The 57,671-nt window shown below is 44.7% G+C and carries 51 protein-coding genes and 1 pseudogene (1 of these 52 running past the window's edge); 32 read left to right on the top strand and 20 right to left on the bottom strand.

What is annotated here, in order from left to right:
* Both QUA58_RS18565 and QUA58_RS18560 read left to right on the top strand, forming a co-directional pair.
* On the top strand, positions 1-1,156 hold the 3' portion of the coding sequence (locus QUA58_RS18565; protein ID WP_333247137.1) for a GTP-binding protein. 488 nt of this gene lie to the left of the window's left edge; the window shows 1,156 of its 1,644 coding nt (coding positions 489-1,644); its start codon lies beyond the left edge, outside the window; it ends in the stop codon at positions 1,154-1,156.
* A gap of 235 nt (positions 1,157-1,391) precedes the next feature.
* Entirely contained in the window at positions 1,392-2,321 is a 930-nt protein-coding gene (locus QUA58_RS18560; protein WP_333247139.1) for a phosphoribulokinase, read from the top strand.
* Between the two features lie 182 nt (positions 2,322-2,503).
* Here QUA58_RS18560 and QUA58_RS18555 read toward each other — a convergent pair whose 3' ends face one another.
* Positions 2,504-2,710 carry a hypothetical protein gene (locus QUA58_RS18555; protein ID WP_333247141.1) on the bottom strand — a complete coding sequence of 69 codons (207 nt, stop codon included), beginning with the start codon at positions 2,708-2,710 and terminating at the stop codon, positions 2,504-2,506.
* A 110-nt stretch (positions 2,711-2,820) separates the two neighbouring features.
* Here QUA58_RS18555 and QUA58_RS18550 point away from each other — a divergent pair, with 110 nt between their 5' ends.
* Positions 2,821-3,807, top strand: a complete 987-nt coding sequence (locus QUA58_RS18550; protein ID WP_445301886.1) for an ABC transporter ATP-binding protein — start codon at positions 2,821-2,823, stop codon at positions 3,805-3,807.
* Positions 3,808-3,895: 88 nt separating this feature from the next.
* On the opposite strand, the gene QUA58_RS18545 is transcribed toward QUA58_RS18550, so the two are convergent.
* Complete coding sequence (locus QUA58_RS18545) at positions 3,896-5,536, bottom strand: NB-ARC domain-containing protein (protein ID WP_333395202.1); 1,641 nt, start codon at positions 5,534-5,536, stop codon at positions 3,896-3,898.
* A 362-nt stretch (positions 5,537-5,898) separates the two neighbouring features.
* Between QUA58_RS18545 and QUA58_RS18540 the strand changes: the two genes are divergently transcribed.
* From QUA58_RS18540 to QUA58_RS18515, 6 genes are all read left to right on the top strand, one after another.
* The gene (locus tag QUA58_RS18540; protein ID WP_333395201.1) at positions 5,899-7,359 is read left to right on the top strand and encodes a tetratricopeptide repeat protein; all 1,461 of its coding nucleotides are present in this window, start codon (positions 5,899-5,901) and stop codon (positions 7,357-7,359) included.
* A 97-nt stretch (positions 7,360-7,456) separates the two neighbouring features.
* Positions 7,457-10,393 carry a helicase HerA domain-containing protein gene (locus QUA58_RS18535; protein WP_333395200.1) on the top strand — a complete coding sequence of 979 codons (2,937 nt, stop codon included), beginning with the start codon at positions 7,457-7,459 and terminating at the stop codon, positions 10,391-10,393.
* 40 nt (positions 10,394-10,433) lie between these two features.
* Positions 10,434-10,952, top strand: a complete 519-nt coding sequence (locus QUA58_RS18530; protein ID WP_333395199.1) for a hypothetical protein — start codon at positions 10,434-10,436, stop codon at positions 10,950-10,952.
* A 133-nt stretch (positions 10,953-11,085) separates the two neighbouring features.
* Positions 11,086-11,883, top strand: coding sequence for a hypothetical protein (locus tag QUA58_RS18525; protein ID WP_333395198.1), 798 nt, complete (start codon positions 11,086-11,088; stop codon positions 11,881-11,883).
* 62 nt (positions 11,884-11,945) lie between these two features.
* The gene (locus QUA58_RS18520) at positions 11,946-13,871 is read left to right on the top strand and encodes a hypothetical protein (protein ID WP_333395197.1); all 1,926 of its coding nucleotides are present in this window, start codon (positions 11,946-11,948) and stop codon (positions 13,869-13,871) included.
* Positions 13,872-13,907: 36 nt separating this feature from the next.
* Positions 13,908-15,419 carry an Hsp70 family protein gene (locus QUA58_RS18515; RefSeq protein WP_333395196.1) on the top strand — a complete coding sequence of 504 codons (1,512 nt, stop codon included), beginning with the start codon at positions 13,908-13,910 and terminating at the stop codon, positions 15,417-15,419.
* On the opposite strand, the gene QUA58_RS18510 is transcribed toward QUA58_RS18515, so the two are convergent.
* Positions 15,386-15,643: a hypothetical protein gene (locus tag QUA58_RS18510; protein ID WP_333395195.1), complete on the bottom strand. Its 258-nt coding sequence runs from the start codon at positions 15,641-15,643 to the stop codon at positions 15,386-15,388. The genes QUA58_RS18515 and QUA58_RS18510 overlap by 34 nt on opposite strands.
* Before the next feature lie 6 nt (positions 15,644-15,649).
* On the opposite strand from QUA58_RS18510, the gene QUA58_RS18505 reads away from it, so the two are divergent.
* The gene (locus tag QUA58_RS18505) at positions 15,650-16,183 is read left to right on the top strand and encodes a hypothetical protein (RefSeq protein ID WP_333395194.1); all 534 of its coding nucleotides are present in this window, start codon (positions 15,650-15,652) and stop codon (positions 16,181-16,183) included.
* Between the two features lie 184 nt (positions 16,184-16,367).
* Here QUA58_RS18505 and QUA58_RS18500 read toward each other — a convergent pair whose 3' ends face one another.
* On the bottom strand, positions 16,368-16,913 hold the full coding sequence (locus QUA58_RS18500) for a transposase (protein WP_333395193.1): 546 nt from the start codon (positions 16,911-16,913) through the stop codon (positions 16,368-16,370).
* A 368-nt stretch (positions 16,914-17,281) separates the two neighbouring features.
* Here QUA58_RS18500 and QUA58_RS18495 point away from each other — a divergent pair, with 368 nt between their 5' ends.
* Positions 17,282-17,719, top strand: a complete 438-nt coding sequence (locus QUA58_RS18495) for a papain-like cysteine protease family protein (protein ID WP_333395192.1) — start codon at positions 17,282-17,284, stop codon at positions 17,717-17,719.
* 8 nt (positions 17,720-17,727) lie between these two features.
* Positions 17,728-18,054 carry a hypothetical protein gene (locus QUA58_RS18490; RefSeq protein WP_333395191.1) on the top strand — a complete coding sequence of 109 codons (327 nt, stop codon included), beginning with the start codon at positions 17,728-17,730 and terminating at the stop codon, positions 18,052-18,054.
* A gap of 66 nt (positions 18,055-18,120) precedes the next feature.
* On the opposite strand, the gene QUA58_RS18485 is transcribed toward QUA58_RS18490, so the two are convergent.
* Together QUA58_RS18485 and QUA58_RS18480 are read right to left on the bottom strand one after the other, a co-directional pair.
* Positions 18,121-18,456: a DUF5615 family PIN-like protein gene (locus QUA58_RS18485; RefSeq protein WP_333395190.1), complete on the bottom strand. Its 336-nt coding sequence runs from the start codon at positions 18,454-18,456 to the stop codon at positions 18,121-18,123.
* Complete coding sequence (locus QUA58_RS18480) at positions 18,440-18,763, bottom strand: DUF433 domain-containing protein (protein ID WP_333395189.1); 324 nt, start codon at positions 18,761-18,763, stop codon at positions 18,440-18,442. The genes QUA58_RS18485 and QUA58_RS18480 overlap by 17 nt, the downstream gene beginning before the upstream one ends.
* 245 nt (positions 18,764-19,008) lie before the next feature.
* On the opposite strand from QUA58_RS18480, the gene QUA58_RS18475 reads away from it, so the two are divergent.
* A complete protein-coding gene (locus QUA58_RS18475; RefSeq protein ID WP_333395188.1) occupies positions 19,009-19,482 on the top strand; it encodes a type II toxin-antitoxin system VapC family toxin in 474 nt (157 codons plus the stop codon).
* Positions 19,483-19,486: 4 nt separating this feature from the next.
* The gene (locus tag QUA58_RS18470; protein WP_333395187.1) at positions 19,487-19,666 is read left to right on the top strand and encodes a hypothetical protein; all 180 of its coding nucleotides are present in this window, start codon (positions 19,487-19,489) and stop codon (positions 19,664-19,666) included.
* A gap of 50 nt (positions 19,667-19,716) precedes the next feature.
* On the opposite strand, the gene QUA58_RS18465 is transcribed toward QUA58_RS18470, so the two are convergent.
* Positions 19,717-20,733: an adenosine kinase gene (locus QUA58_RS18465; RefSeq protein ID WP_333395186.1), complete on the bottom strand. Its 1,017-nt coding sequence runs from the start codon at positions 20,731-20,733 to the stop codon at positions 19,717-19,719.
* 159 nt (positions 20,734-20,892) lie between these two features.
* Between QUA58_RS18465 and QUA58_RS18460 the strand changes: the two genes are divergently transcribed.
* The 4 genes from QUA58_RS18460 (at position 20,893) to QUA58_RS18445 (ending at position 24,356) form a co-directional block, all read left to right on the top strand.
* On the top strand, positions 20,893-22,452 hold the full coding sequence (locus tag QUA58_RS18460) for an AAA family ATPase (protein WP_333395185.1): 1,560 nt from the start codon (positions 20,893-20,895) through the stop codon (positions 22,450-22,452).
* 87 nt (positions 22,453-22,539) lie between these two features.
* Complete coding sequence (locus QUA58_RS18455) at positions 22,540-22,866, top strand: hypothetical protein (RefSeq protein WP_333247151.1); 327 nt, start codon at positions 22,540-22,542, stop codon at positions 22,864-22,866.
* Between the two features lie 181 nt (positions 22,867-23,047).
* On the top strand, positions 23,048-23,842 hold the full coding sequence (locus QUA58_RS18450) for a YdcF family protein (RefSeq protein WP_333247153.1): 795 nt from the start codon (positions 23,048-23,050) through the stop codon (positions 23,840-23,842).
* Positions 23,843-24,122: 280 nt separating this feature from the next.
* Positions 24,123-24,356: a hypothetical protein gene (locus QUA58_RS18445; protein ID WP_333214159.1), complete on the top strand. Its 234-nt coding sequence runs from the start codon at positions 24,123-24,125 to the stop codon at positions 24,354-24,356.
* Between the two features lie 92 nt (positions 24,357-24,448).
* On the opposite strand, the gene QUA58_RS18440 is transcribed toward QUA58_RS18445, so the two are convergent.
* On the bottom strand, positions 24,449-24,682 hold the full coding sequence (locus QUA58_RS18440) for a ferredoxin-thioredoxin reductase variable chain (RefSeq protein WP_333085253.1): 234 nt from the start codon (positions 24,680-24,682) through the stop codon (positions 24,449-24,451).
* A 281-nt stretch (positions 24,683-24,963) separates the two neighbouring features.
* Complete coding sequence (locus QUA58_RS18435) at positions 24,964-27,732, bottom strand: DUF3536 domain-containing protein (protein WP_333395184.1); 2,769 nt, start codon at positions 27,730-27,732, stop codon at positions 24,964-24,966.
* Between the two features lie 550 nt (positions 27,733-28,282).
* Here QUA58_RS18435 and QUA58_RS18430 point away from each other — a divergent pair.
* The 5 genes from QUA58_RS18430 (at position 28,283) to QUA58_RS18410 (ending at position 30,760) form a co-directional block, all read left to right on the top strand.
* The gene (locus QUA58_RS18430; protein ID WP_333395183.1) at positions 28,283-28,498 is read left to right on the top strand and encodes a hypothetical protein; all 216 of its coding nucleotides are present in this window, start codon (positions 28,283-28,285) and stop codon (positions 28,496-28,498) included.
* 55 nt (positions 28,499-28,553) lie between these two features.
* Positions 28,554-28,694 (top strand): DUF1016 N-terminal domain-containing protein, encoded by a 141-nt coding sequence (locus QUA58_RS18425; protein WP_333395209.1) that lies wholly within the window; start codon positions 28,554-28,556, stop codon positions 28,692-28,694.
* Between the two features lie 233 nt (positions 28,695-28,927).
* Complete coding sequence (locus QUA58_RS18420) at positions 28,928-29,668, top strand: DUF4145 domain-containing protein (RefSeq protein WP_333395182.1); 741 nt, start codon at positions 28,928-28,930, stop codon at positions 29,666-29,668.
* Positions 29,669-29,723: 55 nt separating this feature from the next.
* Positions 29,724-30,221 carry a DUF4365 domain-containing protein gene (locus tag QUA58_RS18415; RefSeq protein WP_333395181.1) on the top strand — a complete coding sequence of 166 codons (498 nt, stop codon included), beginning with the start codon at positions 29,724-29,726 and terminating at the stop codon, positions 30,219-30,221.
* On the top strand, positions 30,218-30,760 hold the full coding sequence (locus QUA58_RS18410) for a hypothetical protein (RefSeq protein ID WP_333395180.1): 543 nt from the start codon (positions 30,218-30,220) through the stop codon (positions 30,758-30,760). Before QUA58_RS18415 ends, QUA58_RS18410 begins: the two co-directional genes overlap by 4 nt.
* 27 nt (positions 30,761-30,787) lie before the next feature.
* Here the strand turns inward: QUA58_RS18410 and QUA58_RS18405 are convergent, their stop codons facing one another.
* From QUA58_RS18405 to nuoB, 5 genes and pseudogenes are all read right to left on the bottom strand, one after another.
* The gene (locus tag QUA58_RS18405; RefSeq protein ID WP_333395179.1) at positions 30,788-31,600 is read right to left on the bottom strand and encodes an alpha/beta fold hydrolase; all 813 of its coding nucleotides are present in this window, start codon (positions 31,598-31,600) and stop codon (positions 30,788-30,790) included.
* A 254-nt stretch (positions 31,601-31,854) separates the two neighbouring features.
* Entirely contained in the window at positions 31,855-33,054 is a 1,200-nt protein-coding gene (locus tag QUA58_RS18400; protein ID WP_333247165.1) for an FAD-dependent monooxygenase, read from the bottom strand.
* A gap of 78 nt (positions 33,055-33,132) precedes the next feature.
* Complete coding sequence (locus QUA58_RS18395) at positions 33,133-33,729, bottom strand: Uma2 family endonuclease (protein ID WP_333247166.1); 597 nt, start codon at positions 33,727-33,729, stop codon at positions 33,133-33,135.
* 67 nt (positions 33,730-33,796) lie between these two features.
* Positions 33,797-34,222 carry a VOC family protein gene (locus tag QUA58_RS18390; RefSeq protein WP_333247168.1) on the bottom strand — a complete coding sequence of 142 codons (426 nt, stop codon included), beginning with the start codon at positions 34,220-34,222 and terminating at the stop codon, positions 33,797-33,799.
* Positions 34,223-34,440: 218 nt separating this feature from the next.
* Positions 34,441-35,106, bottom strand: a pseudogene (gene nuoB / locus QUA58_RS18385) (NADH-quinone oxidoreductase subunit NuoB); the annotation flags it as partial.
* 359 nt (positions 35,107-35,465) lie between these two features.
* Between nuoB and cax the strand changes: the two are divergent.
* From cax to QUA58_RS18370, 3 genes are all read left to right on the top strand, one after another.
* Positions 35,466-36,587, top strand: a complete 1,122-nt coding sequence (cax, locus tag QUA58_RS18380) for a calcium/proton exchanger (RefSeq protein WP_333247170.1) — start codon at positions 35,466-35,468, stop codon at positions 36,585-36,587.
* Positions 36,588-36,620: 33 nt separating this feature from the next.
* Positions 36,621-36,863: a hypothetical protein gene (locus tag QUA58_RS18375; protein WP_333247172.1), complete on the top strand. Its 243-nt coding sequence runs from the start codon at positions 36,621-36,623 to the stop codon at positions 36,861-36,863.
* Positions 36,864-37,757: 894 nt separating this feature from the next.
* Complete coding sequence (locus tag QUA58_RS18370; RefSeq protein WP_333395178.1) at positions 37,758-39,830, top strand: serine/threonine-protein kinase; 2,073 nt, start codon at positions 37,758-37,760, stop codon at positions 39,828-39,830.
* Between the two features lie 266 nt (positions 39,831-40,096).
* On the opposite strand, the gene QUA58_RS18365 is transcribed toward QUA58_RS18370, so the two are convergent.
* A complete protein-coding gene (locus tag QUA58_RS18365; protein WP_333247176.1) occupies positions 40,097-40,735 on the bottom strand; it encodes a transaldolase family protein in 639 nt (212 codons plus the stop codon).
* A gap of 279 nt (positions 40,736-41,014) precedes the next feature.
* On the opposite strand from QUA58_RS18365, the gene QUA58_RS18360 reads away from it, so the two are divergent.
* Entirely contained in the window at positions 41,015-41,239 is a 225-nt protein-coding gene (locus QUA58_RS18360) for a hypothetical protein (protein WP_333247177.1), read from the top strand.
* A gap of 275 nt (positions 41,240-41,514) precedes the next feature.
* Here QUA58_RS18360 and QUA58_RS18355 read toward each other — a convergent pair whose 3' ends face one another.
* Positions 41,515-42,678: a quinone-dependent dihydroorotate dehydrogenase gene (locus QUA58_RS18355; RefSeq protein ID WP_333395177.1), complete on the bottom strand. Its 1,164-nt coding sequence runs from the start codon at positions 42,676-42,678 to the stop codon at positions 41,515-41,517.
* Between the two features lie 231 nt (positions 42,679-42,909).
* Here QUA58_RS18355 and QUA58_RS18350 point away from each other — a divergent pair, with 231 nt between their 5' ends.
* Positions 42,910-45,828, top strand: a complete 2,919-nt coding sequence (locus QUA58_RS18350) for a GAF domain-containing protein (protein ID WP_333395176.1) — start codon at positions 42,910-42,912, stop codon at positions 45,826-45,828.
* A 327-nt stretch (positions 45,829-46,155) separates the two neighbouring features.
* Here QUA58_RS18350 and QUA58_RS18345 read toward each other — a convergent pair whose 3' ends face one another.
* Positions 46,156-46,614 (bottom strand): ABA4-like family protein, encoded by a 459-nt coding sequence (locus tag QUA58_RS18345; protein ID WP_333247183.1) that lies wholly within the window; start codon positions 46,612-46,614, stop codon positions 46,156-46,158.
* Between the two features lie 178 nt (positions 46,615-46,792).
* On the opposite strand from QUA58_RS18345, the gene QUA58_RS18340 reads away from it, so the two are divergent.
* A complete protein-coding gene (locus tag QUA58_RS18340) occupies positions 46,793-47,803 on the top strand; it encodes a leucine-rich repeat domain-containing protein (protein ID WP_333247185.1) in 1,011 nt (336 codons plus the stop codon).
* Positions 47,804-48,087: 284 nt separating this feature from the next.
* Here QUA58_RS18340 and QUA58_RS18335 read toward each other — a convergent pair whose 3' ends face one another.
* The gene (locus QUA58_RS18335; protein WP_333395175.1) at positions 48,088-49,587 is read right to left on the bottom strand and encodes an NAD(P)/FAD-dependent oxidoreductase; all 1,500 of its coding nucleotides are present in this window, start codon (positions 49,585-49,587) and stop codon (positions 48,088-48,090) included.
* 70 nt (positions 49,588-49,657) lie between these two features.
* Between QUA58_RS18335 and QUA58_RS18330 the strand changes: the two genes are divergently transcribed.
* From QUA58_RS18330 to QUA58_RS18320, 3 genes are all read left to right on the top strand, one after another.
* On the top strand, positions 49,658-51,349 hold the full coding sequence (locus QUA58_RS18330; protein WP_333395174.1) for a hypothetical protein: 1,692 nt from the start codon (positions 49,658-49,660) through the stop codon (positions 51,347-51,349).
* Positions 51,350-51,536: 187 nt separating this feature from the next.
* Complete coding sequence (locus tag QUA58_RS18325; RefSeq protein WP_333395173.1) at positions 51,537-52,532, top strand: pentapeptide repeat-containing protein; 996 nt, start codon at positions 51,537-51,539, stop codon at positions 52,530-52,532.
* Between the two features lie 91 nt (positions 52,533-52,623).
* Complete coding sequence (locus tag QUA58_RS18320) at positions 52,624-53,958, top strand: serine/threonine-protein kinase (protein ID WP_333395172.1); 1,335 nt, start codon at positions 52,624-52,626, stop codon at positions 53,956-53,958.
* A gap of 373 nt (positions 53,959-54,331) precedes the next feature.
* Here QUA58_RS18320 and QUA58_RS18315 read toward each other — a convergent pair whose 3' ends face one another.
* Positions 54,332-56,743, bottom strand: coding sequence for an ATP-binding protein (locus tag QUA58_RS18315; RefSeq protein ID WP_333247522.1), 2,412 nt, complete (start codon positions 56,741-56,743; stop codon positions 54,332-54,334).
* 252 nt (positions 56,744-56,995) lie between these two features.
* Positions 56,996-57,205 (bottom strand): hypothetical protein, encoded by a 210-nt coding sequence (locus tag QUA58_RS18310; RefSeq protein WP_333247193.1) that lies wholly within the window; start codon positions 57,203-57,205, stop codon positions 56,996-56,998.
* Positions 57,206-57,671 lie beyond the last annotated feature (466 nt).

Genomic DNA, 57,671 nt, shown 5'->3' with positions numbered 1-57,671 from the left:
AACTACCGAAGTTGGGGAAACTTACACTCTGAAATTGAAAGGAATCGATCGCGAATTAGCAATTACTGATACCCCAGGTATCTTGGAAGCGGGAGTTGCGGGGACTTACAGAGAGGAATTGGCTCGGCAGTTGGCGGCGAGGGCAGATTTGATCTTATTTGTTTTGGACGGCGATTTACGAAAATCCGAGTACGAACCGCTACGGACTTTGGCGGAAATTGGCAAAAGGTCGATCGTGGTTTTTAATAAAGTTGACCTTTATCCCGACACCGACAGAGATGAAATTCTCACTAGGCTGCAGCAGCGAGTCAAAGGTTTTGTATCAGCAATGGATGTAGTTGCAATTAGCGCCAACCCGCAAAAATTTGTACTAGAAAGTGGCACAATATTTCAACCAGACCCGGATATGATGCCATTAATTCGGCGCATCGCTGCAATTTTGCGAGCCGAAGGCGAAGACTTAATTGCAGACAATATTTTGCTGCAATCTCAGCACTTGGGAGACCAAGCGCGCAAGTTAATTGATGCTCAAAGAAGGCGGCAAGCTGATAAGGCAGTAGAGCGATTTCAGTGGATCGGAGCCGGAGTAATTGCGGTAACGCCTTTGCCAGTTTTGGATTTGTTAGCGACAGCAGCAGTTAACGCTCAAATGGTAGTAGAAATTGCCAAGATTTACGGCTGCGAATTAAATATCGATCGCGCCAAAGAATTAGCCTTGTCTCTAGCAAAAACCCTAGCAAGTTTGGGAATAGTTGAAGGCGTAATTCAAGTAGTTTCAAGGGCGCTGCAATTAAGCGTAGCTGGGTTTGTGCTCGGCAAAGCAATTCAAGCAGTCAGCGCCGCTTATTTAACCAGAATTGCCGGCAAAAGTTTTATTGAATATTTCCGACACGACCAAGATTGGGGCGACGGCGGCATCGCCGAAGTTGTGCAAAGGCAGTTTCAGTTAAACCGGAAAGACGAGTTTGTCAAAGCATTTGTCAAAGATGCGATCGCCCGCGTTGTCGAACCTCTGAACATTTATCAGCAGGAATCGGAACCAGAATTAGAAATGTCAGCGGAATTGGAACCACAAATAGAACCAGAATCCTTGTATCAGCCGCCGCAATACGACGATTGGGAAACTTACAGCAACAAACGCAACGATGAGTGGTAATGGGCCAAACAGGGAATTGGGCAAACAGGGAATTGAGAATTGGGTAATTACGATCATTCAATGAGATGTTCCCTGAGTATGCTTTGTTGAATTTTATTAAGAAATTTTACAATAATTTTACACATGGGGGAGACTCCGGGGGGATCAAGTCAAACCGAGCGATCGGATCGAACACAATTTTGATAAAATTTAAGATTGACAACAAAATTTGCTATTGTGCGTCCGGGTAAAAACAATGAGCGATCGACCAATTATTCTCGGTATTGTCGGAGACAGCGCAGCGGGCAAAACCACCCTGACGCGGGGAATTGCCCAAGTATTGGGGCCAGAAAATGTCACTGTGATTTGCACTGACGACTATCATCGCTACGACAGAAAGCAGCGGGCCGAAATCGGAATCACAGCATTGCATCCCGACTGCAATTACCTCGACATCATGCAGCAGCACCTCAGCCTGCTACGTACCGGACAAGCAATTCTCAAACCCATCTACAACCACACGACAGGTACATTCGACCCGCCGGAATACATCAAGCCCAGCAAATTTGTAATAGTTGAAGGTTTGCTGGGTTACGCAACCCGAACAATCCGCGATTCTTACGACGTAAAAGTGTATCTGGCTCCTCCCGAAGAGTTGCGAACTCAGTGGAAAGTTAAGCGCGATATCATGAAGCGCGGTTATACTGAAGAACAGGTGCTTGCAGAAATAAAAAAACGGGAATCCGACTCTGAAGACTTCATTCGTCCTCAGCGCAAATCGGCCGACGTTGTAGTTAGTTTTTACCCGCCAGAAGCGGACAATGAATCGAATTTGAGCGTCCGTTTAGTGCTCAGACCGACAATTCCTCACCCTGATTTTACTGAGATTTTAGGTCGAGGCAGCGAGAGTTTTAAACCTGCAATTCGCTTGGGACTCGATCGGGATATGGGCAAACCGGTTGACGTTTTGGAAGTAGACTCCCACGCTACCAGCGAGCAAGTAAACGAACTGGAAAAGATTTTGTGCAACGAAATGCCGCACCTGCGGGGATTTTGTTCTACCGAAGGCAATCCCGAAATTGGCAAACTGATCGGCACAACTGGCGAAGTTTTGCAAAGTTACCCGCTAGCTTTGACGCAGTTGCTAGTTGCATATCACATGATTAAAGCAATTCATTTGTATTAAGCTGTACTGCATTTAAATTGCATATTCGGGCGGGCTAGAAGCCCACCCCACAAGAGTTGGATTATTTCTGTAGTTATTGTAGGGTGTGTCAGGGGGGGATTATTAGTTTATAGTCAAAACATTCTGCCCTGACGCACCCTACAAACTGGCGAAATTGCGGAATTTTAACTGTATTATTTGTGTCACAATTGAGGATAAATCGTCAGTGCTGGCAAAGTCAGATTAATAGTAGCCAATTGCTGAAGTGGCATGGAGACTGGCAACTGACTTTGAGGTGCGGGCAGCATTTCGCCTCGGAAGTCCAGGATGGTGACGAGTAGCAGGTAGGCAAGTGCTAGCATTATAGAAATCACGCCGGTGATAATAGCAATAATTTTTGAACGATCCATATTCAGATAATTTTAAGTGCAGCTAAGATTAGTTTAACATTAAAAAGAGCAATTATGACGAAACTTATGCAATAGAATATAATCAGGTGCTACTTATTTAGATGACGAAAATGGAACCTTTTATAGATGCGCCAACTTCCACCGAGATGCCCGGAGCTACCCCAGTGGTGGAAATATTTAATCTGGGGAAGTTCTACCGTACCGGCTTCTGGATGAACGAAAAAATAGAATCGCTCAAAAGTTGCACTCTGACTGTTTCTGAGGGGGAAACTTTCGGGTTGTTAGGGCAGAATGGAGCGGGAAAAACTACGCTGCTGAAGACTTTGCTGGGGATAGCGCGGCCGACTTCTGGCAGGGGGCTGCTGTTGGGGAGGCCTTTGGGCGATCGCAACGTGAAGCGGCGAGTCGGCTATTTGCCAGAAAATCCCTACTTTTACGATTATCTCACGGGCTGGGAATTCTTGCAATTTGCGGCGGGCTTGTTTGAAATTCCCCGCTCGATTCAGCGGCAGCGAATTCCGCATTTGTTAGACTTAGTTGGGCTATCTCAATCGGCGGCAATCAAAAAACAGTTGCGCCAGTATTCTAAGGGAATGCTGCAACGGATCGGCATGGCTCAAGCTTTGATTAACAATCCAGATGTGGTATTTTTGGATGAGCCGATGTCTGGTTTAGATCCGATGGGGCGCTATCAGATGCGGGAGATAATTTTATCGCTAAAAAATCAAGGAAAAACGATTTTTTTTAATTCGCACGTACTGTCGGATGTGGAGAAGATTTGCGATCGGGTGGCAATTTTGGCTCGCGGTGAGTTAATCTGTATTGGTGCGATCGACGAACTTCTCGGAAATACTGAAACTTACCGGGTTGAAGGTAGGGGCGGCCACTTGAATATCCTGCAAAAATGGATACCGGATATGGAAGTTGATAATGATTTGTGGTACGGTCATTTGCAGGGCGAACCGAAGGAGTTTATTTCTAGTCTGAGCGCGACGGGAGGGCAGCTAATTGGGATGAATTTGGCTAAGCCTTCTTTGGAAGAGTTTTTTATGCAGCAACTTCAAGAAAGAGGCATTTATTCCAGCAGTAGAAGTTGATAAAATCGGCGGTTGAAACCGCGACTACACATACAAAGTCCGCCTTCGCGGACTAAGAAAACGGGCAAGATGCCCGTTCCACAAGAGTTTAATTTTCTTGTGGGGTGGGCATCTTGCCCGCCTCTGAAAGGCTAATATTTTTTACTTCCTTTAACAATGGCAACTGTAGATTTGCACATACTAACTCTGCACAATTCCACTGCCGCAAATACTCACAAACTTCAGAAATAATCGCATTTGCTGCATCTAAATCTTGTGCTTGAGAGGCATGATAGTGCGCTCTAATTAAGGGCTTAATATCCTCGATATCTTGCCATTCCGATTCCGGTTTGAGCGGAATACTGATATAATAACTATAAGCTTGGCTGTGGGCGGTACGGAAACTTTCGGGATTTTGATTTAGCAGGTACTCGCCCTTTTCTCGGACTAGCGGATGCAAGTGATAGGATTTGAGATGGCGATCGTAATATAGCAATTGTCGGCGCTTGAGTGCTTGAATAATATTTTCTTTAAGTTCATACTTGCTAAATTCTGGCATTTGAGCGCTAATTCCTGCAAAAGATAGCGGATATTCTGAAGTTTGATAGACAGAAATTCGGCTGAGACAAGTTTGCTCGCCTTCGCCCAGACGTGCTATCATTTCATCGATCGCTCTTTCAATATCTCGAATCAGCAACCAGTCTCTCTGGTGCAGAAAAATCCCGACATTTCCCTGAAACTCGGTATCATCTCGAATCAAGGCTGCGACGAGTTGTAAGGCTTTGGGATGTCCAGAATAGCGATCGCACATTTCGGCTAATTCTTCTGGATTTGCAGTCAGATTAAAAGATTGCAATAGGGCAACTGCGGCATCTCGATCCAATCCGTTTAGCTGGATTTCGCGGGTGACTGTTGACGGCAATTCGGCTAAGCTTTCGCGACTGGTGAAAATAATTTTGCTTTGATGTTCTGTTTCTAATAGTTGTTTGAATAACCAAGCATATTCTGCACAATCGTCGGCGAAATAACCCGCCGCTTTTGCCTCTCCTGCTTTCAAAAGTGTGTCGGCGCGATCGAAAACGAGCAAGCAAGGTTTTTCTCTGAGGATTTTGAGCAGATTTTCGGTTTTTTTGCCACAGTCATTTTGAGCGTTGACGGCTGCGGTAATGTCGCCGTTGGAGAGGGTGAATAGCAGGGAGTCAATTGTGCGATCGAAGGGGGGTGCTTTGCCTGTTGCGGATTGCAAGGATTGCCAAGCGGCGCAGGTGAAGGGGGTATTTTCTGTGTGGAGTTGGCGAATTAGTTGGCTGACGAGGCTGGTTTTTCCGATTCCCGGTAATCCGACAATTGAGATGGCGGTGATATCTGAGTTAATGATAGTAGTTTTTAAGATATCGAGTTCTTTGGTGCGCTGTACCCAATTTCTGACGGGGGGTAAGTTTTCTGGGAGGGGGAAAGTGCGATCGGTTTGGTTGTCTAGGGGGATATCTGTGATCGCGGCTGATAGTAATTCTGGTTCCTGAATTTCTCGCGCAACAATGTCTTGCCAGTTTTTCACACCTACAGCTTTGCAAATGTGTATAAAAGTCTCTCGTCTAATTGGTTGCTGTGTCCAAAATCGCTTTAAAGTTGCTTTTGAAGTGAGAGCAGCCTGACACCAGAGCTCATCTGCTTTATTCCATCCGAGATTGCGTCTTACCATGTCAATGATTTTTAGCCCTTCTTCGGATGCTCTGAGCAAACCTGCCATTGCGATTCCTCTACGGAAATTATGCCTTAGTAAAGAATATTACATGATTTTGTGAGCCAAATGAGCCAAATGAGCCAAGTGAGCCTTTGATGTTGAGCCAAATGGTGAGCCGTTAAGCCTATACAGATTCAGGATTGTGGAGTATTGTGAAATGATGTGTTTGGCTGTCAGCTACGTTTGACGGTGCATCTGGCGGGCGATCGGGGATACAGCTTATCTGCTGTTGGAGCAATGTAAAGTTTTATTACAAAAACTGGGCGAACTGCATAAAAAGCAGAGGAAGGCCCTGAGAGATATATAGGAAGGCTTGCAAGGCGGGCTTTGCTGGTTTTGACGTAACTATATTTTTGAGGAGATTATCAATGGCTGTATCTGTTGACTACTACCAACTTTTAAGTCTCGACCCTAAGTGGGACACTGACAGACTCCGAAAAGCACTAAATGATGCTTTTCGTGGCAACCTAGGTCGTATTAATACTGCTACTCACGAAAAACGTGAGGAGATTGAACAGCGCCAAGCTTTAATTCCTAAAGCTCGAAAAATACTTCTCGATCCTGATGCTAAGGCTGAGTACGATCTAGAATTAGCCAATTGGAAACGTACTAACCCTCCCCAACCATACGGACCAGCTATACCAACCTTGCAAGAACTATGGAAATTAATTGATGAGGGGCGTTATCTGGATGCAGTAGAAGGCGGTCAAAAATTAGTTAAACATACTCCCAATGACTATCTAGCTTGGGAAGTATATGCCCGTGCTAATTACTATAGTAAAGAGTACAGAACTGCTGTCAATGCAGCCGAACAAGCAATTCGGTGTAATCCGCAAAAAGCTGAATTGTATGCTGATGCTGGTGAATACTTAGCCGCTGATGAGCAATGGGATAAAGCAGTTCTTCAGCTTAATCGAGCTATTCAACTAGAACCGAATAATTATGGTTACAAATTAAATTTAGCTAGTATCTACATAGGTCATGAAATTTGGGCAGATGCAGAAGCACTGATCAAGGGAGTATTGAGCCAAGAGCCTTCTAATTCAACGGCGAAATATTTTATGGCAGTTGTAATTCATGACCGAGCGGCAGAAAGGATATCGGAAGTGGTTGAACTCGCAAATTCGGGCAAACAAGGACAAGCTCGCAAAATTTTGAAAGAAATTCAACTAAATTTTGATGATGCACAAAAATTAGTAAGCGGTAATATTGAGTTTTCGGAATTTATCGGTGATAACTCAATACAAGTAAGGCGGTGGTTGGGAGTGAATTTTTATTATCGGTTATTTGGCTTTGCACTTGATGGAGTTTTGGCCTCTCCTGGATTTGCATTAATGGCTATTGACGGAGGTACTAATCAGTTAGCTACTATTGGGGGTGCCATAGTTGTCTTGGCAATTTGGGGCTATTCTTGGGTATGGCTAGCATATAAAAATGGCGGGCAAGACCTCATTAAACGTCTATTAGGGATGCAAATTGTCAGTGACGAGCAGAGACTTCCCAGCTTAGGTCAGTTAATTACTAGAGCCATGATTAAACCGTTTAATTTCTTTTTAGCTTACTTGGTATTTGGTCTAATCATTGTGTTTTCCATGTTCGGACATCTGGGACAAATGGGAAGTGGTGTTAGTGCAGCCATTGGTATGACGATTGGAATGATGTTTATCGGTCTCAGAATTTTCTGGGATTTATTCTTCGTTACCAGTAAAGAACTGATGCCAACCTTTTTTGGTTCGGCGTTATTTATGCATGAGAAAATAGCACAAACTACAGTTGTAGCTTCTAACAAGAATGATGTGATGAATTTTGGTGAATATCATTGGTTCTAACAGTAAATTTAATTAGGGGGATCACAAAAAATTGTAGAGATGTTACATAAACATCTCTACAAATCAAGCAAAGTCAAGTACCAAAAATTAATTTATTATGTCAACCTTAGTTTATCGAGTCACACATCTGCCGGATTTGGAAAAAACAGAATATCACGCTCGGTATGGCGACGATCCGGCATCGCGTCTATCAGAGATGCAAGGTAATTTCCTCTACACGCTGCATAATATTGCCAATCAATATCCCCTGACTTGTAGTTTGGTTTATAGTTATAATCCTGATGAACCACATCAAGACCTTAAATTAGCAATTTTTGTGAGAGTTAATTTTGAGGATACTCTAGGACAACAGGATTTAGAACAAATTTTAAAAATTTTTGAAAGTTCTTTTTGGAAAGATTTTTATGAAGTCAAAAAAATCGTCGGCTCCATACATTTAGATTTAAATTGGGTAAAATTTATTTGTTTTGGAATTAAGCAAGAAGAAAAAATAGAGCCCACGGTTGCTCCTCGAAAGAACAAAGAAGATAAAATTATCAGTCCTTCCTATTACTATTGCATCCAGCCTTTTGAACCTAATGATGACAATAATTTAGTAGGCTTTGTGTCTCAAATTGAATCTTACCAGAAAAGAGTAGTGGTTGAGATTGCCATTAAACCCACTATGCTGATAGAGACAGAACAGAAGTCCATAGAAACTCTACTTCGAGGTTTGGACTCGATCACATCCTATGAATCAGAAACTTCACAGGTTTCTGGAGAAAGGAAAGATAAGCCTATCGATCCGATCGCCAAAAGAACACTCGATCTATTTGAGGATTTACGAGAGGCGGTGCTAAATCGTCGTTTGTATGAATTTTCCCTGAGAGTTTTAGCCGAAGAACAATTCACCGCCAGTCTATTATTGAATGAGTTTTGGGTAGAATCTAGCGAACAACCATTGTATCGAGAAATTGGAATAGGCAAAAACGATCCGCGATTTGCCAAAGCCATACAATCAGTCGAACTAGGAACCATATTCCCTGAAGCAATTTGGACTGATTACTGGAACTCGGTTGCTGACAACAGTACCTGGTTCAAGTTTAGGCGGCTGCATCGGTTATTTACAGTTGAGGAAGCGCAGGCTTGTTTTAAGGTGGTTATTCCCGATTCAGTAGTAGTATTTAGCGGCATTCCCAAGGAAACCGATTTAAAATCAGCGCAGTCTCAAGATGCTATTTTATTAGGATGGCAAGCAGGAAAATCTCAAAATCAGGCTTTAGTCCCGCTGAACAATTTTAACAAGCACGTTTTTATTTGTGGGGTTCCGGGTTCTGGGAAAACAACAGCAGTCTTGAATTTACTATTTCAACTTTGGACTGAACATGGGATTCCCTTTTTAGTAATTGAGCCTGCCAAAACGGAGTATCGCGCTATGCTAAAGTGTGCTTATAAAGAAGAGGAATTAAAGCGCGAGTCCAATCCAATTACAAGTCAATATATAAAAGCCAGAAATGTAGAAAAATTCATTTACAAAATGCAATCTGATTTGTTAATATATAGCTTGGGAAATGAAAGAGTTTGTCCTTTTAGATTTAATCCTTTTGCTTTTTATGGCAAAACCACTTTAGATGAACATATCTCAACTTTAGAGGCTTGTTTTAAAGGGGCGTTACCGTTGTTTGGCCCGATGCCTGCTTTACTTGCAGAGGCGATCGAGCAAGTTTACGCAAAACTTGGATGGCAACCCCAAGATACCGCCGACTATGGGATGCACCAACAACGAGAATTTCCCACTATGCAAGAACTCTATCTAGAAATCACAGAAATTTTGGATGCTAAACAATATTCATCTGATATCAAAAGCGACCTCAAAACCGCTTTGGAAGTCAGAATTGGTGGGTTACTGCGGCGTAGCGTTGGCAGTATGCTAAATACTCGCACCTCAGTTCCCGATATTGCAACTTTAATGGAACGTCCGGTGATTTTGGAGATGGATTCTTTGAATGAGGAGCAAGCTAATTTAATGACAATGTTTATTTTAGCAACCCTGCGACAATACGCGCGGGTCACACGTAAATCTGGAAGTCCATTGAAACATATTACGGTAATTGAAGAGGCGCACAACATTGTTGGTACTGATGCTCGATCAAGCGGAGATGAGGGTGCATCTAATCCCAAGGCTGAAGCTACCAAATACATTGTCAAAATGTTGGCAGAAATGAGAGCTTTGGGAGAAGGGATGATAATTGCCGATCAGTTACCTAGCGCGGTTTCACCAGAAGTAATTAAAAATACCAACGTCAAATTAGCTCATAGAACTGTATCAGGTGACGATCGCGAAATTCTCCAACAGTCCATGCTTTTGACTGGTACTCAATCGGAGGATTTGGCAAGATCCAGTCCGGGGGATGCTTATCTGTTTATGGAAGGGACTTACAAACCAGTCCGCATTCAAGAACCTAATACTAAGTTAATTTATGGGATTGAGGAACCACCTACGGATGAGGAGTTAGTAGAGTGTGTGAAGAATAAGGAGTTTTATCAGGTTGCGATCGCGGCTAAAAACTCTTTACATCAAGAAAAAGTCAGTCAATGTCTAAAGGATGTTTGCAGTCGCTTAGATATTCTTTATCAAAGTTGCTTACCAGAATTAACTAATGGCGAACAACTACTAGAAATATCTCACTCTCTTAAACCAGAAGTCAACCAACTAAATTTATTGAACGAAAGGCTAAAAGAGTTTATTGTGCTGTTGAATGAACGAATAGAAGTAACTCATACTGAAATTAAAAACATTTGGATAACTAGCTGCAAGCAAGGTGTAAATGATGCCATTCAGTCTAATGTTGCCACTCAAAAGGCTCTATCTAAGTTAACAATAACTCAGCAAAATTTACGTGTTACAGAAGCTGCTTGTTTGGGAGTGCATCAAGCAATTAACACGCTGAAACAAGGGTTACAAGAAGGAGATATAAACCTTCAATTTGTGGGTGAAAATTATCAGAAACAAGTTGGTGATATCTTAGTTAATTTTTACGAGCAAACAGCTTAGGTAATTTATTTGATTTCATTCATATCTAAAGGAGCTAAAAATGCCTAAAAAACGCAGCAAACAAGAATTTACGAAAGAAAGCGACAAAATCAAGGAATCTAGCCGAGAGGCAATAGATAAAGCCACTAAAGTTGCTGATTTTGCTGCTGAAACTAAAAAGATGTTAGAAAGTTTGGAAGGAGAGGCATTCTCTGATACAACGGCTGAGATGAAAGCAGCTAACGAACAACTTCAAGATGCTATTGACGAAAGAGAAGAAGAAATCGTAGAAGAAGCTGACGAAGTTGACGAACAGTTTAGCGAAGAATCCGAGGATCTCTATGCTGGAATTGAAGGCAATAAATCTGATATTAGCCAACTTAAGAATCTGGAAAAGCAAGCTGAAAAAGCAGGTGTAGTAGAGGCAGGAATTGCTCAAGCTGAGAAAGCAAAGCAAGGGGAAATTGCTTTTTCTGAAAATGAGGCTAAAGCTATTGAAAATGCCCAGAAAGAGCAGCAAAAACGCATAGAAGAGGCCAAGCGGAAAAGGCAGGCAAATCGTGCTGCTTATGGTGATTAATTAATAGGGTAGACAATAAATTAGCCTCTTGTTCGCTTGATAACATTCTTCAAGAACAGAAAATAGATTTCTCAGTCTAGTTTATTTAATTGTTCAAACTTAAGGAAATCAATTCAGTGAGGAATTTAGTTTTATGGCACCGGACAAATTATTTACAAGGATTCATCTCGAATCTCAAACGAAAAGCCTGGGTGACAACCTCAGAAAAATTCTGCAAAGAATTAAAAGTATTGCCATCACTCGTTATGTAGTAGAGGGCAATAATAAGCAGTCAGCAGAACACGACTGGCTGCTTGGAGAACTTGATAAAGTCGAGGCCCAGATTAAGGAATTAATTTCTAGGTGTGATGCGTGGATTAAAGGAAATCAATATGATATTGACAAAATTAAGAAAGAAAGAACAAAGATTTTGCAAGGAAAAGCAGATAACAAACAAGCAATGGCAAAAAATATAATGATTGCCGAAAAAGAATCAGAAATTAATTTTTTGAAATCACAAACTAAGAGATTAAAAGATGATTTAGATTTTTTAAACAAGGAAGAAAATCGAAACAAACGCTATCGCTATCGCTATAGATTAGTCGAACGAAAACCCGCAGTATTGGCTTATAGCACTGACAATTCGCAAATCAAAAATAAAGAAAATATTAGAATAGAAGCTTTGGACAAAAATAGTCAACAAAAAGGCAGAATAACTGCTACATTCAAAGAAAATGGAACAGTATTTATTGTCTGGACAGAAGCAATTCCTACAGGAGAAGGGACAGGATCTTTGCTTTATAAAGCTCTTGAGAATCTATTCAGTCCTGGAACGGTAATTTACTTTAAAGAGAATAAAGAGCCTCTTTTTTGGCTAAAAATGAGATTTATGTTAAAACCGTTTGATGGGGAAGAGGAAGCTAAATACTACTGGAAAAGAGTCTCTTCGTAATCAACGTATAGCTAATAAATTGTCCCACTCTGAGTTTAATTATTCACATTACAAGGAGCGTCATGTTTTTTTCTATCTTATTCAAGAAATACTACGACCAAATATCCTCCGCGTTACTGCCAGAATATAAAAAGTCTGTGGGTAAAATCCATATTAGGGATATCCAACCCTTATTTGATACGATCGCTAACTATGGCTTTTCTATTCCCACCCAACACGCACAAAATCTAGTCCAATCTTTTCATAACCGTTATCAAGTAACCTTCAAGCCTTTGGCATTTCCCGAAGATTCCATAAAAGAAGATGTCAAAAATGAGATAGAACCAGAATGGTCTGGTTTCTTTAAAACTGTTACTGCTTTCATCGACAACCATAATTTTTATAAAGCGATTGAAGCAGCTTTTCAACGTCGCTATCAAGGAATTGTCCATGCTGCCGAGATTTTGGCTAAAAGTGTCAAATTAATTGCGGAAATTACCAAAACTTATGATGAAGCTGTTAATGTGGGTAATTCGAGAGCTAAATTGCTTAAAGGATTGCAATATTTAGCGGGTGACAGTCAGTTGCTAATGTCTCGTTATCAAACTCAAATTGAGTGCTTGCGAGATAAGTTCAATCATTACTCTTCGCAAACGATTGAAAGTTTGCAACAAGCTAAACAAAGCCTCTCAGCGGAAGTAGAAAAATTGCTCAGTAAAGAGCGAGCTACTCAATCTGACTATGCCCAATTTTTTATGGATTATCGCTTGCGAATTACTCAAGAAATTGATCCTATTTGCGACAGTTTAAAAATTTTTAGTTTGAGAGGTCAAGAGTTGCGATCGCGCCTAATCGAATATCTAACAGACTTGCAAGACAGACACCCCGAACAATTAGAATTAATGCGAGGCGATCTCGATCGAGAGTTTACCTTAGTATGGGATGAATTAAAGCAAATGCAATCAGTAGAGACTGCTAACATAAAAGCACGTCAAGCCATTCAAAGTTTTGCTAATTCGACTCGCTTAGAATTTTTTCAAGATGTCGCAGAAGTAAAACAACAGGTAGCTTTAAGAGGTATTAGCGATACAATTAGAGAGTCAATTGATTTACTATCTATTCAGCAAAAAATTGAGTTAATAGAACAGGAATATCATCACCAAGTCAATGATTTAGCTGAAGTAGAGCGTCAGTATTTAAGCCTCAGAACAGAAACTTTAGATAGTTTAGAATCTCCAGTAAAGTTTACGTTGGAGCAATTAAACTTAGCAAGTGAGGATATTTTTGTTCCTGTTCAAAATTCTTATCGATTGGTTGTCGGAAAGTTAGAAAAATATGGTAGTAATAATGAAGAATTGCTGAACCAGCTAACTACAGATGGTATGTTACTAGGAATTAGTGACTTTGGTCAGGCGATCGAAAACCCAGTTCAAGTCTCAATATGCCTAGACATAGAAAAAATATGTCAGGAAATAGAGCGTAAAATTACTGATATTGGTTTAGAGAACCGCATAGGATTTATAGAGATATTGTTAGATGAAGGAAATACCTTTGATAAACCTGCAATTTTATTCTTCACTCGTCAACCCCAAACAGAACGACCAGAAGTTACAGCTTTATTAGAAGTAACCCAAGAAGGTAAACTGGCATATATCAGAAAATTAGTCTGTATATGTCCGCTTCCCTCCCATCTCCTCAACAATTTATTAGAGGGTTACAAAACAACGTTTAAGAACAAAAACCGGGAGGTGATGCAACTAATTGCAGATGAATTTCTTGCTAATAAACTCAAGCTTGATTTCCAGAGTTGTATCGCTCAAGCGATGGTTCACGCTAAACAAAGTCTCCGAGATATGTATCTGGAAAATCTCAGAGAAGACACTTTACAAAAAGTCGTCAGTGATGATTTAGAAAATAACATTTTCTTAAAAACTATTGACGGATTGATTATTAAAGCCTTGGATGCTGCAACTGGCTTTGAAGAGGAATCTGAAGAGCTAAACTGGTAATTTTTGTCTAATTTATTCTCAATAGGAGGCTATGTGATGAACACTGTTATTGGCATCGATCTAGGAACAACATTTTCAGCGATGGCTTACATGAAAGATGGCAAGGCTGAAATTATTCCTAATAGTGAAGGCGAGAGAATTACCCCATCAGTTGTATTTTTTGATGATGATAAGAGCATACCAGTCGGTACTTTTGCGAAAAATGTTGCTGTTTCAGAGGGCGATCGGGTCGTGCAATTTATCAAGCGTCGTATGGGCGATGACTATCTGATATACCAACAGGGAAAGGACTGGCGACCTGAAGAAATTTCTGCTTTAATTTTGGAAAAACTCAAAAAAGATGCAGAATCTTATCTAGATACCAAAATTCGGGATGCAGTAATTACAGTTCCCGCCTATTTCGACGATCGTAAAAGGATGGCGACTAAGACCGCAGGAGAAATTGCAGGACTAAACGTACTTCAAATTATTAACGAACCCACTGCGGCGGCGATGGAATTTACCGCCAGCCAAGAAGTGCAAAATAAAACTATGCTCGTTTATGATTTTGGTGGTGGCACATTTGATGTTACGATCATGCGAGTTGATGGCAAAAAAATTGATGTCATTGCTACTGGCGGCGACCATCAACTCGGCGGAAAAGATATTGACGATCGCATAATCGCTTACTTTCAGGAAGAATTCCAAAAAGCAACTGGATTCAATCCTTTAAACTCTCTAGCTGGTCAGCAAAGACTCCGAAACGAGGCAGAAGCTGCTAAAAAACGGCTATCTTCCTCTTCTAATACGCGGGTTGCTCTTGATGTAGAAGGTCGTCAAGCAAATTTTAAAATTACTCAAGCTAAGTTTGAAGACTTAATTGACGACTTGATAATTCGCGCTGAAACGAATATTGAGTTAGTTTTAGAGGATGCTAATTTAACTCCACAACAAATTGATGATGTTCTCTTAGTAGGAGGTTCAAGCCGCATACCAGCAGTTAGCAAACGGCTAACAACTTTATTTGGCAAAGAGCCACTGAAAACCGTTAATCCTGATGAAGTTGTAGCTCAAGGTGCAGCAATTTTAGCTCAGAGCTTGGCGATTGAATCAGGTCAGGCAATTCCTACTCCCAATACAGTTTTGCCTCAATTTTCAGATGTTTGCTCTCATAGCTTAGGAGTCGTCTGTCTCAATGACCGTCGAGTACCAGAAAATTCAGTAATTATTCCCAAAAATAGTACGATTCCTTGCAAATTATCACAAAGCTATGGAACTGTTAGAGATAATCAGCCTGCTGTAGAGATTAAAATTTTGGAAGGAGAAGATAAAGATCCAGAATATTGCACAAAGTTGGGAACAGCAGTGATAGAAAATCTTCCGCCTTCACCCGAGGGTTCGGAAGTAGAAATTACCTTTGCTTACGATGCTAGTGGGATTCTAGGTGTGACTGGTATTTTTGTTCCAACGGGGCAGAAAGTAAATACAACAATTAAAGTAGAAGGAGCTATGTCACCCGAAGAAACTAGGCGCAGTCAGGAAGAAATTAAAAAACGCAATATTGAGTAGCGATGGTTCAAAAAAGGGCGTGAAGCGAAGCTATCCCGAAGGGAATCGCCCTTACGACAAAAAGTGCGATCGCCCTTAATCCCTCCCCATCCACCTTCATCTGCGGTTGCTAAAAAGAGTGATCGCCCTTGACGACAAAAAGTGCGATCGCCCTCTAAAACAATCCCCAATACCCAGACTTCCCCACAACCACCTTCCTTAAATCCCAACCCTCTCACAGACATTGAATCATGATTAAACTAAAATTCAAGATATTAGGAACACTAGCCCTAATCAGTGCAATTGGCATAGATTGTACCAGCCTAGTCAAACCAGCCACAGCACAAACCGCTGCATCTCTAGCCTACCATCTCAAACAAGCAGGTGCTAAAATGTACGGTGCTTCTTGGTGTCCTTACACTCGAAAGCAGGCGCAATTATTCGGAAACGTTTTCAGCCAAGTTCAATACATTGAATGCTCCCCCAATGGTAGAGATGGTGAGTTTAATTCGCAGTGCGCTAAAGCTGGGGTTTATAGTTTTCCTACATGGGTAATTGGTGGTCGCACCTATAACGGTATGATGTCTATTCAAGAAATAGCCAACTTTTCTAATTATGGTACACCTTCAACCACCAACGACAAAGTAAAAATATGTGACTATAAAGCCGACCTGATTTTCTATGAAAGAAATCCTCAAATGTTGGGTCGGAAAATTTCTAGTAGTCAATCTAATTTAGCTAATGAATGGTCAGGAATTAGAAGGAATATTCGGGGATGTCAGTAATGCACTAAAGCCCTAGTATTTGTAGGGGCAATCCCCCCGTGGTTGCCCCTGTTTGCCACAACAAGGTCGATCGGATGTAGGGGCAATCCCCCCGTGGTTGCCCTAGGCCAGGGCGGGCACGGGGGCACCGCCCCTACATATCGGGTTGCGGGCACGGTTGCGGGCGGGCACGGGGGCACCGCCCCTACATATCGGGTTGGGGATGGTATTTTTCTAGATGCAAAGGCTCATCTTCCCAAGCGATCGGATTGTTGAGGATATATTCACGAATTTTTTCGCAAGATTCCTCATCCCGAATAATATGTTCGTGATAATTTCGCTGCCAAAATTTTTTGGGAAAGGGTGTCCAACCTAAGTTCGCAACACCATGTCGATATTTAGTAGTTGTCAGCGATTTGAAACGTTGAACCACATCTGGCAATGTCATGGCTTTCTTAGGAGTAGCGCCAGAAATATTGTCTGGCATCAAAACAATGATTCCGTGAAAATGATCTGGCATTAACACAGAAGCATCTACTTCTACACCTGGATAATGGAATGGCAATTCATTCCAAATAGTTTGCACCATCATCCCTGGTTCGCTCAGATATATTTGGCTATTGCAGATTTCTCCTAATGTATGTAAACCATCTTTAATACAGATAGTGACAAAATAAGCTCCCGCTTGAGAATAATCATATCCCTTGAGGCGAATAGAACGCCGATGATGTTTAGCAGCATCGTACTTCATGATAATTCCATTGTGATGTCAAATCAATTTTACCGTAGGGGCGGTGCCAAGAATGCCCCCCCAATCCAACGTAGGGGCGGTGCCCCCGTGCCCGCCCTGGCCTAGGGCAACCACGGGGGGATTGCCCCTACATATGCGGTTGGCGCGATCGCCCTTTCATCCATCTGCGCTTGCTAAAAAGGTCGATCGCCCTTAACACAAAAAGTGCGATCGCCCTTGTGAAAATAAAGCTCACCATCTATAATCGATCGATAACCCCTATCCTTTTCTCAGGAGCATCCTCATCAGCACAAAGCCTAGCAGTTCCCCCGAACCTCAAGAGGAATCGCCAGCACTTTTAGGAGCGGGTGGTCGTTGGCCAGTCATTGATGAAATTGTTGACCCCAGAGTTGTCAGACAGCAAAGTAACCTATCTTGTGGCCCTGCCAGTGCTGAAATACTCCTCAAAGATCGAGGAATTGCTAATATTGAACAAGCCAAAGAATGAAAATTTAACAGGAGCACCCACATCCGCTGAAGAAATTGCCAATGCCCTTAACGAACTGACTCCGGCTACTTCTCATCAATGGCAAGCTGGTTTTATTAATACATCAACACCTCTAGCAGCTTTTAACCTGTTATTAAATACCGGACAGTCGTGGATGGCTCAAATGAAAGAATTTGGTAACAGAGTCGGACACATGGTAGTAGTTCACGGTCTCGATCAGACAGGACTTGTTCTAATTCGAGCCCCCTGGGAAGGAACAAGGTATAAAATGAATATAGATGAATTTTTAAAGGTTTGGAATCAAATTGCAGTTTTCTGAGGCATCCCATGAATATAACAGTGCTTTCAATAGAACCAGCGAGCGAGTTGGGAACATTCAATACGATCGTATTGCTCGATCGAGAGCAGCATCAGTTTACCATGACCGCAGAAACAGCCCAAGCTTCGGGACAGGCTATCCCGTTAATCAAGGGCGATGTGCATTTCTGTCAAACCTTTAAATGGAATCAGGAAGCCAGTGTTAAACTGTATAAGCTATTGTCTCAATTTAATCGGGGAGACTGTCTAGAATTTCCCATTAATCTTGGCGATTTTGAATTTCTAGAAATAGAACGATTCTCTTTAAAGAAGGAAGTCAAAATATCTGTAAAATAAGGCCAAAGCTCGTTACTTCTGATGTGCGATCGCCCTTGTTTCAAAAAGCGCAATATCCCTTCGCCCTCACAAATACTCTACCATTCCGACCATATCTTCCGGTGTGTAAATTTCATAGAGCAAAATCAACATTTCTATTACTTGTCCGATCGAACGACTGCCTTGTTTAAAATAAGCCACACCAGGATGATCCTTACTCATACCAGCCATAACTAGAAAATCTCGATCCTGAGTGACAAGCACTCGCTGCTGCTGTTGAATAAACAACCACTGCTGCTCATCCATCTTAGTCCTTAATCCTGCTTCAACCGTTGTCGTCACATCAATGCCATAGAGACGTAACGCCCTAGCAATGTCCGGATCGATATGCTCATCTAAATGAAACCTAATTCGTCGGCTCACCTTTTAATTCCTTTATTTTTGCTTGTAACCTACCTGGATTTTGACGCATAAATTCATCCACAAAAGCATCATCTTCTGCTATTTCTCTGTCAATTGCTTGGCGATGATCGTAATAATAAGCCATAGCGTCATAAACTGCTGCTACAAGCAGATCGTACTTAGTGGCAATTTCTAAAAGAGAATAACCCATTTTTAGGTGCATCACCATCACGTCTTGTACGGCGATTCTCGTCCCAGCAATCCGGGGTTTCCCGCCTCGTACTCCCGGTGTCATTTCAATGTGTTCTACGCTTACTGTTGTTGTCATGATTTTTTATTAGGTATGATTCAAAAATAATACTATTATAGCCCAAATAGATATGTTTACAAGCTCGATAAGTTGGAATTTTGAATAATAGCGATCGCCCTTAATCCCTCCCCATCCATCCACCTTCATCTGCGGTTGCTAAAAAGAGCGATCGCCCTTAACACAAAAAGTGCGATCGCCCTTAAAATCGGAATAGACAAACAACATGGTATGGTTAACATGAAATTTGCGATAATCCATTATGTATGAGTGAAACTGTCTACATCGAAACCAGTATTTTGGGCTACCTCACCGCCAGAGCCACCAAAAACCTGATTATAGCTGCAAACATTGAGGTAACACGAGATTGGTGGGAATTTCGACGAAGCAACTTCAGGCTCTACATCTCACAAGTTGTTTTGGACGAAATAGCAGAAGGTGACTCAGAGATTGCGACTCAACGTTTGGAGATACTTCGCGACTTTCCCTTGCTGGAACTCAATCAAGCTGTACGAGACTTAGCAGGACAATTTCTCACACGAAGCAATCTTCCGCCTAAAGCTGCTGCTGATGCGGTTCATATTGCGACAGCTACCGTTTACGATTTAGATTACCTGCTAACATGGAACTGTAAGCATATCGCTAACGCTCAAATTCAGAGAAAACTTGCAGAAATTAGTTTTGATTTTGGATACCAATTACCGATCATTTGTACGCCTTACGAACTACTAGGAGGTTGAATTTATGTGGCAAGATGAGCTCGTGGAAGAAATCCACCGAATTCGTGAAGAACACGCCAAGTCCTTCAACTACGACTTGGATGCCATGTTTGCAAATTGGCAGAAGAAGCAGGCTGAAAGTGGAAGGGAAATAATCTCAAAATCACTCAAGCCACGCACTCAAACCACTCCTATTTGTGGTTAAAAAAGAGCGATCGCCCTTAATCCAAAAAGTGCGATCGCCCATTTCAATTTCTAACCAGAAATCACCTCACTCAAAAGATGAGCCTGAGAACCCTCAAGCCGAGGCCCATGAATCTGCACCACCCTAGAAGCCAAGAAATTACCCCAACGAGCAGCTTTTGTAGCACTCAAACCATTAGTAAGCCCAAACAAAACACCGCCAGCAAAAGCATCACCAGCACCCACAGTATCGATCGCCTTTACGGGAAATCCAGCCACATCCACAATCTGTTTGTTCTCCACCACCATGCAGCCCTTATCCCCATTCGTGATAAAAGCCAAATCGGAAATTTCGCTCATTTTCCGAGCGCACTCTTCCAAAGATTCCTCCTTAAAAAAGCTGCGAACTTCATCAGCATTGCAAAAAATTACATCGCAATATTCCGAAACCACCTTGTGAAAATCATCAGCAAATTGAGCGACCAAAAAGCCATCGGAAAAAGTAAAAGCCACCTTCACGCCCAGACGCTTAGACTGTTCCATCGTCTCAATGCTAGCCTTTCTCGGATCGGGAGCACTCCAAAGATAGCCCTCAACATAACTGTACTTGCAGTGAGCCAGTCGATCGACATCAATATCAGTCGCAGCCAGAGTAGTAGAAACCCCCAAATTAGTACACATCGTGCGTTCCGCATCCGGCGTAGTCAGCACTACACAAGTACCAGTGGGCTCCTGCGACGACTCAGCAGGATGCACGTTAAAATCAATCCCCGCCGCCAGCAAATCTTGGCGGTAAAATTCCCCGTTAGTATCCTTAGCAACCTTCCCCGAATAATACGCTTTACCGCCGCTCTGAGCCAAACCAATCATCGTATTTGCCGCCGAACCGCCCGATCGCATTTGCAGCGAATTGTGCTCTAAATCGTGCAAAATCCCCCCCTGCGTTTCCGAATTCATCAGCGTCATCCCGCCGCGATTCAGCCCGCGATCGAGTACAAATCCATCTTCTACCAATGCTAGGATGTCTACAAGGGCATTGCCGACGCCAAACACATCCACGGAACCAGATTCTTGATTATTTTCTGTCATCGCTGCTTTTTTTTACACTAACTATCAACTCTATAATAAATCGGATTAAAGTCAACATCCCCACTCCCAATCTAAAGTCCCCAACTTAAAATCTAAAATTCAAAATTCAAAATCCAAAATCCCCAATCTAAAATCTAAAATCCAAAATCTAAAATCGCTATGACTTGTCTCCCACCTCTGATTCAGCAAATGTTGCATCCCGGGTTTTACCCGCACGGGGTGACAGAACCTGTGCAGCTAATTCAGACTCATGGCTCCTTTGTTCTCCTGACAGGAGATTATACTTACAAAATCAAGAAACCAGTCAATTTTGGTTTTTTGGACTATTCAACTTTGGAGAAACGGCAGCATTTATGCACCCAAGAATTGCTGCTGAACCGACGCACTGCACCGGAAATTTATCTAGAAGTTTTGCCAATTGTTAAAATTGGGAATTCGTTTCAATTTGGCCGCAACTTACCTGCTATAACTCCGGCTGAAGTTGCTGTAGAATACGCACTTAAAATGCGTGAATTTCCTCAAAATTCGCTGTTGCTTAGTTTGCTGGACTGCGGACTGTTGACCGAGCAAATTATGGCAGACTTAGGGCGGGAAGTTGCCAAGTTTCACAGCACGGCAATTAGTAATAGCTACATTCGCACATTTGGCGAAGTCAATCAGATTCGGACAGCAATAGACAACAATTACCTGATTTCGCAAAAATATATCGGGGGGCCGCAGACTCAGGTACAATTTCAGGAAACTAAAGATTATACAGATGAGTTTTTTGAAAAAAATCAAGAATTATTTAACCGACGGATTGCCAATAATAAAATTCGCGAGTGCCACGGAGATTTGCACTTGCGGAATATAGCATTGTGGCAAGAAAAAATATTGCTATTCGACTGCATTGAATTTAATGAGCCTTTTCGCTTTGTTGATGTCATGTACGATGTCGCTTTTACAGTAATGGATTTGGAATCGCGCGGGCGCAGAGACTTGGGAAATGCTTTTCTCAATACTTACATCGAACAAACAGGCGATTGGGAAGGACTGCAACTGCTGCCTCTGTATTTGAGCCGTCAAGCTTATGTGAGAGCAAAAGTAACTTCGTTAATGTTGGATGATGCCTCGATTCCAACTGCCCAAAAAGCACACATTTCACAGACAGCAGCTCATTACTATAAACAAGCTTGGCAATACACACAACCACGCCCAGGAAAGTTAACTTTGATGTCGGGTTTATCTGGTTCTGGCAAAAGTACAGCGGCTCGATATTTGGCTCGGCGCACTGGGGCAATTCATATTCGATCCGATGCTGTTCGCAAACATTTAGGCGGGATTTCTTTAAATGAACGCGGGGGGCAAGATTTGTACTCGGATGAAATGACGGCCCAGACTTATGGTAGATTGTTAGAGTTGGGGATAATTCTGGCTGACCGAGGTTGGGATGTGATTTTAGATGCAAAGTTCGATCGCCAAAACTTGAGAACCGATGCGATTAATCAGGCTCAATCCCACGGCTTATCCTGGCAAATCGTTTACTGCACCGCACCAATTGCTGTATTGCGAGAACGGCTGCAACAGCGCCGGGGCGATATTGCCGACGCGACAGCCGAACTATTGAGTTCGCAGCAAGCCACTTTTGAACCTTTTACAGAATTAGAGCAAATTTCTTTAAAGATTGTAGATGCCGCGCAAGACTTAGAGGTACAATTAAACTTGATTTGTGGGGAGTAGTTGCAGCGCGATCGCCCTTGGCAATCTTACTTGTCTGCTAATATTGTCAATATCTTTCTGTGTTATTACAAACAAAACTTACAGCTCATGCCAAAATTTACCGGAGACTCCAAGGGGTTTAGCCCCGCCCTGATATGGTTTGTGTTGTTTACCGTTGGGTTTCGCTTAGTAGGATGTACGCTGCCCCTGAGTCTCGGCTTGGGTGTCATCGGTGGCGTGGCAGCAGGTTTAATTGTCGCTTGGTGGCACAACGAATTACTACTCAACCCGAATATAAATTCCAAGGACACAACCTCGGATGCTATCCTCAACAAAGAAGTAGTGCAAAGGGACGGCCATAAATATAGCAAAACCTCTAGGGGTGATGCTGCTACATTTTTTGGTTGGTTATCTGGACCAGAGGATCGTCGCTAGCACTGAAAATAGTTTTGAGTATTGAGTTGTAAGTTTTAAGTTAAAGAGTTCATAATTAAAAACTCACTACTAAAAATTAACCACTCCCGCCCGTTAAATTACCAATTACAGATTAGCGACTAACGATGGTTCATTTCCAATTACCCATTACCGCTAACGAGCAATTTGAATTACTTGCTTAATGTTTCTATTTCTATCGAAACTCCTGCCGCTGTTTATTTATCCTTTGGGGTTGAGTTGCCTGTTAATGATGGCGGCTTTAATCACACTTTGGAAGCGTCCCAAATGGGCGGCGGCGCCAATTGCTGCGGCTCTAATTATTTTACTGCTCGGAAGTAGCGGTTGGGTTTCAAAATCGTTAGTTCGATCGCTCGAATGGCAAAACTTACCAACCGCCGAACTCCCCCAAGCTGAAGCGATAATCGTCTTGGGCGGTGGTGTCAAAGCAGCTTTACCTCCCCGTCCTTGGGTAGAATTAGGTGAAGCGGGCGATCGAATAATCTATGGTTCCCGACTTTACCGGCAAGGCAAAGCTTCCCTGCTAATTCTCAGCGGCGGTAGAGTAGATTGGAAAGGCGGCGGGCCTCCAGAATCGGCAGACATGGCAGAAATTGCCCAAACAATGGGTGTACCGGCATCAGCAATTCTGCAAGACCCCGATTCACACAACACCTATCAAAATGCCGTCAACGTGCGGAAAATTTTAGATGCTAAAGCTATAAAAGGGCCGGTTTTGCTAGTGACATCGGCGATGCACATGACTCGATCGCTCTTAATTTTCAAGCGTCAGGGAATAAAAGCAATTGCCGCACCAACAGACTTTCAAATCACGCAGCAGGATATCGCAGCATCCCAAAGCAATTGGCAAGCAGTCGCCTTGGATTTATTGCCGGATACCTATCAGTTAAACCAGTCAACTAAAGCTTTGAAAGAATACATCGGCTTAATCGTTTATCGGCTGCGGGGATGGCTTTAACAGAATTTTAGATTTTAAATTTTGGATTTTAGATTGAAGAATTTAAGCTAATATCAAATCCGGTTGCATCCCAATTATAGGGGCGTGGCGGGCTTATATAATTTGTCTATACTTATCAAATATCTGGGCGAACGCGCCCCTACAAAACTTCATCAGATAAAATTCCGAATCAAACGGATACGATCTAAAATCTAAAATCTAAAATCTAAAATTCTATGATTTAGTGTGTTAGCTTAAAGTCAATACAGCCAATATTAGCCACCGTCGCCCCCAAACAGTCATGCTGCCCCACGAGTTGCAAAACATTGCCCCAGAACCGACTCCCGCGGCCGAAATTTTTCAGAGACACCAAATTGTCCGCGAGTTTTACGATGAAATTAAGTACCGTCAAGAACTAGAACTTCACTGCCAGTGGTATTACGCTACAGCCAAGCAGCATCAGCAGGAATTGCAGAAAATGCAGGGAGATTGGAATATTTTAGGTTGGTTCAGCCGCAGAGGGTCGAAAAATTAAGGATTAAATAAATTACGAATATTAACTTAATCCCACTTTAAAAAACTGAACCCCAAGATCCCGACTTCTTTAAGAAGTCGGGGATCAAACAACTAGACTTCAGAAGAGATCAATTCAACCTCATCTTCTTTGAAATGAGCTTTAAATTTTTTGTCAAACTGAACTAGAACCGGCCAATTAGCACTGACAGGTCTGCCGTGCCATTCCTGAACGATCGCCACGACTTCTCCTTCCATACCCTTAATATCAAATGGTTGACTGCGATTTTCAGGATGGTGGTAGACAACAACAGAGTTTTTAATGCAAACGCGATCGCCAACTTTCATAAATTTAAACTTAGTGTTCTTTCTTTCAAACTCTACAAAGCGCGCAAGTGCAGAACATCTGTACGCTTTGGGGACAGTCTTTTTATCTTCCCACATAAGTAGAGCGAAAACTTAAACAAAATTGGCGGTTCTCTGTCGGTGCTTCGATCGCCAGCCAAGATCGGCATGGAGGCATCCAGGCCGATCTATTCTCGGTTGAACCCGCAGGCCTGATCGGCATTTAAAGCTCGATCGGGCGGATTCTCAAGGACGGGAATTGATGCCGGCTAATCGGGAAACTGTTAACTTAACTGATTTAACCAACACTCCACATCAACTGCCAAGGTTTGACCCAACTCCAGCAACTGCCGGATCGAAGACAACTCCCAGCCGCCGCCTGAACGCGCAATTTCCAAGGCAACGGCAGCCCCCGCAGTTTCGTCCGCCGAGGCATCTTGCCGTTGCAGCCAGCCCAAACACAGAGGCACAATTTGGCTGTACAGAGAATCGAAATACAGTTCCTGCGATTTGTCCAAACACAAGCCTAAACTCAGCCGATCGCCCACAGCAATCAAACGCTCGATCGTGCGGATATCAGCTTCCAACTTGACAGGCGAGCGCTCATCCACACCCGATCCTGCTTGCAGCAGCGCGTCTAGCGATCGCCAAACCATCTTTTCCAAAATTTCCTTGACTTCGGGAACGTTCAACCGACAGCGGAGATGGCCGCTTTCAGTGGCGATCGCCTCAATTTCGGCCAGCAGCGGTTCCACATCCTCCGTTTCCACTTCCAGGGCCTTCGCCGCCGTCAAACAGCGGTGTCCCAAAGCCACCTCAGCAGCCACCTGCAACTCTACCGGCACCGGGAGCTCGTCGCGGTGGAACGCCATCATCACCCCGTAATTTTCGCGGTAAACCTGAGTGTAAAGCTGATCCAACCGAGTCAAATTTTCCTGACTCAGCAACTGCACGATCCGGTGGCGTTCCTCAGCGAATAAATCCCGCAAGCTAAAGGACTGATCCCCAAACAGCCGCACCATTTCCAGAATCGCGTGGGCCGCCGAAGCTTCTTGCATAACTCCAAACAACCGCTCTTTGAGCATAGTGTACGATCGGCGGCTGCCAAAAGGCTGAATACAGCAGTGGAAGTCCCAGCCGCCGAGGTGCAACGCAGCAAACACAAAAACCTCTGTTTCCCGCGTAATTTCCGAGGTTAACTGCAATTGACCCACAGCCAGAGTCATCGATCCCATGCGCTGAATTTGGAAATCTTCCTGCAGGGCCTGATAGCAGTAAACTCGTTGTTCGCGGGGATATTTGGCAAACAGAGAACTGATCGCGTAGTGGGCGGCTACCTGTCTGAGACTAATTTGGGCTGTCACCACGAGTTTGCGGTAAACTTCGGCCCCTGTTTGGAAATAGTCAACGTTGCTGGGTACGAGGGCTAGTCGATCGACAAAATCCTTTTCTAGCTGCACGCCGGTAACTTCGCCCGCCAATTCCAGCGCCCGGGCCGCGTAGCGCAGAATTTGCACGCCTTCTGGCCGCGAGATTTCTTCAAAAAACCAGCCGCAGCTAGTGAACATTAACAGGGTGTGGCGCTGCATTTCCAGCAGCCGCAGGGCGTCCACCTGTTCGGCTGCGTCGAGTTGGCGCACTTGATGGCGTTGGAGGAAACTGTCAACATTAGCGGTCGATCGATCGCGGATGACCTCAATATATTCATCTCTGGCTTTCCAGGGATCGCGAAACAGCTTGCGTCCCGCTTCTTCGTAAATCGGAATCAGTCGATCGCGCAGCCAATTGAGAGTATCCCGCAAGGGGCGGCGCCATTTTTGGTTCCACTCGCCGCCACCGCCGCAGCCGCAATCATCTTGCCAGCGATCGACCCCGTGAGAACAACTCCAGGCCGTCACGGGTTTGAGTTCCACTTCCCAAGCGCTCGGATTTTGACTTAAATAATGAGCAAAATTCGTCACCGTCCAGCCTCGACGGGGAAACTCTTCTGTGAAGGCGTAGGCGAGGCATTTTTCCGTACTGTGTTTGTGGTGGCCGAAAGTTTCGCCGTCCGTCGCCACGCAGATTAATTGAGCCGGTCGGTGGTCTCCCCGTACTGCTTGACCCAAGCGCCCCACCAAGTGGTGGCTGCTGCTGAGAACGTCATTGAAGCCCATATCGCGCGAGATCGGGCCGTCGTAGAAAAAGATATCAATGTAGGGAGTGTTGGCAGGTGTGGCTTCGGAATTTTGGAAGTGTCTGCGGCCAAAATGGTGAGTGCTCAGCGGCGAGAGTTGGTGGTCAGCCATTAACCGCATTTCTGGTTTCAAATAGCAGCGGTACGGGCGAGTCGGATCGATTTGACCCCCGCCGACTTCGTGCCATTCGGAATTTTGCCCTGGTTCCCCTTCGTGGTTTTGCCCGATTAGCGGGCGGCAGCGTTCGGCTTGGGAGGGGGCTAAGACAATGAAGCGGATGCCTTCAGCGACTAAAACTTCGAGGGTGGCGTAGTCTACGGCGGTTTCGGCGAGCCACATTCCTTCGGGATCGCGACCGAACCGGGAGCGAAAATCTGCGACCCCCCACCGAATTTGGGTGTATTTGTCTCGCTCGTTAGCCAGCGGCATGATGATGTGATTGTATACTTGGGCGATCGCGTTGCCGTGACCGTTGAGCCGCTGACAGCTTTTGCGATCGGCTTCCAGAATCCGCTGGTAGACTTCCGTGTCGTAGCGTTCGAGCCAGCTCATCAGGGTGGGCCCGATGTTGAAGCTCATATACTCGTAGTTATTGACGATCCCCGCGACTTCGCCGCGGTCGTTGAGTATGCGGGCAAAGGCGTTCGGGCGGTAGCACTCGATGTCAATGCGTTCGTTCCAGTCGTGGGCAGGAGAGGCGCTGGCTTGGCGTTCGATCGCGTCCAGATAAGGGTTTTCCCGGGGCGGCTGGTAGAAGTGACCGTGAACCGTCACGCACACCCCTGTTGCAGCAGTCACGCTGCTTTGGGTTGCAGCCGTAACGGTTGGCGAAGACAAAGGTAGCAGATCGGATTGAGTTGTAGAAATCGAAACCATGCGATCGAATCCTCAAGTAGTTAATGACAATAAAATCAGCCTATTTAGAAACTGAAACCTTACGCAGCAAGAGTTTCAGTTAGGCATCTGTTCGGGCTAAATTTTGGCAGATAAGTTTTGATACATTTGTAGTATTGCGAGCAAAGCATTCGTTCCAAGATGCCAACCGTCGATCCCTGGGTTTTTCTGCCAATGCTTTGCTGTTGAAAGAGTTAAAAAAGGTAGCTTTTGCTGCTTTTTGGCACTTGCGACCCATTTCGGGTTAGTGTTTGCAGAGCTGTTCATTGAGAAATTGATTTACATTGCTGGATTGTAAAGTCTTATTCATTAAATAGCAACTTTTCGCCGGAAAGATTTAATTTTTGGCAATAAATCTTGGCGGTTGTGGATATCGGTTTAATGCCCGATCGATTTATAGAATAAGAGTTTTGCCCGAGTTTCGCATCATACTTTAGGTGCTTTTTACCTAAGTCCTGGAGAAGTTAGGCCAGTTGCGTTCGGGCGGGGCGGATTTGCTGCAAATGTACTTTCCAGAAGAGATGTAACACTTGTGCGGAGTCAAAAGGCAACAAAAAAGCAAAACGGTAAGTGTTATATTTTAACCCCTGAGAGGTATGTGGGGGCGGAGGCGGAGGAGGAGGAGGAGGAGGGTTTGGACGAGAAGATGCTGCATTTGACGGCGAAGTTGGAGAGGCAATTTGCCGAGAGTGCCAAGTTAGAGGCGATGATTCGGGAAAATCGGCAGAGGGTGGGTTCTGGCGGATAGTTCGTCAATTGCTGAAGATTATCATGATTTTTTGCGAGAACTTAAGGAACGTATTGTGCAATATCAAGTGCGTGCCGTACTTTCTGTCAACTGCGAATTAGTGTTGCTTTACTGGCCAATTGGGCGGAATATTTTAAACAGGCAACAGCAGCGAGGATGGGGAGCCAAAGTTATAGACCATTTAGCTGTTGACTGAGAAACAGCTTTTCCTGAAAGGATGTTTGCCGACGATTGAGCAGTTGGAAGCTGAGTTAGAAGCGGTGGATGTGGAAATTGAGGAGTAATGATAAAATCGGAGAGTGCGAAGTCAAGATAACTCTTATCGAAAATCGCGCCGACTTGGAGCCATTCGCGATACCCTACTCCGCAAGCTTCTCTCGGGCGAGCTTCGTGTTAAAGTTACGGATTTTTTTTTGAGGCATCATTGTAATGACACTACCGCCTAGCGTTTTAAACAAATATCTCGATCGGTTTGATGAACTTATACAAGAAGGAGAAAGGATTTATAAAGTTATTAAATATATTTCCAATGGTTACTTCAGCGTCCCGGGTGGAGTAACTAGACCTTTAACTCAACAAGAAATTGAAGATCGACAAAAACTAGAGGGGTGGCATTTAAACTATTTATCGTTACTAGATCAAATCATTCCTCCAAGGAGTGTTCATCGAAAATTATTGGAGGAAACAGTAAGTTTGTCCTATCCTCCCGATCACTTGAATACCCGCATTTCTCATTTAAAAGGATTGAAAGATGACTTTCAAAAAGGTTATTTAGGAGATTTGGGACTTGAGATAGAATCTGCAATAGCCGCAGATTATATGGGTCAAGCAGAACAGTTATTAGCAGAGGGTCAGTCTGGTAAATATGACTATGTACCAGCAGCCGTATTAGCTGGAGCTGTTTTAGAGAAATCTCTACGAACTCTCTGTGATAAGCAGAGTCCGCCCATATCAACAGTCAATAATAAGGGTGAACCCCTAAGACTCGCCCGTTTGATTGATGTCTTGAAAACAAATAACTTATTTAATGAACTAACAGCTAAGCAGCTTAGAGCTTGGGCTGATATTCGGAATAGTGCAGCTCACGGAGATTTTGATAAGTTTAAGCGTAGCGATGTGGATCTGATGATTCAAGGAATTAATATTTTTTTGGCAACCCACATGATATGAATTTATCTATAATGTCCTACCAAATAGATTAACAAGAATAATCGCTACGTAAAAAGTGGACATTAACCAACAAAAAGAACAATTCAGCAACATCTACCTGCAAGCTGTCACCACCGTTGCCGGCTATTCCCTCTACAAACCATTCGTAGACGATGACAGCGTAGACTGGGGAGTAGCTGCCAAAGGCGGGACTGGCCCCATGAGAGCACCTCGCTTAGAATTGCAGTTAAAATCTACATCAAGAGATATCCAAGACGATAACTCCATCCGCTACCCCCTCAAGCTCAAAAACTACGACGACTTAAGAATGGATGACTTCGCCATTCCCCGAATTTTAGTTGTCGTTTTAATCCCCGAAACACCCGAAGACTGGTTAACCCAGTCGGAAACAGAACTCTGCATCAGAGGCTGCGGATATTGGATCTCGCTGCGGGGAAAGCCAAAAACACAAAACACAAACGCTGTCACCCTCGCCATCCCCAGAACCAACCAATTTACAGTCGCCGCCCTTCAGTCAATTATGGAGAGAATTAGCCAAGGAGTTCAACCATGAAAATCACCGTAAAAGATAGCCAAACTCTCGAAACAATCGAGCTAAATCAACTGAGAAATTACTTACAAACTCACGGCTGGCATGAAGACCAACCTTTCTTAGAAAATGCCACACTTTGGCACAAACCAACAGCCGATGCAGAAGAATTTGAAATATTGCTACCTAACCGGGAAAACCTGGGAGATTATGCAGCCCGCATCCGGGAGGCAATCCAAACCCTAGAAAACGCAGAAAATCGCCCTCAAATTGAAATTTTAAGCGAACTACTTACCAGCATTCCCAACACGATAATTCAGGGAATTGTTATGCAAATTCACACCCCAAATACCAAAAAATTAAGTGGCGAAATTACTCTCCTCGGCCTGGTAGCTGACAAATTGCGGAAAATTCAAACTTCACTCGCAGACAAAGATTATATCCTGGCGATTAAAGCTTATCAAGAACGCTTACCGATTCTCTGTAGCGGTGACTTAATCAAAGACAACAACGCCTTCATCCTCAAAAACCCCCACAACTTAACTCTCGATGAAGTGTGGTAAGACTAACAGATTTTGTCGAAATCTATATTAAACACCTTCCAAACAGATATCAAGTTCCCTAGCAAAGGCCTCTGGCGCATCCAGCATCAGCCAGTGTCCAGTATCGGGTAGCGTAGTTGTCGTCAGTGTGGGACGGAGGATGTGGAGGCTGAAGGGAAAAGTGTTTGAGGGAGCAATAATGGCGTGGGCCCGTGTTCCAGGGGCTGCTAGGTAGCGATCGAGAGAATCAACTGCGTCAAAAGCAAACATCTGGCGATACATTCCAAACAGGCGATCGTGTGGAGTCGTCGCCAACCAAGCGAGAATCCGATCGCGCGTATGGGCCCTGCTTCCTGTCAGCGCCTCGTTGAAGCTGGTTTCCACAGCAGCCCGCCAATCCTCCGTCTCCAGAGTCCTCTGGAAGGAGACGATCAGTTCGTGCACATCTGCAGGCACCTTGGTAAAGTCTCCAGGTGCGTCTGCCAGAATCAACCGCGCGATGCGGTGCGGTGCGCTGGCTGCTGTGGCGAGGGCAATACAAGCACCGAAACTGTGTCCAACGATCGCCACTCGATCGAGTCCCAGCCCATCCAGTACCGCCAAAACATCCGCTGCACAGGAGGCGGGCGCGTAGTTGCCGTCCTCCGGCGGTGCGGAATCGCCGTGTCCCCGCATATCAAGGGCGATCGCGCGTCGGGTACGGGCGACACGGGCAAGCTGCGCCTCCCAGATGTTCGCGGAAACCGCCATACCGTGCACGAACACCACCGGCAGTGGCTCAGACTCCGCAGCGGTGACAGGGGGGCTGGCTTCGATGATGTGAATAGTGCCGATCGGTCCTTTGAGAGTTGTCGATCGCATACAATTTTCTCCTAAGTTTTATAGTCCTGGACGCACGGGTAGTCAGAAACTGGGTTTTTCGCAAAAATACTCGGTTATATCAAATCCGTTAACATCGGAATTATTATCTCTCTCTTCTCTTTCTCTGTGTCCTCTGTGCCCTCTGTGGTTTAATCATTCCGATACAACCGGAATTGATATTAGAGCATCGCAGAAAAGGTAAAAACCCGGTTTCTTTGGTTTGGATGGGTAAGTCAGGTTTTAATTTCCTCATTTCACACCACCAATTTTACCTCTGTTACTCCTTGGCGCAACTCATACTGTCCTTTTACCCAAAATTGTTTAATTTTTTCACCCAAAAACGGAGCCGTTTGCATCATCAATAAACGCAATAATCCATTTTTTCGCAGTTGTTCGCCTTTCCACGCTTCTTGTGCTTGAAGTTTTTGGGCGCGAATAATTTCTGGTTCGCGTTCTGCCTGAATCCGCGATAATGCTAAGTCAATATCCTCGTAATTAGCGCCTGCTTTCAATAAAGGTACAAGGTGATTGGCCGCAACAATTACATCGCGGAACGCCATGTTAATTCCTTGAGCGCGAACCGGAGACATCGGATGTGCCGCATCCCCCAAAAGTATGATTCCTGGTCGATGCCAGCGCGGACAGCGACCAACCACAACAGATAATCGCATCGGAGATTCGCTCGTATCCGCACAGTTGCGGAAATGTTCTGCCATCCACGCAGGCGATCGCGATGCGAAAGTTTCTGCCCAGTCTGTGTGTTTCCGATCCGTTTTGTCATCTGCCGATAGCACCCAAGCCAGATGAAGTTTACCTGATTCTGCCCCATGAAAGACACTAAATCCGCTACCGCCATTCAGGATGGAATAAAATACATTATCCGCCACAAACCGAGGATGAGCGGCAAGTTTAAACCACAGAACATCTATACTATTCTGCTGTTTTACTAACTCTAATTCTGCACGTTGTCGTACAACCGAGTTTCTACCATCTGTACCAATCACAAGTGCAGCAGGAATCTCTCGCCCATCTCCTAGCTTTACACCCGCAATGCGATCGTTGCTGTACAGTAAATCTTTTACGGGAACACCTGAGATAAATTCAAACTCTGGATGCAACTTAGCTTCTGAAATTAGTGTTTCTAGCAAAGGCGGTTGCGATACCAGCGTACAAGGTTGATTAGACCCCATTGGCTCATCAACTCGAAATAGTTGCCGATCGCCCACAACGAACTCCCAGGCATCAATTTGTCGGTGTGGAACACCTTCTAGCATAGTGGATAAGCCCATTTGGGCGATCGCATCCAATCCGCTGGGCATTAACGCTTCACCGCGAAACACTCGGTAGGAATCTTTTGCAGCCTCAACCAAGGTAACAGAAATACCTCGTTTTACCAGCAGCAAAGCAAGTGCCGCACCAGTTGGCCCCGCTCCCACAATTACAACTTGCGTCATTGCCATTCCCCATTGCTTTTTGCGGATATTGAGATGTCAACAAAGGTGGTGAAAGGAGGCGAAATCCCCTATTCCCAGCTATTTCTGAAGTGCCTGTTGAAAAGTCTTAAGTGCATCAACATGATTCACCATATTGATGCAACGCAACAACAAATCAAAATCTATCCCTTTCACCTCCTCACTACTGGAAACCTTTTCATAATGAAGTGTATTGCCCTCTCCCCGCAGGTGATAAACCTCTAACAATCCATCTTCCCAGAACCACACTTCCTTTATCTTCAGCCGCTTGTATACCTCCAGTTGGTTGATGCCGCCACTGGAAAACACGACCTCGATCGCCAGATCGGGTAGCATACGACCAGGGGCAAGTTTATAAGATTCATCCGCCTCTCGCTTAACGGCTACGCCTTCACTTTCTAGCGTCATTGAGCCAGTTGGAGTAAAGTCAAACCCCGCCATCAGCAGGTACAGTTCCACCAATGCGGCAATTCTCTTCTTAACGGTTTCGTGGGGTTCTCCAGGCATTAGTTTAATCTCCAAAACTCCATCCAGGAAAGAAAGTCGATATCCTGGACGGTCTAACAATTGCTCAACTGCTTTGAACTCTCTCCAAGTGAGTCCCTCAAACAGAAGGGGTGATTCTTTTCTGGGTGGTGCGATGATTGCTGCAGTCATTTGATTCTCCAGTCTATTTCCAGATGAGAAACGATCGGGTTTGGAGGGCGATTTGTTTATTATAACTTTAAGTAGCATCCTCCACTGTACATCCGATTTCTTGCCCGTAGGATAGTTCCAGCGTGTGACCGTCTGGGTCTCGCAAAAAAGCCCAGTAGCCGATCGGATATCCAGAATCTTTTGGTTCCTCAAGCAGTACGCCTTCTTGACGTGCTTTGTCGCAGAGAGAATCCATGTATTCGCGGCTTTTGCAACCTACTCCGAGGTGTGCCCAGGGAGACAGAACGGGATGTACGGAGTTTGTTTGAATTAGCACAATTACAAAAGGGCGAGTGCGATCGGAAATCCAGACCACAGCAACACCCGTTTCTGCATCAATGCGGCGGTGAACTACTTGCATCCCAGCATATTTGGAGTAGAATTCAATACTGCGATCGACATTTGAAACCGGGAGGGCAATGTGAGTCAGTCCAATATCAATATTTTGCATCATAATTAGGTTTTTTCCGGCGGGCTATCTCGATCGTTTGGCTGTTTCATGACTTACATAAAAAGTCAATTTTCACATTAGCCATAGTAATAAGGTGCGCCGTGCGTACCCTATTACTATCGTGGAATAGTTTCTAGACTGATTATGTCAGTCCAATATTAATCATGAAAGGTAGCAGAAGTTAATTCAACCAGTTGGAATCTTGACAATCCAGAAGGTGCAATTTCTGGCGGTGGCACCTGTCTTGCTGAAGTTTTCAGGTATTTCCCCTCGTGGATTGGTGAGACGATTTTCATCCGGTGAGGGCGGGTGTAGTAGCGGTGCGTTGGTTCCCTCTGTTGCTCTTCTTGGAAGCTTTCGTTGGCAATCTTCTTGCGGAGTTTGACGATCGCATCCATAATCGCTTCTGGCCGGGGCGGACATCCCGGTACATAGACATCTACGGGAATTAACTTGTCCACACCGCGCACAGCAGTCGGAGAATCTGCACTAAACATTCCGCCCGTAATCGTGCAAGCGCCCATTGCAATTACGTATTTGGGTTCCGGCATTTGTTCGTAAATTCGCACCAAAACCGGAGCGTATTTCATCGTAATCGTGCCGGCCGTAATTATCAAATCTGCCTGTCGGGGAGACATCCGGGGAAATACACCCCAGCGATCCAAATCGAAGCGAGCAGCGAGCATGGCGCTAAATTCAATGAAGCAACAAGCAGTCCCAAACATCAGCGGATACAAGCTGGACATTTTGGCCCAGTTGTACAGGTCATCCACTGTGGTGAGGATGATGTTTTCCGATAGCTGCTGCGTGACTTCAGGAGGATCGATCGGATTGGCGATCGGCAAATCTTCTGAAGGCATCTCCAGTGTAATTTCAGGTGAGTTCATTTTGACAAACTCCTTAATATATCTAGCGGTTGGTTGTTAGTAGTTGCCAGTTAATTTATGTCTGAAGATTGAAAAAGTTTAGTGAAAATTGGGTGAAAAAATTCAATCATCAGCACAGTCTTTGTTTAATTATGGCATGGCATTTTAGAGGTCGCCATTAACTGCAAAATATTGTAAGATAGCGAATAAAGAAAAATAGCGCTTCTTGGAGTGCCTGTTCTACTCCGTGCGAGTCGCGTCCTGTATAAGAGTTCGATCGACCAGCGACCAACAGCTAGCGCCCCCCAGCTTTAACAAAACCCCTTTTTTTCATTTACCCACAGGCTATGATTGACCGTTGGGAGCTTTTCAGAATCTAAATGCTAAACACAACCACAATAATTTCCAGCCTGCTGTTATTTATCCCAGTGTCCATCGCCGGACACTTTCTCGGCTGGGAATCCTCCACAATCTTCATCACCTCGGCCCTAGCCATCGTCCCCCTGGCCGCCTGGATGGGCACGGCCACCGAAGAAATCGCCGTCGTCCTCGGCGCCAACTTGGGGGGTTTGCTAAACGCTACCTTCGGAAATGCCACGGAACTGATTATCGGCATCGTCGCCCTCAACGCGGGACTAATAGATGTTGTCAAGGCCAGCATCACCGGTTCAATTATGAGCAACCTGCTGCTGGTGATGGGATTTGCGATGCTGCTGGGCGGCTTGCGCTACAAAGAACAAGAATTTCAGCCGACAGTCGCCCGGTTGAACGCTTCAGCGATGAACTTAGCCGTGATTGCCATTTTGGTGCCGACGGCAGTTGAGGCGACCTCTATTGGCATCCCTCCGGAAACTATGCAGAACCTCTCTAGCGCTGTTGCTATAGTGCTGATTATCGTCTACGTGCTGACGCTGCTGTTTTCGATGAAAACCCACAGTTATCTGTACGATGCAGGGGTGGCAGAAACTGAAATGCTCGAAGAATTAGCCGAAAGTAACTTAGCACCAGACAGTCCCGACCACAAAGTCAATCTGCCGCTGTGGATTGGGGTGCTGTTGGCCTGTACCCTGATGGTAGCTGTCGAGTCAGAACTGTTGGTTGGTACCCTAGAAGAAGCTACCGCCACTTTGGGGCTGACATCACTGTTTACCGGGGTGATTTTAGTGCCGATTATTGGCAATGCGGCCGAACATACGACGGCGGTGACGGTGGCGATGAAAAATAAAATGGATTTGTCGGTTTCTGTGGCCGTGGGTTCTAGTTTGCAAATTGCTTTGTTTGTTGCCCCGGTGTTGGTTTTGGCAGGTTTTGTCTTGGGCAAACCGATGGACTTGAATTTCAACCCGTTTGAACTTGTAGCGGTTGCGGTGTCGGTGCTGATCGCCAATTCTATCAGTTCTGACGGCAACTCTAACTGGCTAGAAGGTACTTTGCTGTTGGCAGCTTATACGGTTTTGGCGCTGGCGTTCTACTTCCATCCGGTAATTGAGGGACTTGTTTAAAAGGCTTTCTTCTGCTGAAGGAAGAAGTCAAGCGTGAAGAAGCAAGAAGGAAGAAGCAAGAAGGAAGAAGCAAGAAGGAAGAAGGCGGATTTTCCGACTCTCCCCCACTCCCCCACTCCCCCTCTCCCCCTCCCCCACTCTCCCCTCGGACTTCTTCCTTCGATAGTGGTCGTGGCGATCGTACAATTGAAATGTGGCTGCTCTCTCGTTATTAGTTCTGGTGTGTTTGTACATTATGTGCTCTCATCAGGGATTTGTGACCTCGATCGGCTATGACAAACAACAAAACCTTTGGCCTCAACCCGATCGTTAGCTCGCAGTGCCCCCGGTTATAAAAAAACACGGGATGCTGAAGTCAAGCGAGACTAAAACCTCTCTTGACTTCAGAGACGCTGCAAGATTTAAATCAAGGGTGCTCATGAGTCTTTTACTAGGTGTGCTACGATGGTCATAAGTTGAAAATTGAGTTGGACTTGCATAGCCAAAAAGTTCACCAAAATTAGTCATACTTAACTTGACTGATTAACATTATGGGCGGTATGATTAAATCAATGCCGAAAAAAAGGCTTAATTATCTGGGAGAGTAAACCGAGCGTGTAAGTCAAAACTGACCAGCCTGTCACAAGGTCCAACGGGAGCCCGCGTTTCGTTAAATTGGTTGAAAATAGTGGATGACTCATGGCTAAAAGCTTCAACTAAAATTAATTCAATTAGGGTGCTGCTCCATCCGAATTAACGCCTGTGGACAAGAAAGAGCCGACTCCCTTGGGTGAAGCAGGAAACAGACCCTTCAGGAGTAATTCTGATTGAATGGTGAGGCTTAAATAAGTTTAGCCAAGTTTTGTGTAGCAGTAAACGACGGTCGATTTAAAACTGACCAGCCTATAAAAAGGTCGAACGGGATACCACGATTCGTTAAATTGGTTGAAAATAATGGTTAAACAATGGCTAAAAGCTTCCAAAATAATAAATACAGACTGCAAAAATAGGGTGCTGCTCCACCCGAATTAACGCCTGTGGACAAGTAAGAGCCGACTCTCTTGGCAGAAGCAGGAATCAGACCCTCTAGAAAATACTTCTAGTTGAATGGTGAAGCTTAGATAAGTTTAGCCAAGTTTTGTAGAGCAGTGTCAAAGTAAAACTTGATAGAGCAACCTCAATCAGGGTTATGTGGCTTCTGTGAGTTATTGCCTCAATCCCAAATGCCCGAATCCCTCCGATCCAGCCAACTCTGGCAAATCCGCGTGTATCCACTGCGGGTCAGAACTTTTGTTGCAAGGTCGATATCGGCTAGTCGCGCCTCTCGGAAGCGGCGGCTTTGGCAGAACATTTGAAGTGGACGACAACGGCGCCCGAAAAGTGATCAAAGTCCTGCTCAAAGAACATCCCAAAGCTGTAGAACTGTTTAAGCAAGAAGCCGACGTATTGGTCAGGCTCAGACATCCAGGTATTCCAAAAGTCGATCGCGACGGTTATTTTATATTTTCGCCCGCTCACAGCACAGAGTCTTTTCACTGTCTGGTGATGGAGAAAATTGCTGGGGCCAATTTGCAAGATTGGCTGAAACACCGGGGCCGCCCGATTAGTCAAGAACAAGCTGTTAACTGGCTCAAACAACTGTCGGAAATTTTAGACCAAGTTCACCGCCTCAACTATTTCCATCGCGATATCAAGCCGCACAACATTATGTGCAAGCCAAACGGGCAGTTAGTGCTGATTGACTTCGGGACTGCTCGGGAAGTGTCGGCGACTTATTTCGCTAAGGTGGGCCAGGGGCAAAATGTGACTGGTATTGTTTCCCCGGGCTACACGCCGCCGGAACAAACTAATGGCAAGGCTGTTCCGCAGTCAGATTTTTTTGCTCTGGGGCGCACTTTTGTTTATTTGCTGACTGGGAAGCCGCCGACTGCGTTTCCAGAGAACCCGCGCACGGGCAGATTAATGTGGCGCAAAGGAGCTCCTCAGGTTTCCGACGCCGTGGCTAATGTAATCGATTATCTGATGGCGCCTTTTCCGGGAAATCGACCTCAAAGTCCGCAGATGGTTTTGCAGTGCTTGGAGGAAATTAATCTCGATGGCGCGGAAAGTCAGTTGCCGACTCAGTTGCCGACGACGGGGCAAACTAAAATTCGCGGAACTTCCGGGGGGGCTGGGGCGACGAAGCAGAGTTCCATGAACCGCCTCAGACCTCTGAATTCGGGATTGAACAAGACCGATAAAGAAGTTTTTGATTGGAAAAAGAAGCTGCTGGCCGGCACGGCTGTTTTGATGCTGGGTATTGGCGCGTCTCAAATTTACGGTTCGCTGCGTTACGGGGTGTTTCCGGCAAACCCGGTATGGCTGCTTTCTAGTTTGCCTAGCAGTCAGTTTTTGCAAAGAAGTTTGGATAATGTCGAGAGTGTAAATGCGATCGCCCTGTCGCCAGATGGTAAAACTTTAGTCAGCGCCAGCATTGGGACAATTAGAATTTGGAATGTGAAAACGGGACGGGTGGTGCGGACTATCAGCCCGGCGCATTCTAAAAAATCGGTCAAGACGCTGGCGGTGAGCCCGGATGGCTCGATTTTTGCCAGCGGCGGCGACGACAATAATGTGATTTTGTGGGATTTGAAGACGGGGCGGCGGATGCGGACGATTTCTGCTCACAAAGCCGGCGTCAACGCCGTCACTTTTAGCAGTGACGGTAAAACTCTCGCTAGCAGCAGCGACGATAAAACTATTCGCTTGTGGAATGTCAGAACCGGCAGCAGGTTGCGGACTTTGAGTGGCCACGCCGGAGGAGTAAACGCGATCGCTTTGAGCCGGGACGGTAAAACTCTCGCTAGTGGCAGCCAGGACAAGACTATGCGTTTGTGGAATCTCGATACCGGAGAAGTCAGAAGAATTATCACAGGTCACGGGGGCCCGGTTAATGCTGTGGCTTTTAGCCCGAACGGGCAAATTGTGGCTAGTGCTAGCACCGACAATACGATGATCCGTTTGTCGAACGTGCAAGACGGGAAGCGCACCCGCACTTTTAAAGGGCATTCGAGCTGGGTGAGGACGATCGCCTTTAGCCCGGACAGCCGCACTTTGATCAGCGGGGGGGGAGATATTATAGTTTGGGATTTGAAGACGGGAAAAGAAAGAAGCACTGTTTCTGGTCACAGTCAGTTTGTGAGTTCTGTTGCTATTGCCAGAGATAGCAAGACTTTTGTGAGTGGCAGTCCTGATAGCACCATTAAGATTTGGCGAATGCCATAGTCAGTTGACAGTTGACAGTTGACAGTTGACAGTTGGCAATTGACAGTTGTCAGTTGGTCGTTGGCAGTTGGCAGTTGGTGGTTGACAGTTGTCAGTAGTGTAAGGTGTGCAGCGTACATTGTACAGAATTACTTTTTTTACGAACCGCGTCCTTCGCGAAGGAAGAAAAGAGAGAGAAGAGAGACTGTTGCGACCAGTATTACCAATGACCAATGACCAATGACTAATTTTAAAATAATCAATAGGTTGTGCAAGGGGACATGATATTATCCCAAAATTCCTCGCCCGTTTTTGGCAAATTCATCAACTGTTTGCTGGGACAATTCGTGAACTGCGATCGCCTGCAATACGTCCAAAGGCAATGTCAAATGATGGGCGCCGGCTAATAAAGTATTTACTGCTTCTTCTGGCGATTTAATGCTTGCTGCCAAAATCTCTGTATTAGTTCTCTGCAATACGTTGGCCATATCTCGCACTAAGGCAAAACCGTCTCCGAGGAGTCTGGTGGCGCGATTCACGTAGGCGATCGCATATTTAGCCCCCGCTTCTGCTGAAACAACTGCTTGTGATGCGCTGTATATCGCCGTCACCGCGCAAGGAATTTCCGGTGACAAATGCGCTACTGCTTGAAAACCAGCCGCCGTTGCTGGAACTTTCAACACTGTTTGCTGTCCAATTAATTCAAAAGCCGCTTTTCCTTCTGCTACCATGCCATCAAAATCAGATGCAGTTAGCTGATAATACACTTCACCGGGAATAAGTTTTGCCAGTTGTTTGAGCGTCACATCAGGAGCTAAATCGCTTTTTCCCAGGAGGGTTGGATTAGTAGTAATTCCCGAAAGCCAGCCGAACTTGCTCGCCTCTTTTGCTTCGGCTACAATTGCAGTATCGAGATAAATTCCCATCAGATCTACACCTTTATTTTCTTAGTTTATTGTGAGTTTTCCGAGGCTTAGTTTCAGTTTGATGTCACTGAGCGTCAAATTGATTGTTAGGTATTAACTGTAGCAGATTTGTGAAAACATCGCTAGTAAGTAAAAATAACAATTAAGTGATGGGTATCACCTCACTTGCTGATTACGATCGCCATGTAACAAAACTTCGATCGCCAAATGCCGGAAACAAACAATTTATATTTGTAGTATGGGTTATGTATGCAATAACTCAAGGAGGTGACTCATAAAATGAGAGAAAAAGAAAATAATCAGTCACAAGTCAGTCTTGAGGAATCTTGTGACAAAGCGGAGTTGAAAAAACCAGCAGCCACTCAAGACTTGTCAGAAAATGATAATTCTCAAACCGAGTCTCAAGCCTTTGAAAATCACGGTGAAGATGGTTTGAAGGCTCTAGCACGCTTAATGATGGTGAGTCTAACTTGGTCGCTGGCAGGACTTTCTAAACCAAAGTAAGTTTTTGGGTTATTGGCTATTGGTTATTGGTTATTGGTAATAAACACTGGTATTATGCCAGAGTGTGATGAATCTTTAAGTTTTAATATCCAATTCCTAATCTCTCGCCTGTGCTTTTTATAGTACAGGCTTGCCCATTGCCTAATCGGATGGGACTCAATGCCTCATCCCTGGGCTTCGCCCAATTCCCAATATCCAAATTTTATTTATATCAACCGTTTTGGGGCTTGCTATCAATCCGCCCCAAAGACACAATATTGTTGTGTCCTAATCTGCTACTTAATATTTTCCGAACCTACTGCCTCAGAAATAGAACTAAATCCTTTTTCTTCTAACTTTTGCAACAACCCTTGGAGAATCCGACGCACCATCCAAGGCCCTTCGTAAACCCAACCGGTATAAACTTGAATTAAACTCGCACCGGCGGCTATTTTTTCCCAAGCATCTTCGGCGGTGAAAATGCCGCCAACTCCAATTATGGGTAATTCGCCTTTTGTATATTGCCAGATAAATCGGATTACTTCTGTTGATCGCTCCCGCACTGGAAGCCCGCTAATTCCCCCGGCTTCTTCGGCGATTGGTTTGCCTGTTTCTCGCAATATTTGTGTTTTCAGTCCGTCGCGGCGGATGGTGGTATTTGTGGCGATAATTCCTGCTAGTTGGTAGGTTTTTGCTAAATCGAGGATTGATACGATCGCCTCCGACTCCAAATCCGGCGCAATCTTGACTAAAATTGGCTTGATTCCCTGATTTTCCTGTTGCAAAATTTCCAAAATTGTGCTAAGTCCAGCAGCATCTTGGAGCGATCGCAACCCAGGCGTATTCGGAGACGAAACGTTCACTACAAAATAGTCGCCCCAATCTTTCAGCAGCTTAAAACTCTCCAAATAGTCCGCTGCGGCTTGCTCTAACGGTGTTACCTTAGATTTACCGAGATTGATGCCCAAGGGGAACCGAGACTGAGGCATGGCGCGCGAGGCATCGAATTTTGACTGTTTCTGTGCTGCCTGAAACCGGGCGGCCATTGCCGCGGCTCCTTGATTGTTAAATCCCATGCGGTTGAGGGCTGCACTGTCCTTTGTCAAGCGAAACAAGCGAGGTTGGGGGTTTCCCGGCTGCGGTTGACAAGTGACAGTGCCGAGTTCGGCAAAGCCAAAGCCAAAATTTGCCCAAATGTCAGCAGCTACGCCGTTTTTATCAAATCCGGCGGCTAAGCCGACAGGATTGTTAAAGCTCAGTCCCCACAAAGATTGTTCGAGGCGAGAATCTTGGACTCCCAAAGATTTCTGCAATCGAGAGAGCATTTGACTGGTTGCGGGGTTTGACTGGGTTCTGGCTGCAAGTTCGAGAACTTGGAGAGTGCGGTTGTGCAGCCACTCGGCATCGGTTTTCAATACGGAAAACAACAGCGGGCGTACACTTGATTGATAAATATCCAATGATTTGTACTGGGGCAATTTACAAATTAGAAATGAGAAGGAAAATAAAAATATTCACGAGCAGACAGCGAAGGCGAAGTTTTTACTTCAACTTCGATCGACTTTATCCAATGTTTGAGATTGAGGGATAAGTGAGACGATTATATTATAAGTTGACTCTTTTGCATTTTATTTTTTTGAATTTTTAAGTTAGTAATTTTAAATTAGACAAAGGTGCGGGGAAGCTTGGAAATGGGGCAGCAGCAAAGACCAAAGGATTTAGACGAACAAATCGCGACCCTAGAGCGCGTTCTCCAGACTCTCCGAGAAGAGGAGAATGTTGAAGTGCTACTTTCGACCACACTCGGTTACTTGCAAACGGAATTTGACTGGGGGTTGATTTGGATCGGGTTGTACGATCGACAGGCCCACAGATTGTTCGGCAAAGGTGGCATAACTCCTAACGGCGACCTGTCTTTTCTCAAACAGCGGTTTGCCCTCAGCCCAGGGGATTTGCTGGAACAAGTGGTGATTCAGCTCCGGCCGGTGGGAGTCCCGGATTTGCGATCGGAAAGTAGAGCCGGAGAATGGCGCAAAGCAGCTCAAACTTTCAATATTCAAGGCACGACTCTGTTTCCGCTGCGCTACAAAGACCGCTGCTACGGCGTGATTTTGCTCGGCACAGACGTGTGGGGAGCGTCGCCCAAGTCGGGGGAAAAAACGCAGTTGGCGATCGTATTTGGAGCGCTGGCAACTGCTCTTTACCAAATAGAAAAAGACTGGCAGCGAGAACAAGTCAAACACCCAGATGAGTCTCTTTTAGCGCTGATTTCGCAATTGGGGGAATTGCGATCGCTCGATCAATACTTGCAAGCGGTGGTCGAACAAACTCATGAATTTATCGAGCCGACGCGTACCAATGTTTATTGGTTCGAGCGAGAGCGGCGCTATTTTTGGCGCCGAGTCAGCAACCGCGAAGTTGCTCCGGGTTTGGGGGGGCCCGGCCGAGCGGCTTCGGGCATCACCGTCCAAGACTTGGGGGAATTTTATCAGGCTTTGGGCAGGGAAGAAATGGTTTGGATCGGTGAATCTCAAAGTTCTCTGAAAACTGAGCTGACAGGGCGGTTGATGCAGCAAATCCGCGCTCGCTCTCTGTTGGCTGCGCCGATTGTTTCGGAAGGGGAATTGTTGGGATTTTTGGCAGTCGAAGCCGGCGAGCCCCGGATTTGGCAAGACAATGAAAAGCATTACCTGCGGGGAGTGGCGCAGTTAGTGGCTCTGACGGCTCCGGTGTCGGAGATGGAGGAGAAAATTCAGCAAATTGAGATCGATCGAGATTTAACTGCCGGAATAGCTCACGCCATCTACAGCGATGCTGACTGGGAGGCGACTTTGAAATATACCGCCGAACAGTTGTGCGATCGGCTCAAATGCGAATACTTTTTGCTGCTGCTGTACGGCGAAGAACAAAATAGCTTTGAAATTGTCTGCCAAAATCTGCCCCGCAACCGCAGGGCAGTGCCGTCGCCACTCAACGCCCTAGATGTGGCTGACGTGGGGCTGTTGCAAGAAAGTGCACCTCTAGCTATTGAAAATTGGGAGGAAGACAGGCGGTTGGGCGCTTGGCGGGAAGTGTTGGGGGAAGCTGGGGTGCGATCGCTGTTGGCATCGAGCACTCAGGGGAAAAAGGCAGAGGGAGAAAACCCCAATCTCAAATCGAAAATCGCCAATCGCCAATCGATCAAGGGTTTGCTGGTTGTCGGGCACAGTGCAACTCGCACTTGGAGGCGATCTGAGCAAGAATTAATTCGGCTAGTGGGCCAACAACTAGGATTGATCCTGCACTCCTGGCAACAGAGTTCGGCAATCGACAAATATCAGCAATTTGAGCGATCGTTCAAATCGGGTTTGGCGGTTTTGCACCATTCTCCTGATGAGCAATCTGAGCAACCGATATCTGGTGCTTCACCGACGATGTTCCCAGAGTTGCCGCTACAAAAGCTCGATCGTAACTTTGCTCAACAGGTTTCCCAGACAATTTCCTGTCCTTTAGTAGCCGTAATTACTTGGAATCCCGGTGAGGAGGAAGGTTCAATTGCGACGGCGCTAGCTGCCAATCCCGTATTTGCCCTCAATCCCGAGGCGGTGATTCCTGTCAAAACAGATGCGTTAATCCAACAAACCCTGGCTGCTAGCGAGGTGCTGCAACAGAGCACGAGCCAACTGCCGCTGGCGACGAAGCGGTGGCTCCGCAGTCCGGGAATTGGCGAGATTCTGACGGTGGCGCTGCGGACGGCCCCAGAACACGCTCCGGCGGGCATTGTGGTGGCTGCAGACGCTCCGGGCCGCCAGTGGTCGGAGTTGTCGGTGAGTTTACTCAGCTCGATGGCGTCTCAGTTGGCTTGGTGGCGCAGGTATTTGGCGGTGCAATCTGCCGCCGAGTCGCAGCGATTGGATCTGGAGTTGCTCAACTGGTACAAACAGCGGCGTTTTGAGGAGTTTTACCGCACTGTGGGAGCGGGGGTGAAGGAGTTGGGGGAGTTGAGTGAGTCGATTTTGCAGTCGGCGAAGGAACAAAAGGATGCTCTGAAAACTTTGCGCTACCAACAGGTTTTGCGACACATTGGCAATGCTTTGGGGTCAACTCATTTGCTGCTGAAACAGGAACATTGGCGGCTGCAATTCGGACAAGATGCGGTGCCTGTGAGCGCTTGGCTGAGGCGATCGCTCGATCGAACTGCCCCCCTGGTCAAACAGTCGAAAGTCGTGCTGGAAGTGCACAGAGAAACTGCTGTGTCGATGCCTGCGGGTCAGACTTTGAGTGTTCGCGGGGACAGTATCAAGCTGGATTTGATCCTGTGCGAATTGCTGGCGACGGCTTGCAGGCGCTCTGCTGTTGGCGCCAAGATTGAGATTCGCTCTCAGTTGTTAGGGGAAGATTTGTTAGAATTGTCTGTGATCGATAGTGGCGCGTGCGATCGACAGTTAATTGCTGCCTTCAACGGCGGTTCCGGGCCCGATATATTAGCGGTTTCTGCAAATAGGTCGATCGTGCAAAATCTCTTAATTTGTCAGCGAGCGGTACGCTTAATGGGGGGAAACTTTTATTTAGAAATGTTAGAACACAATTTAATTGTCGCTCGTTTAGTCCTGCCCCTAGCCAATTCTTAAAATTCTGTAGCCGCGAGTTCACCCGACAATAACTTATGCACTCAGTAGACCTGAATTGCATAAGGAATGAGAATTAAATAACTTCCACAAGTTTGTGGGATGGGCGGGACGCCCATCCCACAATAACAATTAAAATTGTAAGTTATTTAATTCGCGATCCTTAAGTCTTTGGTTAATACAGAAACCGCAGATGTCAGGCAGATAGACACAGATAAACGCAGATATTTTCAGGATAGGCGATCGACTTTTGCTAGAGGTATAGTCATTTCCCATCGCAAATCGCAAATCGCAAATGGTATGACATCCAAAGGATGAGAAACCCTTTCCCTAAACCGATAAAGTAATAGTTTCCGCCGCCTCAGAACTGGGGAAAAACCTTTGAGTAATCGAAGCAGTTATAATATGAGAAAGCAATCCCATCGGCCCCGCAAAAAAACACAAAGCCAAAGAATGAACTGTCCAAACTCCTGTCCGCTGTCCTTCCAAATAAATCCAGCGCCCGACAAACAAGTCCATCACTAAAAAATGTATCCATCCCGTAGCCGCCGCTGTTTCCTCCCCCAGAAACTTAGCAATATCTGCTAGCTTGGGATTGGACAAAGCTGCCGCGTTTTCCGCAGTCAGACTGCTACCAAACAAATATATGTACAAAACGGCGAGTATCGCAAACGGAATAAAGGAATTCATCACTTTTCGGGTAATTCCCCAGTTTGGTAATAAAATCATAATTGCCCAGAAAGGCACAACGAACAGATTACCGACATTAAAAATTAGCTCTGGTGTCATAGTTGGCTCTTGGCTCCTGTGAATGCAATTCAATTAAGGATGTTAAGATTATTTTACACAATTTTTGCTGAAATTTCTCAAAAGCCGAAAAAAAGCTCATTCACAAATGAAATAGAATTGCTATACTTATCTAAAATTTCACATCTCGCATCTAAAATCGATTAAGGCAGCACAGCCCATGACAACTTATAATAACCTTTCCGAGTGGTGCAAGCAAAAAGAGAATATCTCGCTTGATGCTAAACATACGGTAGAAATACTGTTGCAAATATCAGACTCTTCCGAGTGCGATAGAGCCAACGCACTACTTTCTAATACAACAGAACTTAACCTCAAAAATCTTCAAATTACTGATATCAGCCCTATCTCATCTTTCTCTCAACTTACTAATCTCATCCTCGGCAGTAATCAAATATCTGACATCGCTCCCCTGCAATCTTTGACTAACCTGAAAACTCTGGTTATAGATGTTAATAAAATATCTGATATCAGTCCGCTTTCATCTATGAAAAATCTGAGTATACTCGTTCTCGATACCAATCAAATCTCAGACATCAGTCCCCTGGCAGATCTCACTAATCTTACCGCACTTGTCTTGTTTGACAACAAAATTTCCGACATCACTCCGGTGAAAAATTTAACTAACTTAAATGCGCTGATTCTCTACAACAATCAAATTTCAGATATCGCTCCTCTGGCCAATTTAACTGAACTCCAGACACTCTACCTTTACAATAATCAAATATCGGATATCACCCCGCTGGCTTCCTTAAAAAATCTGACTACGCTGTTTCTCTTCGGAAATGAAATATCTGACATTACTCCGCTGGCATCTCTAACTAAATTAAATAAATTGGTTTTATTCCAAAATCAAATCTCTAATATTAGTCCTTTGACATCGCTCACTAATTTAATTGAACTCAACCTCGGTAACAATCAAATCTCCGACATCAGTCCGCTGAAATCGTTAACTAATTTGACTGAACTTTATCTGTTCAACAATCCAATTTCGGATAGCAGCGCGCTGCAAGCTTTAAATAATTTATTTTTACTAGACTTGTACAATAATCAAATCTCTGATATCAGTTCCCTGCAATCTTTGCAAAAGTTAACTACCCTGGACTTGCGCGGAAATCCCATTGTTAATAAAATTTGCCCTGTCAATCCTGAATCTATATGCCGGTTTTAATTCTTAAGGTCGAGATGGCAGTTTATATAGTATAATGTTTAAGGTCAATATCAGGAGAAAGTGATGAGCGGACACGATGCTTTGATGTTAGGATTGCTGCTGTTGCCAGGTTTGGCTTTGTCGATCGCAATTATGGGGGCTTTTGCCGCTGGTGGATAATCAGTTTTTAGCACTCATCAGCACTCCAGCAAGCAGTTTACTGGTTACGAGAGGGCGGGTTGATCTATTTTTTGAGTTGCCTACAATATCTTTGGCAAAACCCGCCCGCTTCCTTCTTCCATAACTTACAAAAATTGTGCTGTCACATCGGAATTTACCAAAGTATTCGCACATAAAATACCCGATGCTGCGACGGCGGGAACGCCTATTCCGGGCATGGTGCTGTCTCCCACCCGATACAAGCCTTTGACTGGTGTTTGCGGCCCGGGAAATGTGCCTTTTCCGGCGGCGATTGCAGGCCCGTAAGTTCCTTGATATCGGCGTAAAAATCGGGCGTGGGTTAGCGGTGTGCCGATCGACTCTAAGACTATTCGCGATCGCAAATCCGGTATAATTCTTTCTAAAGCTTGAAACAGAGATTGCGATCGCTCTTGCTTTTTCTGCTGATACAATTTGCCATATTCCCAACCTTCGTAAGGTTCCAATGTATAAGCGTGAAGGGCGTGATGTCCTGGCGGCGCGAGAGTTACATCCCACACTGTAGGAATCGAAATCATGCAAGTATTTCCGGGTACTGTAATGTCAATCTTGCTGTCGTGAACGACGACGTGGTGGCCGGTCAAACCTTCGAGTCCTTCGGCTTTAATTCCTAAATGCAGGTGCATGAAACTGTCTACTGCTGGCATCGACAAAGCGTTTTTTCGGTAGCTTTCCGGCAAATCTTCAGGTCGCAGTAACTTTGTATAAGTATCCCAGACGGTGGCATTTGAAATAACAATTGGGGCGCGGATAACTTCGCCGTTTTTCAAGCGAACGCCGGTGGTTTTGCCGGATTCAACTAATATTTGCTCGACGGGAGAACCCAGGCGCAATTTTCCTCCCCAGCGCTGCAAGCCTCTGACTAAAGCATCGACGATCGCACCGCTGCCACCTACAGGATATTCGATCGCACAGCGCGATCGTTCGCCAATCATAAAAGCTATTTCCGGCGCGACGGTTCCGTGCGCTTTCAAACCCGACAGCAAAAAGCATTCCAAATCGATCAAACGCCGCACCCAAGGGTCACGCACGTCCCGATCCATCAAGGAACCTGCCGAACCCGCGATCGCACCTACTAGCGGCAACAGCTTCAGCAAAGCAGGCGAGTACCGAGACAGCAAAACAGGTATCAACTGCCAGTCGGATCTCAGTGCTAAAGCCGGGATTCCACGCAAAGCTTCATACAAAACTAATAAGTTTTGTTGAAATTGCTGCAATTCTACAGCACCTTGCGGTGCGAACTTAGCTACAGCATCTAAGTAACTTCTAGCATCAGCATAAATCGGTAAACTTCCCTCTGGAAAATGGTAATGCCCCAGCGGATCGTAGGAAATTGCTGTGATCGATTCCTCCAAAACATCAAAAACTTGCCGCAAAGGATTGAACGAGCGGGGGTCAGTCAAACCGCAATAAAAAGAAGGCCCCGAATCAAAGTGAAATCCCCGGCGCGAAAAGCTGTGAGCTGCCCCGCCCGCTATGATGTGGCTCTCGCAGACGAGCACCCGCTTGCCGTAACGAGCTAGCATCGAACCGGCGACTAAGCCCCCAATACCGCTGCCAATTACGATCGTATCAAAGTCTTGCATTTATCAAATGTGGTATAATTGTATTATTTCTTGCTGAGTGTTGACAGGGTATTTTTATGGGAGGAAAACTATGAAAGCTTTATCTATTTTAGATGAAGTTGTTCGCGAATTAGAACAAGACGTGAATCTTTCACGCATTAAAAAAATAATATTTTTTGCTTGTAAAGAGTTCTGGGAAAACGACCCTGCCCAACTCGCCAGCGCAGATGTAAGGATTTTAATCGAAGAACTGTGCGCCAAATACAGCAGGTTAGAAGATATTGAAGCAGTTTTAAATAGTATAGTCTCTAAGGTTAATAAAAAAACCGAGTATGCTTTAGTAGCAGACCTCATAGTCTGTCAACTTAGCAGGCTGTATGAATTTGAAGATTTCACCAAATTAGAAATAAACATATCTAGTTTTGGCGGTCAGGAAGCTCCCGCATTTGAAGAGCACTTTAGTTCGGAAGTACCCAGCAGCGAAGAAAGGGCAAGAAACCCAGGCAAATTATTTGATGTCAGACAAAAAATTTTGCAGCAAACAAATCCGCTGAGGGCGAAAATCCTAATTTTTTCTACTCTTTATCACCAGTTTACTTTTAGCGATCGCGATTGGCTCCTGCTGAAAACTCAAGAACTTGACAATTTACTGCGACAACTGTTTAATGTCTGTGGCAGCCTAGCCGAACTAGAATCTCGATTGTACACAACTGCTAGCAATCTCGACAACAGAGATGAAAACGACCAAGCTGCGAGCGTAATCATCAAAGCGATGAATCCTTGTTACGCAAAAATGCAACAGGAAGAATCCCATGAAGCCGAATCTTCGGCTAGTGAAGATTACGATCAGACACATTTAAACAACAGTGTTTATCAAGAGAGCGAGCTGGTGGACAGGCGCAGCGATTATTTTGATCCAGGCGAGATTACTAACATCCTTCAAGCTGCTCCATCTCACTATCATTATGACCCCCAAAAGAGTTACTTAGTGCCGGACACGGCAGAAAATGTACAGTTTAAAGAACCCGAAACCAGCAATAATTATGCTACCAATTTCAGACAGGAAATGGTAGAAACATTCCCAGTTGCAGAAATGCCGACTATTATCGAAATTTTAGAACCGGCTGCTCCTGTTATTATAAATATTAGCGATTCCATCAAACGAAAATTGGAATTGGAAGAAGAAATGACAGAATTAGTCAGTCAAAGTGCTAACTCCGCAACGGCGCAAATAGAAAATATATTCACCCAGTTAGAAGCTGCTTTGAACGGAAAATTTTCTACGGGAAGTGCAGAGGAGCGTTTGTACTGGAAATATAAAAATCTCAGAGAGTATGTAGGAAAAGTTCAGAAGTTTACCGATAAATTGCTGGAAATTTTGATTGAACTGGAGTCAAAAGAAAGCGGAAACTATCCTTCTGAAATCTTAGAAAACATGGCAGACAATATTTCCGAAATACCGCCGGAAAACTCTAGCCATAAAGCAAATCAGTATCAGCTTCTGGAAATGGCAAAGCAAGGCAAACCAAAGGCGATCGTCCAATTGATTAATCAATTGCTACAGCCTAAAGGAATTACTGCTACAGCGGGATTTAAAGATGGTTGGCTCCATGTAATTCTGGAGTCTGCTGAAGTACCAAATCAACAGGCTACAGCTACATACATTCACAAAAAACTGTGTACTTTAAAATCTCAATATCTTACTCATGTGAAAATTCACGGGCGACAGTTAGGTAGTAAAACAGTCTTTTGGACTCAAGAATTTGTCAATCAAATTGATTAAATGCCCCGAATCTAGTCTGAGGCTACACAAACTAACTCGGCCTGCCTCAACTGAAATTCAACAAACAAATTTCATCAAATTTCTCAGACTCAAGTCTGGCGCTACAAAAATTAAGTCCGCCTGCGCGAGCAGAAACTTAAGCAGTCTAGAAATAGCAGATTGTACCAAATTAACAACAAAAACAAATATGAATGCCAGCGAAATTTTAAGGCGATATACATCAGGAGAACTAGATTTTCAAGGTATGAATCTCAGAGGGGTATACCTGAGCGGTGCCGATTTAATTGGCGTCAATTTAAGCAGTGCTGACCTCTGGGGTGCAAACTTAGCGATGTCGTACCTGAGCAGAATTAACCTTCAGCGCGCAAATTTAACTAATGCAAAGTTGTGCGGTGCTAACTTAAATCAAGCTAACTTGAGCGGAGCCAATTTGTCCGATGCAGACTTTCACGGAGCGACTTTGCAAGGTGCAGACTTTCGCAGAGCCAATATCTCTTTGGCAGTTTTTATCGATGCAAATTTGAGCGGTGCAGATATGCGAGGTGTCAATTTGCAAGGTGCAGATTTGCGCGGTGCGTGCTTGCGGGGTGCAAATTTGCGGAAGGAGCCGCGGCTTTTTGAGGGTGCAAATTTGCGGGGTGCAAATTTGAGCGGTGCCGATTTGCGGGGCGTCAATTTGCAAGGTGCAGATTTGACTAAAGCTAATCTCTGTCACGCGAATTTGACAGAAGCTTCTCTGGGGGAAGCAAATCTGACTCAGGCGAATTTGAGCGAAGCTATTTTAGATGGCATATTTTTGACTGAAGCAACTTTGGTAGAAACAAATTTTTCTTGGGCTGTAATGACAAATGCTAAGTTGGAAAGAGCTGTGTTAATTGATGCTGAATTTGCTGGCGCTAACTTGCGGGGTGCATTTCTTCCTGATGTTAAGTTGAGCAATGCTAATTTAGTTATGGCTGACTTGAGTCGAGCTAATTTGGTGCGGGCTGATTTGAGTCGAGCTAATTTTAATCAGGCAAATTTGAGTGAAGCGGATCTGACTGATGCTTACCTGGCTAGAACAGATTTGCGCGATGCAATTTTGCACCGCACAATTTTGATTAGGGCAGATTTGAGCACTGCTAATTTAGCAGGTACTCAGTGGCGCGGTACAATTATGCCGAATGGAGAAATGCACGGATAATTACTTGTACTAGCAATTTAACGCTCTCGGCAAAATAGTTAATTTAATAGTTAAGGAAATTTCATATAATTAAAAAAAATAGGGCAATGCTGTGTTAGAACCCGGAAAAATCTTACAAGAACGTTATCAATTGCAACAGCGTTTAGGACGCACAGCCGCCGGTCATCAAACTTGGCTAGCAGTAGATTTAGAGTCTCAAGAACAGGTGACACTGAAAATGTTAGCTTTTAGCCCGGAAATGCAGTGGGAAGAACTCAAGCTTTTTGAAAGAGAAGCACAAGTTTTGCAGGCCCTAAATCATCCCCGCATTCCTTGCTATCGAGATTATTTTTCCCTGGAGCGGGAAGCGGGAGCAGGATTGCCTTGGTTTGGGTTAGTGCAAGATTATATTCCGGGATTTTCACTTCAGGAATTTTTAGAAAATGGTCAGCATTTTTCCGAAAAACAAGTACGAAAAATTGCCACTGAAGTGCTAAAAATTTTAATTTATTTGCATGAATTGAGTCCCCCGGTTTTGCACCGAGATATTAAGCCGAGTAATTTAATTTTGGGAGAGGATCAGCAGGTTTATCTAGTAGATTTTGGTGCGGTACAAGCTCAAGCGGCAGTGACAGGCGTAACGTTTACAGTTGTAGGAACGAGTGGCTATGCACCCTTAGAACAGTTTTGGGGGCGGGCGGTGGCGGCTTCCGATTTGTATGCTTTGGGAGCTACTTTAATTCATTTGTTAACGGGGGCGACACCTGCGGATTTACCACAGAAAGATTCTCGGATTCAGTTTAGCGATCGCGTGAGTGTCAATCCTACTTTGGTAAGCTGGATTGAGAAGATGACGGAAATCGGGTTAGAAAAGCGTTTCAGCAAGGCTAGAGAGGCTTTAGCAGCTTTGAAATTGGGCAACATACAAGGGGCTAATCTTCAAATTGAGACTGTGAGGAAAATTGCTAAACCGCCTCACAGTCTCATTCAAGTTAGCAAATCAGCGACGGAGTTACACATTAAAATTCCGGCTGTCTTAGTCAGAAAGCCTTTATTATCTGCTTATCTAGGAACAGTAATGCTAATGACATTTATCCCGACAATTATCCCCTTTTTAACAGGAAAATTGAGCATAGGGGTAGTAATTTCGGTACTTATAATAGGTTTATTAGTTAAGGTTATTTTTGAGATAAAGCAAGTTAAATTTAATCGCAAATTTTTTAAAATAACACATCAGGTATTGGGGTGTAAATACTTACAAGAAACAGGAGAAATATCAGAAATCTTGGGTGCTTTCATTCACAATAACTCTCTTTCGGGAAATCAAATCAAGATTCGTGCCGGTAACGATATGGGAACTTACTTTTATGTTTTAGGAAAAAATTTGACAGAGGTTGAGGCGGCTTGGTTAGCGCAAGAAATTCAAGATTGGTTAAATTTAAGATAAATTTTTGTAGGGCGAAGCCGTGGTGATTAATTTTTTGTATAATAGACATCTCCCAACTAAAAATGGGTGACGCGCTCACTTATAGGGTGTCTAAAATACAACTTAAAAGAGTTATGCCAAGGCTTTCAAAAAAAGACCCGAATTAAAGTCAGTATATCTTACAGCATATTCCATGTATATGTAGTACACACAATCTTGTAGTAAGTAAGGTGCGTCGCCACCCATCAATCTGCAAGTTCTATTTAAAAGGTCGCAGCGACGCACCCTACATATTAAAATCACACAACATAAATATAGTGGCTACTGTACTTCATAAACCTGCAATCTGCTGTATTACGCGATCGCCCAAAAAACATTGAATTTTAATTCAAATTTATCCCTTCACAGGCAAAACGATCGCAAACTCAGTGCCAACTCCAGGCTCGCCATTCACCTCGATGCTTCCGCCATGTTTTTCTACCGCAATCTGGTGGACAATTGCCAACCCCAATCCAGTTCCTTTGCCGACACCTTTCGTCGTGAACAAATGGTCGAATATCTGGTGTTTAACTTCCTCTTTGATTCCGGTGCCGTTATCAGCAATTTTAATTTTAATGTACCCCTCGCCGACTATATCCGTGCAAATCGTGATGCGGTTGGGATTGGCGGTAATTTCGCTAAAACTGCGTCCTATATTTGACTCTTCTAAGGCATCGATCGCATTGGCAAGGATGTTCATGAAAACTTGATTCAATTGACCGGGAAAACATTCGATTTTAGGGAGATTGCCGTATTTAGTGATCACTTCGATCTGCGGGCGATGTTCGTTTGCTTTGAGGCGGTGTTTCAAAATTAAAATAGCGCTATCAATGCCTTCGTGAATATTAAAAGGAACTTTGTAGTCTTTGTCGCCTCGGGAGAAGGTACGCAAACTGTTACTGATGCTGCAAATGCGTTCGCATCCGAGTTGCATTGAATCAATCATCTTGGGTAAATCTTCCAAAAGATAATCGAGGTCTATCTCTTGGGCGTGGTCGGCTATTTCCGATTGCGATGCAGCGGAGCGATACAATTCTAAGTGTTCTATCACATCTTCCAAACTTCTTTTACCTTCGCTTAAATTGCCAGAAATAAACCCAATCGGATTGTTAATTTCGTGTGCGACTCCAGCGACTAAATTACCCAATGCCGACATTTTCTCATTTTGCACGATTTGCAGTTGTGCTTGTTGTAAATTTTTTAAAGTTCGTTCTAGCTGTTGATTTTGCTCTTGCAAAAGTTCGGCTGCTCGCTTGCGCTCAGTGGCATCAACACCCAAACCAATAATCCCGATTGTCTCGCCATGGGAATTTTTTAACTGCACTTTCGTGATTTCTAAATCGTGTAGTTTGCCGTCAACAAATCTGAGAATTTCGCTGGAGTAATGCGGCAAATCTTGGGCAAGGCAGGCGGTATCGGAAACCAAACAGCCCGCTGCATTCTCCCCCAGTATATCTTTATAATGATCGACAGCTAGGAAATCGCTCAGAGGCACACCCACATCTTGAGAAAATGTCTTGTTCAAAAACTGAACTTTACCACTGAGATTAACCATCCAAATCCAAATCGGAGCGACATCAAGAATCGCTTGGAGCATTTTTTTCTGATCGGCAAGCTGAGCTTCGGTTCGGCTAATTTTTACTAGCGATCGCTCTAATTGTTGGTTGTAATCCTGATATTTTTTATATAGCAGAGCATTTTGCAAACTGATGGCTGCCTGGGAACACAGGAGATTGAGAAGTTGCAGGCGATCGCGGGTGAAAACTCTTGCGGTTAAGCGATTTTCCAGATACAAAATGCCGACTAAGTTGCCTTGATCGAGAATCGGCCAACACAACAGGCTCTGCGGTTGGTATTTGAGGATGTAGGAGTCGGAATCCCAATCACGTTGTTGAGCGAGATCCCGAACTATCACAGGTTTCAATAAATTTTGAACGCAGTCAACAATTTTGAGGGGCAAGATATCGCTGTTGTCATCGAGTTTTGCGGATGATAAGTCGATCGCCCATTCGAGTCCCGAATTGTCGAGCGCGCTGGTAGCCCTGATTTCCCATTGATTCCCGTTTGACAAAATCAGCGCTCCTTTGTCAGCTCCTGTATTTTTCATCGCCAGTTGCATCAGTTTGGCAATCAGTTGATCGAGTTCTCTTTCACTAGAGAGCGCTTGACAAGCTTTTAGCAGTGTTGAAAAATTCCCGAAATCTGAGACGCTCGCCGAAACAGACGGATGAATGGATGGATGAATGGATGGATGAAGCGATTGATTTGGCACCGCAGGTGTAGGAAAATTTGCTAATGGATTTGCAGGGAGTTTTGCGGGTTCTAAAATCGGTTTTAATAATTGAGGATAACGTTTTTCTAAGTCATCAATTTTGGCTCTATCTCCCCAGCGGAAATAGCAATCATAGGCATCTATCATGTAGAGTCGGGCAATTTTTTCTCTTCCTAATGACAGGTAAAACTTAGCAGCGAGTTCGCAGCCAAGAGCTTCTTCATTGACATATTCGTTAGCTTTAGCTCCGGTAATAGCTCGATCATAAAGTTCCATTGCTTCTGCTGTCTGTCCCATAACGCCCAGCAATTCTGCTTCAACCAGATCGAACTTGTGTTGGTAATTGATCGGCGTATGCTGCGCGAATTCTTTGAGTTTTTTCTGACTAGCCCCAACGCGCTTCAGGATTTGTTGGCGCTCCGCCGGTGCGGCATCTGCATAGATTGCCAAATCTGCCAGCGCATCATAAAAGTCGTGCATCATCGTTACTAGCATCAAAACACAATTCCCAAGATAAGGTTTGCCTCCATTTCCCCTGTCGATTGGCTACGGATTACGGCTGGAATATATCCCGAATCCGTGGCCTCTTTTTGTTAAAATTTATCCACCTCCATCTGGCAGGTAACAGTCAAGATTAATTGAAAGATTGGAAGGTTTAATGTATTTGTAAATAATCGGTCTGCGTTCGAGTTCGTCGAGAATGTCTGTTCGGTTGAGGACTATTTCTACCGAGCCAATTAACGATCGCTAATGCAACTTTTTGGGATTTTGGCAGCACCGCGTCCCGGAACTCCTCCGCCACAAGGACGTAGGTTTGAGAATTTTAGCGGCGGGTGGTTGGTCTTTGTCGCGCACGAACCGATCGATAGCCGATCGAGAATCTGTGTACAATTGCGCGATCGGGCGATATCCCGGCATTACCGCAGTCAAATCTAGTACATTTATTATTGTGTCCATATCGGCTGACCTCAACTCCGACATTAGCTTGACAAAACTTAGTGTATCTATCTTAGGGCATAAACCGCATAATTTTTGATCGCCCGATCGAAAATTCCAATTATCTGTTAATGAACAACATTTTATACTTTGGCGATCGCGATTAAAGCTTTTTACTTACGTATAAGTTTTTGCTGTTAATCTCAAATGCGATTCAATGAAGGCGAAATACCGTAGAAACACCGCCTTATCATGTCTTGAAAAATACAATGGGTCATAAATTGAATTTAATATAGCTCGATCGCCCAAATTTCCGCGAAGCCGGTCAAAAAGTTAATACCTTAAAAAGTCCAAATACAATCTATATAAATTATAAAGAATCAGTCGTGAAAGCAGTAGCATTCCAGTCCGTCGGGTAAGGTTCGAGCGTCGCCGCTCTCCCCTCCCCTGAGAACGCAGCATGAGAGTTTCCAACTCACTGCGCTCA

The sequence above is a fragment of the Microcoleus sp. N9_A1 genome (assembly GCF_036701795.1).
Classification (GTDB): Bacteria; Cyanobacteriota; Cyanobacteriia; order Cyanobacteriales; family Microcoleaceae; genus Microcoleus.
The sequence above is the reverse complement of the archived record's forward strand: the minus strand, read 5'-3'. Positions and strand labels throughout refer to the sequence as shown.

What these genes read in the sequence shown, in the direction of transcription:
- QUA58_RS18540 (WP_333395201.1), top strand. Translation starts at nt 5,899, where the DNA reads ATGGCTGTATCTGTTGACTACTACCAACTTTTAAGTCTCGACCCTAAG.
- cax (WP_333247170.1), top strand. Translation starts at nt 35,466, where the DNA reads ATGCTAAACACAACCACAATAATTTCCAGCCTGCTGTTATTTATCCCA.
- QUA58_RS18435 (WP_333395184.1), bottom strand. Translation starts at nt 27,732, where the DNA reads ATGGTTTCGATTTCTACAACTCAATCCGATCTGCTACCTTTGTCTTCG.
- QUA58_RS18495 (WP_333395192.1), top strand. Translation starts at nt 17,282, where the DNA reads ATGAAATTGTTGACCCCAGAGTTGTCAGACAGCAAAGTAACCTATCTT.
- QUA58_RS18475 (WP_333395188.1), top strand. Translation starts at nt 19,009, where the DNA reads ATGAGTGAAACTGTCTACATCGAAACCAGTATTTTGGGCTACCTCACC.
- QUA58_RS18410 (WP_333395180.1), top strand. Translation starts at nt 30,218, where the DNA reads ATGAAAATCACCGTAAAAGATAGCCAAACTCTCGAAACAATCGAGCTA.
- QUA58_RS18395 (WP_333247166.1), bottom strand. Translation starts at nt 33,729, where the DNA reads ATGACTGCAGCAATCATCGCACCACCCAGAAAAGAATCACCCCTTCTG.
- QUA58_RS18315 (WP_333247522.1), bottom strand. Translation starts at nt 56,743, where the DNA reads ATGCTAGTAACGATGATGCACGACTTTTATGATGCGCTGGCAGATTTG.
- QUA58_RS18545 (WP_333395202.1), bottom strand. Translation starts at nt 5,536, where the DNA reads ATGGCAGGTTTGCTCAGAGCATCCGAAGAAGGGCTAAAAATCATTGAC.
- QUA58_RS18405 (WP_333395179.1), bottom strand. Translation starts at nt 31,600, where the DNA reads ATGCGATCGACAACTCTCAAAGGACCGATCGGCACTATTCACATCATC.
- QUA58_RS18535 (WP_333395200.1), top strand. Translation starts at nt 7,457, where the DNA reads ATGTCAACCTTAGTTTATCGAGTCACACATCTGCCGGATTTGGAAAAA.
- QUA58_RS18460 (WP_333395185.1), top strand. Translation starts at nt 20,893, where the DNA reads ATGACTTGTCTCCCACCTCTGATTCAGCAAATGTTGCATCCCGGGTTT.
- QUA58_RS18465 (WP_333395186.1), bottom strand. Translation starts at nt 20,733, where the DNA reads ATGACAGAAAATAATCAAGAATCTGGTTCCGTGGATGTGTTTGGCGTC.
- QUA58_RS18390 (WP_333247168.1), bottom strand. Translation starts at nt 34,222, where the DNA reads ATGATGCAAAATATTGATATTGGACTGACTCACATTGCCCTCCCGGTT.
- QUA58_RS18335 (WP_333395175.1), bottom strand. Translation starts at nt 49,587, where the DNA reads ATGCAAGACTTTGATACGATCGTAATTGGCAGCGGTATTGGGGGCTTA.
- QUA58_RS18340 (WP_333247185.1), top strand. Translation starts at nt 46,793, where the DNA reads ATGACAACTTATAATAACCTTTCCGAGTGGTGCAAGCAAAAAGAGAAT.
- QUA58_RS18560 (WP_333247139.1), top strand. Translation starts at nt 1,392, where the DNA reads ATGAGCGATCGACCAATTATTCTCGGTATTGTCGGAGACAGCGCAGCG.
- QUA58_RS18510 (WP_333395195.1), bottom strand. Translation starts at nt 15,643, where the DNA reads ATGTCTGTGAGAGGGTTGGGATTTAAGGAAGGTGGTTGTGGGGAAGTC.
- QUA58_RS18470 (WP_333395187.1), top strand. Translation starts at nt 19,487, where the DNA reads ATGTGGCAAGATGAGCTCGTGGAAGAAATCCACCGAATTCGTGAAGAA.
- QUA58_RS18530 (WP_333395199.1), top strand. Translation starts at nt 10,434, where the DNA reads ATGCCTAAAAAACGCAGCAAACAAGAATTTACGAAAGAAAGCGACAAA.
- QUA58_RS18455 (WP_333247151.1), top strand. Translation starts at nt 22,540, where the DNA reads ATGCCAAAATTTACCGGAGACTCCAAGGGGTTTAGCCCCGCCCTGATA.
- QUA58_RS18555 (WP_333247141.1), bottom strand. Translation starts at nt 2,710, where the DNA reads ATGGATCGTTCAAAAATTATTGCTATTATCACCGGCGTGATTTCTATA.
- QUA58_RS18450 (WP_333247153.1), top strand. Translation starts at nt 23,048, where the DNA reads ATGTTTCTATTTCTATCGAAACTCCTGCCGCTGTTTATTTATCCTTTG.
- QUA58_RS18550 (WP_445301886.1), top strand. Translation starts at nt 2,821, where the DNA reads ATGGAACCTTTTATAGATGCGCCAACTTCCACCGAGATGCCCGGAGCT.
- QUA58_RS18480 (WP_333395189.1), bottom strand. Translation starts at nt 18,763, where the DNA reads ATGACAACAACAGTAAGCGTAGAACACATTGAAATGACACCGGGAGTA.
- QUA58_RS18325 (WP_333395173.1), top strand. Translation starts at nt 51,537, where the DNA reads ATGAATGCCAGCGAAATTTTAAGGCGATATACATCAGGAGAACTAGAT.
- QUA58_RS18360 (WP_333247177.1), top strand. Translation starts at nt 41,015, where the DNA reads ATGAGAGAAAAAGAAAATAATCAGTCACAAGTCAGTCTTGAGGAATCT.
- QUA58_RS18445 (WP_333214159.1), top strand. Translation starts at nt 24,123, where the DNA reads ATGCTGCCCCACGAGTTGCAAAACATTGCCCCAGAACCGACTCCCGCG.
- QUA58_RS18420 (WP_333395182.1), top strand. Translation starts at nt 28,928, where the DNA reads ATGACACTACCGCCTAGCGTTTTAAACAAATATCTCGATCGGTTTGAT.
- QUA58_RS18520 (WP_333395197.1), top strand. Translation starts at nt 11,946, where the DNA reads ATGTTTTTTTCTATCTTATTCAAGAAATACTACGACCAAATATCCTCC.
- QUA58_RS18310 (WP_333247193.1), bottom strand. Translation starts at nt 57,205, where the DNA reads ATGGACACAATAATAAATGTACTAGATTTGACTGCGGTAATGCCGGGA.
- QUA58_RS18490 (WP_333395191.1), top strand. Translation starts at nt 17,728, where the DNA reads ATGAATATAACAGTGCTTTCAATAGAACCAGCGAGCGAGTTGGGAACA.
- QUA58_RS18440 (WP_333085253.1), bottom strand. Translation starts at nt 24,682, where the DNA reads ATGAAAGTTGGCGATCGCGTTTGCATTAAAAACTCTGTTGTTGTCTAC.
- QUA58_RS18515 (WP_333395196.1), top strand. Translation starts at nt 13,908, where the DNA reads ATGAACACTGTTATTGGCATCGATCTAGGAACAACATTTTCAGCGATG.
- QUA58_RS18330 (WP_333395174.1), top strand. Translation starts at nt 49,658, where the DNA reads ATGAAAGCTTTATCTATTTTAGATGAAGTTGTTCGCGAATTAGAACAA.
- QUA58_RS18400 (WP_333247165.1), bottom strand. Translation starts at nt 33,054, where the DNA reads ATGACGCAAGTTGTAATTGTGGGAGCGGGGCCAACTGGTGCGGCACTT.
- QUA58_RS18525 (WP_333395198.1), top strand. Translation starts at nt 11,086, where the DNA reads ATGGCACCGGACAAATTATTTACAAGGATTCATCTCGAATCTCAAACG.
- QUA58_RS18350 (WP_333395176.1), top strand. Translation starts at nt 42,910, where the DNA reads ATGGGGCAGCAGCAAAGACCAAAGGATTTAGACGAACAAATCGCGACC.
- QUA58_RS18345 (WP_333247183.1), bottom strand. Translation starts at nt 46,614, where the DNA reads ATGACACCAGAGCTAATTTTTAATGTCGGTAATCTGTTCGTTGTGCCT.
- QUA58_RS18365 (WP_333247176.1), bottom strand. Translation starts at nt 40,735, where the DNA reads ATGGGAATTTATCTCGATACTGCAATTGTAGCCGAAGCAAAAGAGGCG.
- QUA58_RS18500 (WP_333395193.1), bottom strand. Translation starts at nt 16,913, where the DNA reads ATGAAGTACGATGCTGCTAAACATCATCGGCGTTCTATTCGCCTCAAG.
- QUA58_RS18505 (WP_333395194.1), top strand. Translation starts at nt 15,650, where the DNA reads ATGATTAAACTAAAATTCAAGATATTAGGAACACTAGCCCTAATCAGT.